This window comes from Aurantimonas sp. 22II-16-19i (assembly GCF_002088275.1).
Lineage (GTDB): Bacteria > Pseudomonadota > Alphaproteobacteria > Rhizobiales > Rhizobiaceae > Jiella.
This window is the reverse complement of record NZ_AQQS01000031.1, coordinates 1-55,968: the sequence shown is the minus strand read 5'-3', so window position 1 is coordinate 55,968 and position 55,968 is coordinate 1. Positions and strand designations below refer to the sequence as shown.

The window sequence follows — 55,968 nt, the reverse complement described above, 5'->3', positions numbered from 1 at the left end:
GGCATTGGCCGAATTCGGTTACGTCGGAACCGAATTCGGTTTCAGCGCACCTCTAATCGCCTTCGGTCGGCGGGAGGAGTTCGGCGCCCAGCTTGAGGAATTTGCGAACCGTATCCTCGTCGACAGCGAGGCCGGCGTTGGCAAGATCACTGGCAATCTGGCCTGCAGCCGGGCTCCGCACGCGCGCAGACTTGAACCCATACTGTTCCGCTGCCAAGCCGATGAAAAGCTTCAAGAGCGTCTCGCGCTCTCTAACAGTTCCGCTTGTGCTCACCGCCCCATCGGCAATGGCTCTTTCTAACTGAGAAACCCGCCCCTTCAGTGAAGTGACGGCCTTTTCACTCTCAACAGCACGGCGTTGCCAGTTTTGGACCGGTGTTCCAAATTCGGCTAGTGCGCCTCGAAGGCCTTCGGGACAGGGAAGCTTCTTCGCCAATAACCAATTAAAAAAATCTGCAGGCTTAACGTACTTTTCGACAACGGCACTATCAAAGAACTTGATCGACGCCAGTTGAAACAAGGCTTTGTAAACTTCAACAAGATTTTCGTCCAAATCTCGCTCTTCATCGCTATGAAGATAGCCATCTAAAGAGTCTGGGTCAGCGCCTAGAGCTAGGGCGAGTGCTTGGCGTTGGTTCCATTTCTCCATCCGCGCCCAGAGCCAAAGCTCGGCCGGCTCCACCTCCGGAGGCAATTCACCTAGATAAGAGGAAAATGGATCAGTCACCGCGTGCCTTTCACCGCGCTAGATAAGCCTGCTTGCCCACCACTCTGCCATGCGGACCCGCTCATCCCAATAGGCGGCGCGATGATAGGCACGTCGCACCTCATCGGCACCGACATGGCCAAGTTCAGCCTCGATTGCATCGGAATGCCAGAGGCCGCTTTCGTTGAGAAGCGAAGACGCCGTCGCGCGGAAGCCGTGGGAGGTCATTTCGTCCTTGGTGAAGCCCATGCGCCGAAGCGCTGCGTTGAGGGTGTTTTCGCTCATCGGCCGCAAGGTTGTATGGATCGCCGGAAAAACGAGCCGGCCGGCGCCGGACCGCGTCCGAACGTCTTCGAGGATTGCCACTGCCGCTTGTGGCAACGGCTTGCGATGCTCCCGCCGCATCTTCGTGCGCGTCGCCGGGATCGTCCAGACGCCTTTCGTAAGATCCAACTCAGGCCATTCCGCCTGCCGCAGTTCGCCCGGTCGCGGATAGAGAAGTGCCAGCAGCTTGAGCGCTGCCCGCGTATCGGTCGCGCCAACATATTCGTCGATCGCCCGAATCACATTGGCGAAGCTCTTCCAGTCGGTAAAGGCGGCGCGGTGCGTGACGGTGGGCGCCGTCAATGCGCCACGCAAACCATATGTCGGATCGTTTTCAGCGCGCGCCGTTGCGATCGCATAGCGGAACACCTGTCCGACGACCGCACGCAGCCGACGAGCAGTCTCGTAGTTTCCTTGCCCCTCCACGCGGCGAAGCGGCACGAGGATTTCTGACGCGGTGATTTCGGTGATCGGCCGGCCGCCGATGTGCGGACGCACGAGGTTAAGCAGCCAACGCTTTTTCGTCAGCGTCGCCTCGGCCTTTCCCTCGCGTTCGGACTTGGAAAGCAATTCGTCGGCGATGGCGTCGAAGGTGGTTGCGCGGGACGCCGTCGCGGCGATGCGGTCGAGCTTCGACTGTTCGGAGGGATCGATATTGCGCTTCAGAAGCGTCTTCGCTTCGTCCCTGCGCGCGCGAGCATCGGCGAGCGAGACGGTCGGATAGGCACCAAGCGCCAGAAGCTTCTGTTTCCCACCGAAGCGGTAGGAGACCCGCCAGAGCTTCGACCCTTTCGGCGATACCAACAAATGGAGGCCGCCGCCGTCGCTATGTTTGAAGGGTCGATCCGATGGCCGGAAAGCCTTGATCTGCAGGTCGGTTAGCGCCATTCGGGCACCCGTCTGTTGGTATCGGATCGCGGCGAGCAACGCGCCCGCTGCCGCATACCAACAGAACTACCAACATCTCGATCGGATACCAACACCCCGCTCCGGACCACGCCGGACCAACAATCCAGCGTTTGCGGGGGTTTTGGCTGCTATTCGGACCGCATCGGACAGTCACGAATAGGGAAATGGTGCCCAGGAAAGGACTCGAACCTTCACGCCTCGCGGCACACGGACCTGAACCGTGCGCGTCTACCAATTCCGCCACCTGGGCTCGGGGCGGACCATTAGAAGCTGCCCTCCTCCCTGTCAACGCGGATTTTGCCATGGCCCGTCGGAAAACGCTTCCCGCCATCCCATTCGGCCGATGGCGAAATCCCGCCTTCACCTGGCGGGGCGAAAAGGCTATGAGCCGACGCGAGCGGGTCGCGACGACGACGCGCGCGGAGCGCCGGTTCGTCGTCCCTGGTGGTCCCCGCGGAGCTGGGTCCCGCAGGATGAGCCGCAGGATGAGCGAAGGAGCGGATGCCATGGCGATCGGTTTGAACAAGACGGTTGTTCTGTTCGGCGGATCCGGTTTTCTCGGGCGCTACGTGGCGCAGGCGCTCTGCCGCCGGGGCCACCGCGTTCGCGTCGCCTGCCGCCGACCGGACCTCGCCTATCACCTGCAGATCACCGGCAACATGGGCCAGATCCTGCCGATCCAGGCGAATCTGCGCTATCGCTGGTCGGTCGACCGGGCCGTCGAGAACGCCGATCACGTCGTCAATCTCGTCGGCATCCTGGCCGAGAGTGGCCGCCAGAATTTCGATACCGTCCAGCATTTCGGCGCCCGCGCCGTGGCGGAAGCCACCCGGGGCGTCGGCGCCGGGCTGACCCAGATCTCGGCGATCGGCGCCGATGCCGGCTCCGCCTCGGCCTATGCCCGGTCCAAGGCCGCCGGCGAGGCGGCGGTGCGCGAGACGGTTCCGGACGCAACCATCCTCAGGCCCTCCATCGTCTTCGGCGCCGAGGACCAGTTCTTCAACCGATTCGCCGGCATGGCGCGGGTCTCGCCGTTCCTGCCGCTGATCGGCGGCGGTCACACGCGCTACCAGCCGGTCTTCGTCGGCGACGTCGCCGAGGCGGTGGCGGACACGGTGGAGGGCAAGGTTCCCGGTGGCCGGATCTACGAGCTCGGCGGGCCGGAGGTGCTCACCTTCCGCCAGATGATGGAAGAGATGCTGCGCGTCGTCGGCCGCAAGCGGCGCTTCGTCACGATCCCCTTCGGCGCGGCTTCGACGATGGCGCGGATGATGCGCTTCCTGCCCGGCGCGCCGCTGACTGAGGATCAGGTGGCGCTCCTGAAGGTCGACAACGTCGTTTCCGACGAAGCCAAGGCCGAGGGCCGCACGCTGGAGGCCTTCCAGCGCATGCCGCGCACGCTCGACGCGATCCTGCCGACCTATCTGATCCGCTTCCGCCCGCAGGGGCAGTTCACCAAGCCGCAGCCCCAGGGCGGCGGCCTCGACCCCAAGAATCAGGACGGCGTCGCCTGACGAGGCATTTCAGGGGCCTGGTCGCAGAACGGGTCGCGGGGCCGGGCCGAGAGGCCGGAGAAAGACCGCGCCGAAACCCCTGCGCTCACGGCTCCGCCGTGACGCGCTCGCCCTTGCCGATCGCCGGATGATCGGCGGCGGGCGTCTCGGCCCGCAGGATGTCGTCGACGCTGAGCGAGCTCTCTGACGCCGCCTGTGCGCCGAGCGAGACCGGCCGGCCTTCGCCCGTTGCCGCCCCCGTCGCCAGAAGCAGCACCATGCCGAGCGTGCCGACGCCGATCCGCCACCAGGCGAAGGGGGCGAAGCCGTGGCGCGAGACGAAGTCGAGCAGCGTGCGCACCACGAACAGCGCCGAGACGAAGGCGAAGACGAAGCCGACGGCGATCAGCCCGGCATCGTCCAGCGAGAGCACGTCGCGATTCTTGAAGACGTCGTAGGCGACGGCGCCGACCATGGTCGGCATGGCGAGGAAGAACGAGAATTCCGCCGCCGAACGCTTGTCCGTTCCCATCAGCAGCGAGCCGGCGATGGTCGCGCCCGAGCGCGACGTTCCCGGGATCATGGCGAGGCACTGGAAGGCGCCGATGGCGAGGCACAGCCACAGCGGATAGTCCATCACGTCGTCGTAGCGCACGCGCCTCGGCAGCTTGTCGATGACGAGGAGCAGGATGCCGCCGACGACGAGGGCGATGCAGATCACCATCGGCGTCTCGAACAGGACGTCCTTGATGAAGTCGTGGGCGATCACCCCGACGATGGCCGCCGGCAGGAAGGCGGCGAGGATGCCTATGACGAAGTGCCGGCTCCGCCCGCTGCTGGGCAGGGTGATGAAGAGTTGCCACAGCCGCGCGAAATAGACGAGGAGGATCGCCAGGATCGCACCGAGCTGGATGACGATCTCGAAGGTGCGGGCCGTCGATTGAAAGCCGAGGAAATGCCCGAGCAGCAGAATGTGCCCCGTCGAGGAGACGGGGATGAATTCGGTCAGACCCTCGACGATGCCGAGGAGCGCCGCGTCGAAATAGGCTCCAAGATCCAAGCTCGCTCTCCTTGCGCCATCGAAACCTGCTATCGCCGGGGGCCCGGCGATGGCTCCCTGGCCCGGTATCGCCGCGATCATGGTCGATCGAGGCATCCATCGCGGCCGCCTGGCCGAGGCAGGCCCAGGCTGGCCGGCTCCTTCCACGACCGGCATCCGGATGCAATGGCCCGCGGCGCCCGGACTTAGGGCCGCGGCCCTGACGCGAGGCTGACCCGGCGGCCCGCGTGGGGGGAACCGATTCTCTGCCTGCCGCATTCGACAACCAGTCGTCCGACCCGCCCCGCAGCGCCTGCCGCGAGGGAAACATTCCTTTTTCCAATCTGTTGACGAATTTGTGTGATCCTTTCGAAAATGCCCTGACTGCGCCGCGAACAGGCTCTGCGAGACGCCTCCTCAGCCGGCCGATGCGCATGCTGCTCGTGCCGCCGTCGCAAACAAACCGATCCCAGGCGAAATGTTGAAACTGCACCACCATCCGATGTCAGCCGCCTCCCGCTTCGTCCGGCTGGTGCTGGCCGAATACGGCGAACGCTGCGAGCTGGTGGAGGAGCGGCCGTGGGAGCGGCGCCGCGACTTCCTGATGCTCAATCCCGCCGCCAGCCTGCCGGTGCTGGTGGAGGACGGCGGGCCGCCGATCGTCGGCGGCATCGTCGCCGGCGAGTATCTCGACGAGACCCGGGGAGCCTTCCAGCGCGACAAGCGGCTGATGTCGGAAAAGCCGCTGGAGCGCGCCGAGGCGCGGCGCCTGACCGAATGGTTCCTGAAGAAGATGGAGAGCGAAGTCACCCGCTACCTGATCCGCGAGCGGGTGTTCAAGCTGGAGATGCGCCCAGAGGACGGCGGCGGTGCGCCCGACGCCTCGGCGATCCGGGCAGCAAGGGCCAATCTCAAGCACCACCTGCGCTATCTCGGCTGGCTTGTCGAGGAGCGCGACTGGCTCGCCGGCCCGCGCCTCTCCTATGCCGACATGGCCGCAGCGGCCTCCCTCTCGACCCTCGACTATATCGGGGAAGTCCCCTGGGATACCGAGCCGCAGGCCAAGGACTGGTACATGCGGGTCAAGTCGCGCCCCGCCTTCCGCATCCTCCTGACCGAGCGCATCCGCGGCCTGCCGCCGTCGCTGAACTACGCCGAACTCGACTTCTGAGCGACGCCAGCGCAGTCGCCGGCCGGCGGCTGCGCTGGAATCGCCTGGGCCGCATCAACTCCGGTAGTGATCGACGAACGCCCGCAGCGCCGGCCGCAACTGGCGGCGCGACGGATAATAGATGCCGAAGCCCGCAAATTCCGGCGAATGATCCGTGAGCAGCCGAACCAGCCGCCCTTCCTCGAGCTGGGTCGCGACCTGCGGCAGCATCGCGACGGCGATCCCGAGGCCCGCCAGGGCCGCGTCGACGCCGGCCTTGGTGTCGTTGACGGCCATCGCCGGTTTCGGCAGCGCCACCACGGGCCGGCCCGCCGCCGCAAATTCCCAGCGGTAGATCTCGCCGGTGTCGAAACGGCGCACGATCCCGGCATGGCCGGCGAGCTCGCCGGGCGTCAGGGGCGTGCCGTTCGCCGCGAGATAATCCGGGCTGGCGACGATCGCCAGGGACAGCGGCGGCCCCGCCGGAACGCAGATCATGTCCTGCTCGATCGATTCGCGCAGCCTGATGCCGGCGTCGAAGCCCTGCGAAGCGACGTCGACGAGGCCGTCGTCGAGAATGAGATCGAGCACGACGTGGGGATAGCCAGCGCGAAAGGCGGCGAGCTTCGGCAGCACCACGATCTCGAAGGCCGAACGCGAGAGGTTGACCTTCAGCGTTCCCGCCGGCTCGCCGATGCCGGCGCCGGCCGCGAGGACCGCCTCGGAAATCTCCGCCAGCGCCGGCGCCAGGCGCTCCAGCAGCGCCTCGCCCTCCGGGGTCGGCGAGACCGACCGCGTGGTCCGCTGCAGCAGGCGCACGCCCAGCGCAGTCTCCAGCGAGGCGACCGCGTGGCTGACGGCGGAGGGCGACAGGCCGCTCTCCCGGCCAGCAGCCCGGAAGGAGCGGAGCCGCGCGACGGTGGCGAACAGCGACAGCGGTGACAGAAGCGAACGGACCATTGATGAACCATATCGAACAGCCCGTGAAAGCGCGACGGTCTTCCCGGCCCCTTCCCCGCAGTCCATCTTGCCCGTCATCGCATCAGCGAAAAGGACACGACAATGCATCAGCGCAAACTCGGCAACGACCTCACCGTCTCGGCGATCGGCCTCGGCTGCATGGGGATGAGCCACGCCTATGGTGGCCAGGACGAAGCCGAATCGATCAAGACGCTCCACCGGGCCATCGAGATCGGCGTGACCTTCTGGGACACGGCCGAGGTCTATGGCCCCTTCACCAATGAACGGCTCGTCGGCAAGGCGCTGAAGGGTCGGCGCGACCAGGTGACGGTGGCGACGAAGTTCGGCTTCCGGATCGCCAGCGAGGAGAACGGCGCGGCCAATCTCGGCGGCACCGATTCGCGGCCCGACCATGTCCGCCAGGTCGCCGACGAATGCCTCGCCCGCCTCGGCATCGAGACGATCGACCTGTTCTACCAGCACCGCGTCGACCCGGATGTGCCGATCGAGGAGACCGTCGGGGCGATGGCCGAGCTGGTGAAGGCCGGCAAGGTGCGCGCCCTCGGCCTCTCGGAAGCCGGGCCGGAGACGATCCGCCGGGCCCATGCCACCCATCCGATCGCGGCGCTGCAGAACGAATACTCGCTCTTCACCCGCGATCCGGAGGAGACGATCCTTCCGCTCTGCGAGGAGCTCGGCATCGCGCTCGTGCCCTATTCGCCCCTCGGCCGCGGCCAGCTGACGGGCGGGCTGACGAGCCCGGACCAGCTCTCCGAAGGCGACTTCCGCAAGAACCTGCCGCGCTTCCAGGCCGACGCCATGGCCGCCAATGCGGCGCTGGTCGAGACGCTGAAGAGCCTTGCCGAGGCCCGCGGCGTGACGGCGGCGCAGCTGGCGCTGGCCTGGCTGCTCTCGCGCAAGGACTTCGTGGTGCCGATCCCGGGCGCCCGGAAGATCAAGCACCTCGAAGAGAACGCCGCGGCCGCCGACATCAAGCTGACCGAGACCGAGCAGGCGGAGATCGGCGAGAAGCTGGCGAATGTCGCCGGTGCGCGCTACCGTCCCGACCAGATGGCGATGACCGGGCGCTAGGCCGGTCGGCCGCTGCCCGCGGCGCGACGCGGGCGGGCATCGCCTGGAGGCGGGACGTGCCCGCCTCAGCGCAACGAATGGAGAGGGTGACAATGGCCGCCGACTGGAACCTGCCGCGCAAGGGAAGCTGCCGCTGCGGCGCCCTCACCTTCGAGGTGAGAGCGGCGCCGATGATGACGGCCGCCTGCCACTGCCGGGGCTGCCAGAAAATGGCATCCAGCGCCTATTCCCTGACGATGATGCTGCCCGATGAGGGCTTCGTCGTCACCGCCGGCGAGCCGGTGCTGGGCGGCCTCAAGGGCGACGACGTGCAGCACTTCTTCTGCCCCTCCTGCCTCACATGGGTGTTCTCGAAGCCGCGGCGCATCGCCGGTTTCGTCAACCTGAGATCGCCGATGCTGGACGACACCGGCGACATCGCCCCCTTCATCGAGACCTTCACGAGCGAGAAGCTGGCCTTCGCCGAGACCGGCGCGCCGAAACCGTTCCCGCAGTTTCCCGCGACCGACGACTACGGCCCGCTGATCGAGGCATTCGCGGCATGGGACGGACGAGGGCGAACCCCGGGAACGTGATTCGAAGACAGCGCCGGCGCGACATGCCGAACATCGGGAAATGCCGCGCGGCCGAGTCGTTGAAGCACGCCGGAGGCTCGCCGAGCCTCAGAGCCGCGAGCCCGGCACGGGCTGCGGCTTCCCCCGCTCGGCGAAGGGAAAGCGGATGAGGATGGCGAGGCGGCCCTCGCCCGCCCGCCGCTCGATCGAACCGCCGAGTTCGCCGCGAATCGTCATGTCGATGAGCCTGGTGCCGAAACCGGCCCTTTCGACAGACAGATCCGGCGCCTGGCCGCCCTGTTCCTGCCAGTCGATGACGAGGTCTTTCCCGTCCAGCCGCCATTCGACGACGAGCATTCCCTCGGGACTGGAGAGGGCGCCATATTTCATGGCGTTGGTGGCGAGCTCGTGGAAGGTCAGGCCGAGCGCCTGACTGACGGTTTCGTCCACCTCGACTTCGGGACCCTGCAGCCGGCAGCTCTCCTCGTCCTCGCCGAAGACCTGAGTGAGTTCGGCGGACAGGAGCGCGCCGATCTGCGCGCTGCCCCATCGCGACCGGGTCAGCATCTCCTGGGCGGCCGCCATCGCCTGCAGACGGGCGGAATAGCGCGCGGTGAAATCCTCCAGGCTCTCGGCGCGCCGGGCGGTCTGCCGGGCGATGGAAAGCATCCGCGCGATCGAGTTCTTGATGCGATGGTTCATCTCGCGCAGCAGCATGTCCTTCTGCGCGAGGTTGCGCTCGCTCGCCTCGTTCAGCGCGGCGACCGCCTCCAGCCGCCGGGACTGCACGAGCGACAGGAGCGCCAGGACGATGGCGAGGACGAGGACGAAGATCGCCAGCAGCGCCGCCGGATAGTTCGAGCCGAGCCGCTCGAAATTCTCCGTCGGGGACAGGCGGAAGAGCAACTGTCGGCCGGCGACATCGAGCTCTCGCTCGACCGCGAAGTGGGCGATCTCGGGCAGCAACGGCTCGCGCGACGCAAGGATCAGGTTCTCCGGTTTCGCTTCGCCGTCGAACACCTCGACATGGATCGCCGGCTGCGGCTTCTGAAACAGCGCGGCTTCCAGAAAGTCGCCGATGCGAAGCGGCGCATAGACGAAGCCGGGTTCTGCGGGGGGCGAGACGACGGAGGCCGCGGAGGCATCGCCGGCAGCGACGGGCAGATAGATCAGGAAGCCGAACTGCCGGTTCTCGTCGATTTCCTGGACGAGACGGACCGGCCCGGACGCTGCCGGCCGTCCCGTCGTCGCAGCGGCATCCATTGCCTGACGGCGCACGGGATCGGAATACATGTCATAGCCGAGCGCCACCTGGTTCCTCTGGTCCTGGGGCTCCAGCAAAATGATCGGCGTGCGCACCGGCTGGTCCGTCGTCGGCGGCCAGATCTCGACGGTCCGGCCGTAGCGGGCCGACAGTTCGTCGGCGACGCTCGGCGCGGCCGCGGCCGGGATCGTCGCGGCAAAGCCGATTCCCTGGATGCCGTCATGGCGTTCCGCCAGATCAAGCCCGGAAATGAAGCGTTCGAATGTCTCGGCCGAGATGCCCGGGCCATCCGCGGCGAGAAAGGCCCGCGTCGCGTAGAGCAGCGAGAGGTAGGAGGCGAGCTTTGCATCGACCCGGTCGACGGCGTCGTCGGCGAGTTGGCTGAAGCGGCGCCGATCGGCGGTCTCGCTGGAAACCCACAGCTGCCCTGCCAGCGACAGGCCGATCGCCGCCGCGAGAGAAAAGACGATTGCCGACGTGATCCGTTTGCGCAAGAATCCCCAACACCGCGTATCGCCCCGCCCGGAAGAGGCGAGTCAAGGGGATTCTCATAGGGGATCAGGTTGCGCGGAAAAGCAAAATCAACGCCGCGGCGCGTGCGAAGCGGGCATCTGTGCCCGTTGTGCAACGCCCCCAAACGCGATTTCGGGTGCCAGGCTTCGAGTGCCAGGCGAGGAACCGGCAGCACCGCAGCCGCAGTGTTCGTCTCCCCGCCGGCGGGGAGCGGCCGCCCGGCGACCCCGTTTCCGGGGGCAATTCGACGGCGAAGAGCGCGAAGCGCCCCTCGTCCGGGCGCTCAGCCCATGAACTGGCCGCCATTCACCTCGATCACCTGGCCGGTCAGGTAGCCGGACAGGCGGGCGCTTGAAAGAAACAGATAGGCCGGCGCGCAGTCCTCGGCGGTGCCGAGCCGCTTCATCGGGATCGACGCCGCGGTGGCGTCGAGCTTTTCCTGCGACGAGTAGCGCCGGTGGAAATCGGTCATGATGGTGCCGGGAGAGACGGCGTTGACCCGCACGTGATCCGGTGCGAGCTCCCGGGCGAGCGCCCGTGTCCATGTCGAGATGAAGGCCTTCGAGGAGGAGTAGAGCGAGGAGCCCGGGCTGCCGCCGACGATCGCCGAGATCGACGAGGTGTTGACCACCGCCGCGCCGCCCTCGGCCTCGCCGCCCTTCTTCAGCGCCGGAAGGAGCGCCGTCGTCAGCGCGACGACCGAGCGGACGTTGAGATCGACGACCGCGTCGAAGGCCTTGGCATCGACCTCCACCGCCGGGATCCGGCCGACCATGGTGCCCGCATTGTTGACGAGCACGTCCAGCGGCCCGCCGAGCGCGTCGAGGATCTGCCCGGCAAACCTCTCGCCGCCGTCCCGCGCCGCCAGATCGGCGGTCAGAAGCGTCAGCCGGCCCGTCTCGTCGTCGCCGAGATCCTGCAGGAGATCGGCCTCGGCATGGTCGAGCGTGCGTCCGGCATGGGCGATGACCCGCCCGCCGCTCCGCAGGAAGCCGCGCGCCACCGCCGCGCCGATGCCGCGGCCGGCACCGGTGACGACGATGGTCTTGCCCGCAAAGAGCGCCGTGTCGAAGCCGTTCATCGTGTCACTCCATCGATGCTTGGGGCGATGCTGGGGGCGATGTTTGGGGCGACGCTCGGGACGCTGCCGGTGGCCCCGGGCTGGCGGCTCGTCTCGGCCCGCCGGACCATGGCGAGGAAGCCCGCCACCGCCACCATTAGCCAGGCAGCGATCAGCATCATGCCGCCGGTCGGGGCCGCATTGGCAAAGAGCGAGGCGCCGGTCGCCGCGCGGGTCGCCAGATCGCCGGAGAACAGGATGACGCCGACGATGGCGGCCATCCCCGCCAGGCCGAGAAGTCGCGGCGCGCGGCCAAGAACGGCGGCGAGACCGAGCAGGGCCGGGCCGTGGAACAGCGCCATGGAGGCGGCGATCGCCACGAACCGGTCGTCGGAGACGACATGGGCGCCGATTGCCGCGCCGGCAACGCCCGCCGCGCCGAACAGGCCGGCGAAGACGATGAACAGAGCGGAGAGGATGCGCGAGCCGCCGGCCGACATGTCAGCTTCCCCGCCGGATCGTCGGCTTCACCTCGGCATTGGAGGCCGGATGCGCCTCCCCCGGCGTGTCGGACCCGCGGGGCTTCGGGGAAATCTGCGGCATCTCGTCGAGGACCGAGCCCGGCCACAGCTTGTAGCCGACGGCATAGGCGGCCTTGGCCAGAAGATGAGCCGACAGCGGCGCGGTCAACAGGAAGAAGGCGATGGCGGCGATCGCCCGCAACGTCTCAGGCCCCGAATCGGAGACCAGCGCCAGCGCCAGCAGGATCATGCCCGAACCGACCGCGCCGGCCTTCGAGGCCGCATGCATGCGCGTGTAGATGTCGGGCAGGCGCAACAGGCCGAAGGCCGCGATCGCGGCGAAAGCGGCTCCGCAGACGACCAGCAGGCCGGCAAGGATGGTGAGAGCCGTGTCGATCATCGGCTGGGCTTCCTCGATGTCGGCTTGTTGACCGTTTTGAACGCGTCGCCGTCGATCTTCCTCAGATTCAGCTTTTCGTCGTCGTCTCCGGTCTTGCCCCTGGCGAGGATGAAGCGGGCGAAGGCGACCGTCGCGAGGAAGCCGACGAGACCGAGGGCGATGGCGATGTCGACATAAAGCATGAAGCCGGTGTCGATGCCGATGACGGCGATGAAGCCGATGGCGACGGAGGTCAGCATGTCGAGGCCGAGCACCCGGTCCGGCAGGGTCGGGCCGATGATGATCCGGGCGATCGTCAGGAAGAAGGCGACGCCCAGCATCGCCAGCGACAGGTCGAGGCAGATGTCGAGGAACGTCCGGGCGAATTCGCTGTGGTTCATCGGAAGGCCTCGAGGATCTTGCGTTCGAAGCCCGACGCGATGTCGGCTCGCGCCCCCTCCGGGTCCGAGCAGTCGATCGCGTGGACATAGAGGGTCGAGCGATCCTCGGAGACGTCGACGGAGAGCGTTCCGGGCGTCAGGGTGATGAGATTGGCGAGCAGGGTGATCTCGAAGTCGCGGTCGACCTTCAGCCTGTAGGCGAAGATGCCGGGGGTCAGGTGCATCTTCGGCGACAGCACCATCACCGCGACGCGCCAGGCGGACAGGATCAGTTCGCGCAGGAAGAGCAGGAACAGACCGGCGATCCGGAAGATGCGGCTCATGTAGCCGCTCGCCCCGATCTCCCGGCGGATCAGGAAGAGCGAGGCCGCGCCGAGGAGGAAGCCGAAGCCGAGGTTGAGGAGCGTAAAGGAGCCGGAGACGACCGTCCAGACCAGCGCCAGGATGATGTTGATCAGGAAGAGGGTCATGACGCGCCTCCGAACACCGAGCCGAGATAGGCGGCGGGATCGACGACGCCCCGCGCGGCGATGTCGGTGAGTGTCGCCAGCCATTGCGGCAGCACCCCGGCGGCGACGATGAAGACGGCGAGGATGAGGAGCGGCGTCATGGACAGGGCAGGCGACGCCTCGCCCTCGGGATCGAAGCTGCCGCCGCGCGCCCCCGCCACGGCGGGCTCGGGCGCGTTTCGCCAGAAGGCGAGCGCGAAGATGCGGGCGCTGGCGACGGTCATCAGGAAGCCGGTGAAGAGGATCACCGCGCCGAGCCAGGGAAGCCCCGCCTGGAAGGCGCCGCGCACGAGGACGACCTTCGGCCAGAAGCCGGAGAAGGGCGGCAGGCCGGAGACGGCAAAGAGGAAGACCAGCATCAGCGCCGCCAGAGCCGGCTTGCCGCGCCAGAGACCGCCCATGTCGCGCAGCGAGGACGAGCCGGCGATCCGCGCCGCCGTACCGGCGGCAAGGTACAGCGCCGTCATCACCACGATCGAATGGAGGGCATAGAACACCGCGCCGGAGAGCCCCACCACCAGGTTTCCGGTGGCCGGCAGCAGCGGTGCCGCGGCTCCTGCGACGACGTCCGGCGCGCCGTCCGCCGTTGCGGCGCGCGCAGCGTTCGCCAGGGAACCGGCATCCGGCGCGCCCTCCCCGCCGACCAAGGCGAGGCCGGCGAAGATCGTGCCGATGCCGGCCACGACGAAGTAGTTGAGCAGCCGGCGGAGATCGCTCTGGGCGAGGGCTCCGAAGGCCCCCACCAGCATGGTCAGCGCCGCGACCCAGGCGATCAGCGGCGCCAGCTCGGCATGCTGGGGCGGAAACAGCATCAAAACGATGCGGATCAGCGCATAGACGCCGACCTTGGTGAGGAGGCCCGCAAACAGCGCCGACACGACGAAGCGCGGCGTGTGATAGGAGGCCGGCAGCCAGAAGTTCAGCGGGAAGGCCGCGGCCTTCGCGCTGAAGGCGACGAGGAAGAGGACGACGATGGTGAGCAGCGCTCCGTCATTCTCGAACCCGCCGGCCTTCTCGGCGATGTCGGCCATGTTGAGGGTGCCGAACAGGCCGTAGAGATAGCCGGTGGTGATCAGGAACAGCGTCGTCGCGACGAGGTTGAGGAAGCAGTATTTCGTCGCCCCGTCGAGCTGCTCGTGTTCCGAGCCGAGGATCAGGAGCCCGAAGGAGCCGATCAGCAGGACCTCGAACCAGACATAGAGGTTGAAGACGTCGCCGGTGAGGAAGGCTCCCGAAACACCGCCCATCATCAGGAAGAGAAAGGGGAAGAAGCCGTAGCGGCGCTCGGTGCGGTTGATCGAGACGCTGGCATAGATCGCCGCCGCGAAGGCGACGAAGCCCGACGCCGTGACGAACAGCGCTCCCAGCATGTCGACCGTGAAGGCGATGCCGAAGGGCGCCTTCCAGCCGCCCATCATCATCGTCTGCGGCCCCTCGGCCGCGACCTTCAGCAAGAGCAGCACGTCGACGAGAAGGACGAGGAAGAAGCCGGGGATGGCAAGGACGGGGTGCCAGTCGATGCGCTTGCGGATCATCAAAAGCATCGCGCCGAACAGCAGGCAGACGACGACGGGCGCGACGACGAGATAGTCCGACGGCGCCAGCGCGGCCTGCACCATCGCCTCGGTCTTCAATTGTGCGGTCTCGGAAGGTCCAGCCATCGAACGATCAATATCCCAGCGGCGGAGGGCCGTCATTCTCGGGTTCGGCGACGCGCATCTGGTCGGTGTCGTCCGTGCCGAGGTCCTGATAGGCGCGATAGGCGAGCACCAGGAGGAAGGCGAAGAAGGAGAAGGAGATGACGATCGCCGTCAGCACCAGCGCCTGGGGCAGCGGGTTGGCGACGTCCGTCAGCGGGACCGAGGCGCCCTCGGCAATGAGGGGCGGTGCGACGGAACTGATCCGGCCGGCCGTGAAGATCAGGATGTTCACGGCGTTGCCGAGCAGGACGACGCCCAGCAGCATGCGGATGATGTGTTTCGACAGAAGCAGATACAGCGCCACGGCAAAGAGGCAGCCGACGACGAAGCTGAGGGCGGTTTCCATCAGTCGCTCTCCCTTTCCTCGAGGGCGAGCGCGATCGAGCTGATCGAGCCGACGACGACGAGATAGACCCCGATGTCGAAGATCAGGGGCGTCGACAAAGCGAGCTCGGTCCCGAAGATCGTCGGAAACACCCACAGGCCCGTCATGAACTGGCTGCTCAAGAGAAGCGACAGCAGCCCCGCGACGACAGCCATGAACAGGCCCGCCGCAGAAATCGACAAGGGATGGAAATGCAGCGAGCGGCGAACGGCGACGACGCCGCAGGCGATGCCGTAGATCGCCAGCGCGGAGGCTGCGATCAGGCCGCCGATGAAGCCGCCTCCCGGCTCGTTGTGGCCGCGCAGGAGCACGAAGATCGAGAACAGCACCATCAGCGCCGTGAGATAGGGCGCGGTGAACCGGAAGATGACCGTCCTCATGGCGTCGTCTCCGTCGGATCGGGTTGAGGTCGGACGTTGCTGCGGCCGGCCCGGACACGGATCAGCGCCAGGATGGCCAGCCCCGTGGTCATCACCACGGCGATCTCACCCATCGTGTCGACGCCGCGGAAGTCGACGAGGATGACGTTCACGACGTTCTTGCCGTGGGCGATCGCGTAGCTGTAGCGCTCGAAGAAGTCGGACAGCACCGGGTCGAACGGCCGTTGCACGATCGATAAGAGGAAGAGCCCGAAGCCGGCGCCACCCACCGCCGCGATCAGGGCGTCGGGAAGCTTCTCGCGCAGGGGCCGGTGATCGGCGGGGGACAGCTTCAGCCGCGTCATCACCAGCGCCAGGATCACCACCGACAGGGTCTCGACCATGAACTGGGTGAAGGAGAGGTCCGGCGCGCCGAGCACCATGAAGATCAAAGCGACGCCGAAGCCCTGGATGCCGAGGGAAACGATCGCCGTCAGCCGGTTCTTGGCGACGACGACGGCGAGGATGCCGACGAGGATCAGCGCGATGACGATCCACTCGTGGAAGCGCAGCTGCGGCATCTGCGGCTCGGCCGGCAGCGCCCCGCCGAAGATCATCGGGACGAAGAGCGCGGCGGCGATCACCACCACGGTGACCGTCATGTAGTAGTCGAGCCGGCCGGACTGCAGGCGGCTCGTCACGAAGAAGGAGAACCGCAGGAGCCCGCGCATCGCCTGGTCGAAGCCATGATCCGGTCCCCAGCCGATCGCCGAGAGTACCCGGCTCGTCGCCGCCCGGATGGCATCCGAGGCGAGATAGATCGCGATGCCCAGTACGATCGTCGCCATCGACAGGGCGAAGGCGAGGTTGAGATGCGGGACCCAGGAGATGTCGATCGCGACGGGGCTGCCGATGGCGGCGCTCGCCATCGGGACGGAGAACAGCGCGTGGTAGGTCTGGTAGAACAGGGCGCCGACAAGCCCCAGGACACCGAGGAGAAGCGGCCCGAACCAGATGGTGAACCCGCCCTCGTGCGGATGGTCGATCGTCTCCGGCAGCTTGCCGACGAAGGGCTTCAGCGCGACGATGAAGGCGGCGGCGAACATCAGCGCATTGCCGAGGATCGCGGCTGCCATCAGCGCGATGTGATAGGCGTCGGCGTATTCCAGCGCATGATAGATCTCTTCCTTCGCCAGAAAGCCGACGAAGGGGGTGATGCCGCCCATCGACAAGGCGCAGAGAAGGGCTGCGGCGAAGGTCAGCGGCATGGCTTTCGCCAGCCCGCCCAGCTGCCCGATCTCGCGGGTGTGGGCGCCGTGGTCGACGGAGCCGGCGACCATGAACAGGCCGCCCTTGAACAGCGAATGGGCGATCAGGTAGAGCACCGCGCCGATCAGCGCGTATTCGGTCGAGACCCCGATCAGCATGACCAGGAGCCCCAGCGAGGCAACGGTCGTATAGGCCAGCGTGATCTTGATGTCGGTCGCCCGCACCGCGAGCAGCGCCCCGAGGACCAGCGTCACGGAACCGAAGAGCGGCAGCACCGTCGTCCATAATGCCGTGTCGCCGAGCGCCGGCTGGGTGCGCAGCAACAGGTAGACGCCGGCCTTCACCATGGTCGCCGAATGCAGATAGGCCGAGACCGGCGTCGGCGCTTCCATGGCGTTGGGAAGCCAGACGTGGAACGGCATCTGCGCCGATTTCGTGAAGGCGCCGCAGAGGACGAGGACGAAGATCGGCAGGTAGTACGGGCTGTCCCGCAGCGCGTCGCCGGCCGCCAGGATCTCGGTCATCGAGTTGAGGCCGGTGACCTCGCGGATCAGGATGAAGCCGGCGAGGAGCGCCAGGCCGCCGCCGCCGGTGATCGCCAGGGCCTGGATCGCACCGCGCCGCGCCTTCTCGCGCTCGTGGTCAAAGCCGATCAGGAGGAAGGAGGTGATCGAGGTCAGCTCCCAATAGACGAACAGCGTCATCAGGTCGTCGGCGAGGACGAGGCCGAGCATCGAGCCCATGAACATCAGGATGAAGGAGAAGAACCGCCCCTGGTCGCGGTGCCCTTTCAGATAGCCGCCGGAATAAAGGACGATCAGCGTGCCGATGCCGGTGATCAGAAGGCCGAAGGTCGAGGCGAGGCCGTCGATGCGGAACGAGAAGCGGACGTCGAAGGCGGGAATCCAGTCATAGCCGAACTGCACCACACCGCCGGCCGAGACCGTCGGCACGAAGCCGAACAGTATCGCAAAAGCCAGCGCCGGCGCCAGCGCCAGGATCCAGGCCGCGTGGGCCCCCATGACCCGCTTCAGGATCGGCGCGAGCGCTGCGGCGATGAATGGCAGGGCAAGGGCCAGTGTTCCTCCGGTCGTCGCCTCGATTTCCGCCATTCGTGATCCTTGCCGTTTGCCCGCCCGGCAAGACAGTACCGAACGCCCTCGTTCTATAAGAACCGGTAAAGCCGGGGGCAAGCGCGCCCGGAGCCATCATCGTTGGCGAGCGTACGGTTTCGCCCGTCGAGCCCGCCTCGGCTTGCGAAGCGCCACCGGACCGCCTAACTGCGGCGTCGAAATCGTTTCACCGAATTGGCGACAATGGTCCGGGTTTTCCTTACCAACCGTTGAGCAATGGCCGCGTCACTCCAGCGACGGTGGCTTTTTCGGGGAATTTGCGCTGCAATTGCCGCAAGATCCGCGGTGCGCCCGAAGACCACAAGCCAGGAACCCTGCCCGTGACGAAATCCTTCGCTCCCACCGCCGCGCTTCCGAGGCCCCCCCTTCCCGAGCAGCGACCGCTCCGGGATACCCGCCACGGCCGCGAGCGGCAGGATCCCTATGCCTGGTTGCGGGCGGCGAACTGGCAGGACGTCTTCAAGGACACCGGCCTTCTCGACCCGGCGATCCGGGCCCATCTCGAGGCCGAGAACGATTATCAAAAAGCCGTCATGACCGGCACCGAGGCGCTGCGCGAGACGCTCGTCAGGGAGATGCGCGGGCGAATCAAGGAAGATGATTCGTCGGTGCCGGCTCCCGACGGCCCCTATGCCTACGGCATCGCCTATCAGGCCGGCGCGGAGCATCCGCGCTTCGTCCGCATCCCGCGCGAGGGCGGCGAGGCGCAGACCCTTCTCGATGCAGAAAAAGAGGCGGCCGACCGGCCCTATTTCTCCCTCGGCGGAGCCAGCCATTCCGGCGACCATCGCTGGCTCGCCTGGGCCTATGACGACAAGGGCTCGGAATTCTACACGCTGAAGGTCCGCGATCTCGAGAGCGGCGAGGACCTTCCCGACGTCGTCGAGGACACCGGCGGCGGCGGCGTCTGGTCGGCGCGCTCGGGCGGCTTCTTCTATACCCGCCTCGATTCCAACCATCGGCCGAGCCGCGTCTTCTTTCACCGGCTCGGCGACGGCCCGGCGAACGACGCGCTGATCTACGAGGAGACCGACGCCGGCTTCTTCATGGGCGTCGGCAAGACCCAGTCGGACGAGTTCGTGGTGATCGACATCCACGACCACGAGACGTCGGAATGCTGGCTGATCCCCTCGGCCAATCCGGCGGCCGAGCCGCGGCTCCTCGCCGAGCGCGAGACCGGCGTCGAGTACGACGTCGACGAGGCGAACGGCATCCTCTACATCCGCACCAATGCCGACGGGGCGCACGACTACAAGCTCGTCACCGCCCCGGTCGATGCCATCGGCCGCGGCGAATGGGCGGATTTCGTCCCCCATGAGGACGGCCGGCTGATCCTCGACCACTTCGTTCTGAAGAACCACCTGGTCTGGCTGGAGCGCCGGGACGGCCTGCCGCGCATCGTCGTCAAGCGCCTGTCGGATGGGGAGGAACACGCCGTGGCCTTCGAGGAGGAGGCCTATTCCCTCGGCCTGTCGGGCACCTACGAGTTCGACACGACGGCGATCCGGTTTACCTATTCCTCCCCGACGACCCCCTCCCAGACCTTCGAATACGACGTCGAGAGCCGCGAGCGGGTGCTGCTGAAGACCCAGGAAGTGCCCTCCGGCCACGATCCGGACGCCTATGTCACGCGGCGGATCTTCGCTCCGGCGAAGGACGGCGAGATGGTGCCGGTCACGCTCCTCTATGCGAGGGACACGCCCCTCGACGGCACGGCGCCGTGCCTCCTCTACGGCTACGGCTCCTACGGCATCACCATTCCGGCGAGCTTCAGCTCCAACATCCTGTCGCTGGTCGATCGCGGCTTCGTCTATGCCATCGCCCATATCCGCGGCGGCAAGGACAAGGGGTTCCGCTGGTACGAAGCCGGCCGGCGCCGCAACAAGGCCAACACCTTCACCGACTTCATCGCCGCGGCCGACCACCTCGTCGCCGAGCGATTCACCTCCTATGAGCGGATCGTCGCCGAGGGCGGATCGGCCGGCGGCATGCTGATGGGCGCCGTCGCCAACATGGCGCCGGAAAAGTTCGGCGGCATCGTCGCCGTCGTCCCCTTCGTCGACGTCCTCAACACGATGCTCGACGACACCCTGCCGCTCACCCCGCCGGAATGGCCCGAATGGGGCAATCCGGTGCTGTCGGGGGAGGACTACGAGGTGATCGCCTCCTACAGCCCCTATGACAACGTCAAGGCCCAGGCCTATCCGCCGACGCTGGTCCTCGCCGGGCTGACCGACCCGCGCGTCACCTATTGGGAGCCGGCGAAATGGGTCGCTCGGCTGCGGGAAATGAAGACCGACGACAATCCGGTGCTCCTGCGCACCAACATGGATTCCGGCCATGCGGGAGCGTCGGGGCGCTTCTCGAAACTGGAAGAGATCGCCTATGTCTACGCCTTCGCGCTGCGGCTGATGGGCAAGGCGCAGTAGCGCAGGCCGCGAACGCCCGCCCCGAACGCTGCCCCCCTAACGCTGACGGGCGGCGCAGCGGCCGAAGCCGTCGCGCCGCCCGATGCAGCAGGCAAAGAAGTATCCGGAGGTGCCGGACGCCGCGACAAAACCGCGGCATCCGGCGCCCTTCATCAGGGCGCCATCTTGGGCGGCAGGCCGCCGGTTCCGATCAGACCACGTCGACCTTCGCCTCGCGGACCCAGTGACGCAGCTCGCGGCACTGGACGAGAAAGGCCTTCGCGTCACCCGCCGCGGTCATCGCGACGCAGCCCTCGTCGAGATCGTCCTTGATGCCGGCCTTCTCGAACAGCGCCATCGCCTCGGGCGAATAGGCGATGAACTTGCAATGGGCGAAGGCGTCGGTGACGAAGTCCTTGGCGGTGGCTTCCTTCGAAAGGAGCGTCGCGCCGTCCTTCGAGGCGAGGACCGCGACGGCGTCGTAGAGGATCGACGGCCCGCCATCGATCTTCTGCTTGGCCTCGATCCAGCTGCCGTCGCTCGCCTTCACGCCGCCGACCATCGGTGCGACGATTTCCATCATGGCACCCTCGGCCGTAATCGCCTCCTTCAGGCCGGCGAGCAGCGACGCGTCGACGCCGTCGGTGACGAGGACGCCGATCTTGCGCCCCTTGAAGCTGTCCGGGCCGTTCAGGATGATCGACAGCTTCGGCGAGATCGCGAGGTCCTGGATCGTCGGGCGGGCAGCCTTGGCCGCCTCCGGCATTTCCTTCAGCCGCAGGCCGTCGGCGACGGTCCTGGCGAGACCCTCGTCGACATTGCGCAGATGCGCGACGATGCGCGAGCGGATGGCAAGCGTCTCCACCTTCGACAGCTCGAAGGTGAAGGCGTTGCCGATGTGGGTCCGCTCGGTCTCGGTCTGCGAGAGGTAGAACTGCCGCGCCTGGCTGTAGTGGTCGGCGAAGGTCTCCGAGCGTACCCGCCGCTTCTGCCCCGCCATCTCCTCCGGATAGGTCGTGAAGCCGGCCTCGGGCGATTCGCGCGGGCCGCCCATCTCGCCGCCCCAGGAATTCGGCTCGTAATTCGCGCGCCCCCTCGGGTTGCGCATCGCCATGTGGCCGTCCTGCTGGAAGTTGTGCACGGGCGAGCGCGGCGCATTTACCGGGATGTGGGTGAAGTTCGGGCCGCCGAGCCGCTTCAGCTGGGTGTCGAGATAGGAGAAGTTCCGGCCCTGCAGCAGCGGGTCGTTCGAGAAGTCGATGCCGGGAACGACGTTGCCGGTCTGGAAGGCCACCTGCTCGGTCTCGAAGAAGAAGTTCTCGACGCAGCGGTCGAGGGTCATCTTGCCGACGATGCGGACCGGGACCTCTTCCTCTGGGATGATCTTGGTGGCGTCGAGGACGTCGAAGGCGAAGCGCTCGGCGAATTCTTCGTCGAAGATCTGCAGGCCGAGCTCCCATTCGGGATAGTCGCCGGCATTGATGGCATCCCACAGGTCACGGCGATGGAAATCGGGATCGGCGCCGTTCAGCTTCAGCGCCTCGTTCCAGACCACCGACTGCATCCCCTGCTTGGGCTTCCAGTGGAATTTCACAAAGGTCGACTTGCCCTGCGCATTGATCATCCGGAAGGTGTGGACGCCGAACCCCTCCATGAAGCGGAACGAGCGCGGGATGGTCCGGTCGGACATGATCCACAGCGCCATGTTCATGGCTTCCGGGGTCAGCGACATGAAGTCCCAGAAATTGTCGTGGGCCGTCTGGGCCTGGGGAAAGCCGCGGTCCGGCTCGGCCTTGGCGGCGTGGATGAGGTCGGGAAACTTGATCGCGTCCTGGATGAAGAAGACCGGGATGTTGTTGCCGACGATGTCCCAGTTGCCCTCCTTCGTATAAAACCGCGTGGCAAAGCCGCGCACGTCGCGGGCGAGATCCGCCGAGCCCTTGTTGCCGGCGACGGTCGAGAAGCGGACGAACATCTCGGTCTTCTCGCCGGCCCTCTGGAAGAGGTCGGCGCGGGTGATGTCCGACAGCGACTCGTAGGTTTCGAAGACACCGTGGGCGCCGAAGCCGCGCGCATGCACGACGCGCTCGGGAATGCGCTCGTGGTCGAAGTGGAAGATCTTCTCGCGAAAATGCTGGTCTTCGAGAAGCGTCGGTCCGCGCGTCCCCGCCTTCAGGGAGTTCTGGTCGTCGGAAACCGGCGCGCCGCCCTGGGTGGTCAGCGTCGGCACGTCGCCGCCGGAAACCTGGTGGTGCTCGCCGCCCTCCCCGACATAGGCGGATGCGGAACCCGCGCTCGGGCCGCCGGAAATCGTCGTCTTCGTGGACATGATCGTCCCCCGTTGTTAGCCAACTGAATGTCTGACGGGAGAACGCTCGCAGATGCGAGAAGAGTTCCAAAGAAGGTCCGCTCATTGCGGTCCTGCGACCGGAATTCGGCATGCGAAGGCCTCTCACGGTTCTGCCCATGAGAGGCCTCGGGGCGAAAGCGCGAGCCTACCGGCGCAGAACGCTCGTGATGATCTGCCTCAGGACGCCACCAGCCCCACCATTGCGAACAGCCCACGGTCGTCGCTCCAGACGGCATCCATGCGCCAGCCGGCCGCCTCGACCAGCACGGCAAGCCCGTCGACGTCGTATTTGCGCGAGTTCTCCGTGTGGATCGTCTCGCCTTCGGCCATCGCGAAGCTGCGGCCCTCGATGGCGAACCTTACCGGCCGCCGGGCCACGAGGTGCATCTCGATGGCCGACGTCTCGGGGTTCCAGCGGGCTTCGTGGGCAAAGCTCTCCACCGGTATGTCGGCGCCGAGCTCGCGATTGATCCGGGTCAGGATGTTGAGATTGAAGGCGGCCGTCACCCCAGCCGCGTCGTCATAGGCGGCGATCAGGGTGGGGGTGTCCTTCTTCAGGTCGCAGCCGATCACCGCGACGCCGCCCGGCCCCACATGCCGGCGCATGCGCTTCAGGAAGGCCATCGCTTCCCGCTCGTCGAGATTGCCGATGGTCGAGCCGGGAAAGAAGCCGCCGCGCCGTCCCGTCCCGGACAGGTCGCCGGGCAGGTCGAAGTCCTGCGTGAAGTCCGCCGTGACGGGCTCGACGGCCAGTTCCGGAAAGCGCGCGCGGATGCGCTCCGCCGAAGCTTTCAGGAAATCGCCGGAGATGTCGATCGGCACGTAGAGGCTGGGACGATCGAGCGCCGCCAGCACGATCTCCGTCTTGATGCCGGCCCCGGCGCCATATTCCAGAATCACCGCTTCCGGCCCGAAGAGGTCCGCGATCCGCCTGGCATTGGCCTCGAGGATGCCGGTCTCGGTGCGGGTCGGATAGTATTCCGGCGCCTGGGTGATCTCCTCGAACAGCTCCGAGCCGCGATCGTCATAGAGCCAGCGGCTGGGCAGCGTCTTTACCGGCCTGGAGAGGCCTGAAAGCACGTCCCGTCGGAATGCCTCGCGCTGCAGCGCCTCGGTGTCGGTCTTGTCGAGCATCTCAGACGTCCTCCGCCAGGCGCAGCCCGGAGAACTGCCAGCGGGCATCCGGCGGGAAGAAGTTGCGATAGGTGGCCCGGATGTGCCCTTCGGGCGTCGCGCAGGAGCCGCCGCGCAGGACGAACTGGCCGCACATGAACTTGCCATTGTATTCGCCGACGGCGCCCTCGACCGGCTTGAAGCGCGGATAGGGCGAGAACGGACTGCGCGTCCATTCCCAGACGTCGCCGAACATCTGGCGAAGGCCCTCTCCCGGCGCGGCCGGCTTCGGCCGCAGCCGCCCGGAGCCGGCGAAGTTGCCGTCCATGGACAGGCCCGCCGCGGCGTTCTCCCATTCGAATTCGCTCGGCAACCGCTTGCCGGCCCAGGTGGCAAAGGCGTCCGCCTCGAAATAGGACAGATGCGTCACCGGCGCGTTGGGATCGACGGGCTGGGCGCCGCGCAGCGTCATCGTCCACCACTCGCCGTCGCGCTTTTGCCAGTAGAAGGGCTTGTCCCACTTGTTGGCGAGGATGTCGGCCCAGCCGGCCGACAGCCAGAGCAGCGGGTTGGCGTAAGCCCCGTCCTCGATGAAGGCCATGAATTCGCCATTGGTGACGAGCCGGTCGGCCAGCCCGTAGGGCTCGAGCAGCGCCTCGTGGCGCGGCCCCTCGCAATCGAAGGCGAAGCTGCCGCCGCCATGGCCGATCTCGACGATCCCGCCGTCGAAGGAGATGAAGCGCGCTTCGCCCGGATCCTCCGCGATGCCGAGCGGCTGCGGGTCCCGGTAAGCCGGCTTCAGCGGGCTCTGGTCGAAGAGATGCAGGATGTCGGTGAGGAGCAGTTCCTGATGCTGCTGCTCGTGATGGCAGCCGAGTTCGACGAGCTCGGCCACGTCCGGCGAGGCGGCGCGGTCGAGCAGCGTCTCGACCGCCGCGTCGACATGATCGCGATAGGCGAACACCGTGTCCAGATGCGGCCGGGTGATCATGCCCCGGCGCGGCCGCGGCTGGCGCTCGCCGATGGTCTCGTAATAGGAATTGAACAGGTAGTTGAAGCTCTCGTCGAACACCTCGTAGTCGGGAAGATGCGGCTTCAGCACCATGGTCTCGAAGAACCAGGTGGTATGGGCGAGGTGCCACTTGGCCGGGCTGGCGTCGGGCATCGACTGCACGGTCGCGTCGGCGTCGGAGAGCGGCGCACCGAGGTCGCGGCTGGTCGCCCTGACATGCCGGTAGCGGTCGGCGACCGGGGATGCTTCGGTAAGGGGTCGGGAAAGCGGGGCCATGACGAGCCTCCAAGGTCGATTGCGCGATCCGATCGGTGCCCGGGCCCGACGCTTCGGGCCGCTGACGATCGGCAGGAAGGCCAGAGCTAGCCCAGCCGGCCGTCATGGCAACGGTGTTCACAAATGTTCTATTTCGCCGACCAACTTGCCGAGACGGCAAAGCATCGTCCGGGGGACGGTGGATCGAGGCAGGTTCCGCACCGGACGGCCATTCTCCCGGACTTGCGCCACACTGTGTCCGGCGTCGCTCCTGGTGGGTCCCGCCATGCGGCGGCTGCAGGAGGGCGTTGCGCAGCAGGCGCCGAAGCTCACGGGAGCCGGTAGAACTCCCGCGCGCTGCCCGAAAAGACCCGCGCCCGCTCCGCCTCGGTGAGGTGCGAGACCAGCGACAGGGCCGTGCGGTGCCAGTCGGCATAGTCGCATCTGAGCCGGCAGACCGGCCAGTCCGAGCCCCACATGACGCGCTCGGGACCGAACACCTCGAGGACATGGGAGGAGTAATAGGCGATGTCCTCCCGCCGCCACTCAGGCCTTGCCTCGCTGACGAGGCCGGAGAGCTTGCAACAGGCGCCTGTGCCATTGGCGATGCGGGCGATCCCCCGCGCCCATTCGTCGAAGGATTCCGGGCTCTCGTCGTCGATCCTCGGCTTCAGGCAGTGGTCGAGGACGACGCGCATGGCCGGATAGCGCTCGAAAAGGCTCGAGAAATACTCGATGTGCCGGGGATAGCCGAGAGCGTCGAAGGTGAGGTCGAGGTCGCAGATCGCCCGGAACGCCCAGTCGAGTTCCGGCCGCAGCATCCAGCCGTCGTCGGCGATGTCCTGGATCATCGGGCGAACGCCCAGGAATTTCGGATGGGCGGCCAGTCGCCGCAATGTCTCGATCTCCTCCGGCCGCTCGAAGTCGATCCAGCCCACGACCCCGGCGACGTGATCGGTGGCATCGGCGAGGCCGAGGAGATACTCGGTCTCCGCCGTCGTCGGCGCGGCCTGGACGAGGACGGTGCGGGAAACCCCCGCAGCTTCCAGCGCCGGCGCGAGATCGGCCGGCAGATAGGGGCGCGACAGAACGTCGTCGTCGGCCGGCATCCAGCCATAGTCGCCGCGGGCCGGCTGCCAGAAGTGATGGTGGGCGTCGATGGTTTCCAGTGTCCGCCCTTTCCAATCGGAGTGTGCCGCCGCTCGGTGGGCGGCGCTTGTTCGTCACGGCCCGGCAAGTCGCGTTGCGGGCCGAATGCGCGCGAGGGATGCTGGCCCGCGGCAGGCCGGACCTCGCCCCGCCGGCCCTGCCCCGCCGCCCTGTCCTTGTGCCGGGAGAGCCATCCGGATGCAAGGCAAGGCCGGGCATGGCGCCAGCCGTCGTCAGCCGCCGGCGTCGGCCGCCTTCGGCGCCGCGCCCAGCGTCAGCTCGCGCCAGCGCGTCACCGAGGCGGCGGCGGCCATCGCCAGAAGCCGCGTGTCGCCGGAGACGGTGGTCATGTCGAAGCCCCATTGGATCGCTTCGGCGGCATAGTCCGGCGCGCCGCAGTGGAGCCCCGCCCGGATGCCGCTCGCTTTGGCGACCGAGGCGATGCGCCGGATCGAGGCGACGAGCGTCTCGTCCGTCGGGTCGAAGCCGGGGGCGAGCCGGCCGTCGGTGGTGCCGAGCGCGAGGTCGGACGGGCCGACATAGAGCCCGTCGATGCCGGGCGTCGCCGCGATCGCCTCGACGTTTTCCAGCCCCTCGCGGGTCTCGATCATCGCGAAGGCCATGACCTCGTCATTGGCGCCGACGCCGTATCCGGGATGGGCGAAGCCGGCTCGGGTCGGTCCGTAGCTGCGGGTTCCGCGCGGCGGATAGCGCATGAAGCTGGCGAACTCCGCCGCCTCCGCGGCGGTATTGATCATCGGGCAGATGATGACCTCGGCGCCCGCATCGAGCGCCTTCATCACGATGCCCGGCTCGCGCCAGGGAACGCGCACGATCGGGGTGACTGGGAGGGCGCGCATCGCCTGGAGCATCGGCAGCATGCCGGCATAGTCGAGGGCGCCGTGCTGGAGATCGATGGTGAGGCTGTCATAGCCCTGGCCCGCCATGATCTCGGCGACGAAGGGGCTGGCGATGGACAGCCAGCCGTTCAGGGATGGCTTGCCCGCCTCCCAATGTTGCTTCAGCCGATTCCTGAGCATTTCGTTCTCCCCTCTCCGGACGATCCGCCGTCTTGCGCGCTCCCTTCACATAGGAGCGGATCGCGGGCCGTCCGCCTCTGTGGGAAGTTTCCTCGCGGCGAATTCGCCGGCGCACCGGTCCGCCCACGCAGAACCGGCCGGGTGCAGACCGTTCTCCCGCGGAGCTTCACGAATTCTTATGGCGCGACCGCTTAGATCGCGGGCGAGCCAACGGAGTTTCTCATGCAGGAAGAGCATCCGATGCGGCCGGATCTTCACGGCTCGGTCGGCTCGCTCCGGCTCGCCGAGATCCTCGCGGCCCTCTCCAAGGCGCTGGACCTCACCGAAGGCCAGCCGCCCGGCCACTGCATCCGCTGCTGCTATGTCGGCGTTCACATCGCCCGCAGGATCGGCCTCGACGCGGAGGCGACGGGCGAGCTCTACTACACGCTGCTCCTGAAGGATCTCGGCTGCTCGTCCAATGCGGCGCGGATCTGCCAGCTCTATCTGACCGACGACATCGGCTTCAAGAAGAGCTTCAAGGAGATCGACGACGGCCTCGCCAAGGTCCTGCGCTTCGTGTTGCAGCAGACCGGGCTGAAGGCGGGCCTCGCCGAACGCTTCCGCGCCCTCGCCAACATCGTCCGCAATGGCGGCGAGATCGCCCAGGAGCTGATCGAGACGCGCTGCCAGCGCGGCGCCGCGATCGCCCGCAAGATGCGATTCGGCGAGAATGTCGCCCAGGGCATCCGCAGCCTCGACGAGCATTTCGACGGGGGCGGGCGACCGCAGGGTCTGAAGGGCGAGGCGATCCCCCTATACTCGCGGATCGCGCTTCTCGCCCAGGTCGTCGACGTGTTCTTCAGGGTCGGCGGGATCGCGTCGGCGCTGGCCGAGGTCAAGGCCCGCTCCGGCAGCTGGTTCGACCCGCAGCTGGTGAGGACCTTCGAGGGCCTCGTGGCGGATCCGGCCTTCGTGGCGGCGTTGTCCGAAGACGACCTGTCGCAGACGGTCCTCGCCCTCGAACCGGCCCAGGTCATGCGGGCCGCCGACGAGGACTATCTCGACGACATCGCCGAAGCCTTCGCCGAGGTGGTCGATTCCAAGAGCCCCTATACCAGCGGCCACTCCGAACGGGTGGCGCTGTTCACCGACATGATCGCCGAGGCGATGGGACATACGCCCGACCATCGCCGCCGGCTGAAGCGCGCGGCGCTGCTCCACGACGTCGGCAAGCTCGGCATCTCCAACGCGATCCTCGACAAGCCCGGCAAGCTGACCGACGGCGAGTTCGCCGAGATCCGGCGCCATCCCGTCCATTCGGAGGCGATCCTGTCGCAGATCGCGGCATTCAGCGATCTCGCCATCATCGGCGGGCGCCACCACGAGCGTCTCGACGGTAAGGGGTATCCCTCGGGGCTTGCCGGCGAGATGATCGACCTCGACACCCGCATCGTCACCGTCGCCGACATCTTCGACGCCCTCACGGCCGACCGGCCCTACAGGCCCGCGATGCCGATCTCGAAGGCCCTCGCCATCCTCGACAGCGAAACCGGCAGCGCCGTCGACGGCGACTGCGTCGCCGCATTGCGGACCGCGCTGGCGCGGCTGGAAGCGGGTTCCGAGGCCGCCTGAGGCGGGCGGCGACCGCCGTTTGCCCGCCGGCCTGCCTGGTTGCGCGTCACTCCGCCCCGTCGAGGGTTTCGACCACCACGTTGTCGTTGGTGTAGATGCAGATCTCCGCGGCGATCTTCATCGCCTTGCGGGCGATCGCCTCGGCATCGAGATCGGTGTCCGCCAGCGCCCTTGCCGCGGCGAGCGCGTAGTTGCCGCCCGAGCCGATCGCCATCAGCCCGTGCTCCGGCTCGAGCACGTCGCCATTGCCGGTCAACGTCAGCGTCACCTGGCGGTCGGCGACGATCATCATCGCCTCGAGCCGGCGCAGGTAACGGTCGGTGCGCCAGTCCTTGGCGAGTTCCACGCAGGCGCGCATCAACTGCTCGGGATATTGCTCGAGCTTGGCCTCGAGCCGCTCCAGGAGCGTGAAGGCATCGGCCGTCGCTCCGGCGAAGCCGGCGATCACCTGACCGTTCTTGCCGATCCGCCGCACCTTCTTGGCGTTGCCCTTGATCATCGTGTTGCCGAGCGAGACCTGGCCGTCGCCGGCGATCACCGCCTTGCCGCCCTTCCTGACGGTGACGATGGTCGTGCCGTAGATCTTCTCCGGGTCGTGCTTTTCGAAATTCATCGGTCGTTCCTTCATAGCGGCCGGCGCGCCGGCCCCTTGGCATAGCGGCCGGGCGCCCGGCCCCTTGGCATAGGCGTGGCAGCGGCCGTCCGTCGTGTTCGCCCCCCATGTGGGCGTCCATGGCCGGGTTGCCAAGCGAAACGGACCCCCGGGGACGCGAGCGGCCTCGCGACGCTTTTGCGACGGATGCCTTTCCACCCGGTGCGATCCGGCGTAGAAGCCTGACGAAACGCAACATCCGTGTTCAGGGGCAGGGACATGGCGCATACCGCCGGGCGGCGCGACGCGGTCATCGAGCGCGCGACCAAGGAAACCAAAGTCCGGGTGAGGGTCGATCTCGACGGCACCGGCCGCGGGACGATCGCGACCGGCGTCGGATTCTTCGACCACATGCTGGAGCAGCTGTCGCGCCATTCGCTGATCGACATGGAGATCGCCACCGAGGGCGATCTGCACATCGACGATCACCACACCGTGGAAGACACCGGCATCGCCATCGGCCAGGCGATCCGCCAGGCGCTGGGCGAGCGGCGCGGCATCCGGCGCTATGCCTCCCTCGATTTGGCCATGGACGAATGCCTGACCCGAGCGGCGATCGACGTGTCCGGACGGCCGTTCCTCGTCTTCAAGGCGGAATTCTCCCGGGCCAAGATCGGCACCTTCGACACCGAGCTGGTGCAGGAGTTCTTTCAGGCGCTGGCGCAGAACGCCGGTGTCACCCTGCATGTCGAGAACCTCTACGGATCGAACGCCCACCATGTCGCCGAGACCTGCTTCAAGGCGGTGGCGCGGGTGCTGGGCGATGCCGTCGCCATCGATCCGCGCCAGGCCGATCTGGTGCCTTCGACCAAGGGGATGCTGGCATGAGGCCGCGGCGGAGACTGCGGCCATGACCCGCTACCTCGTCTTCGAGCCGGCCGGTGCGAGCGGACCCAGCACCGCCGCGGTGTTCCTGCGCGACCAATTCTCCTTCTTCGCCTTCGTCTTCACCTTTCTCTGGATGTTCCGCTACGGTCTCTGGCTTTGGGGGCTGGGCACCATCGCCCTCTTCCTGGCGATCAACGGTCTGGGCGCGGTCGAGGGCTTCGAGACCAGCGCGGCCCTGATTTCGCTGCTCCTCGGGATCCTGATCGGGCTGGAGGCCCCGAGCCTCAGGGCGTCGAAGCTCCGGCGCAAGGGCTGGAACGACGTCGCCGCCTTCGAGGCGCAGAATGGCGACGAGGCGGAACTGATCTATTACCACGCCGTCCCGCTCGCGCCGGACATGCCGCCCCCGCCCGCTCCGCCGGCCGTCCTGCCCGACCCGGCGCAGGCGGACGCGGTGCCCGCTTCGGCAGAGGCGCGCGAGGAGACCGCTTCCCCGAACGAGAGCGAAACGCCGCCTGCGACACAGGCGAGCCCAGCGCCCGCAGACACCTCCGTGAAACCGGCCGGTGCCGGCACCGACGTGGCGCGTCCCATCCCCTCGCATGCGGCAGCCGAACGTCCCGCGGCCGTCGACGTGACGCCCGTCGACGTCGAGACCGACCAGACCACCCTCGGTGATGCTGAGAGCCCCGCAGAGACCCGGCCCGGCGATCCGCCGCCCGGCGATCCCGATGCGCGGCTGAAGGCGGAGATCGAGCGGACGGCGCGGGTCGAAGGCTGGGCCGAGCGCTGGGACGGACCGGGCGCGGAAACTGTCAAGGTGTCGGGCGGCCGGCGCAAACCGATCGGGCGGCTATGACGATGCAGACCGTTGCCATCATCGACTACGGCTCGGGCAACCTGCGCTCGGCCACCAAGGCGCTCGAGCGTGCCGCCCGCGAAAGCGGACAAGACATCGCCGTCGCCCTCACCGACGATCCGGCGGTGGTGCGAAGCGCGGACCGGGTGATCCTGCCGGGCGTCGGCGCCTATGCCGACTGCCGGGCCGGCCTCGACGCGGTTCCGGGAATGGTCGAGGCCCTGAAAGAGACGGTGGAGGCGAAGGCCCGGCCGTTTCTCGGCATCTGCGTCGGCATGCAGCTGATGGCGACACGCGGGCGGGAAAAGACCGTCACCGAGGGGTTCGGCTGGATCCCCGGCGACGTCGTGCGGATCACGCCCTCGGACCCGGCCCTGAAGGTGCCGCAGATCGGCTGGAACACCATCGAGGCGCGCAGCGACCACCCGCTCCTGGCCGGCATCGAGACCGGCGCCGGCGGGCTCCACGCCTATTTCGTCCACTCCTATCACCTGGCGGCGGACGATCCCGAAACGGTGGTCGCGAGCGCCGACTACGGTGGTCCGGTCACGGCCATGGTGGCGCGGGAGAATTTCGCCGGCACCCAGTTCCATCCGGAAAAGAGCCAGACCCTCGGCCTGCGGCTCATCGCCAATTTCCTCGCCTGGAAGCCTTAGCGCTTCGTCTCGGCACGCGGCGGGGCCGGTCACCGTCGTCGGGAATGCGGCCGCCGAAATAGCGGTATTCCTGCAGGCCCGCCTGCGCTAGTCTGGCCGGGATGAACGCGCACGACGACAAGAGAACCGATCATCCCGGCGTGATTGCCCCGCCGCCTCTGATCTATGGCGTCCCGCTGATCGCCGGCCTTTCGATCGACGCCTTCGGCGCCGGCTTCGCTCTGGGCTTTCCCCTCTGGCTGCGCCTCGCTTTCGGGCTGCCCGCGCTCGTCGCCGGGCTGACGCTCATCGTCCTCGCCCTCCTGCGCTTCCGCCGGGCGGGCACCAATCCCGAACCGTGGAAACCGTCGACGGCCCTCGTCCTCGACGGCGTCTACCGGCTGACGCGCAACCCGATGTATCTCGGCATGGCTCTGGTCTATGCCGGCATCGCCGTCCTCTCTGACAGCGCCCTGACGCTCGTCCTGCTGGTGCCGGCCGTCCTGACGATCCATCATGGCGTCATCCTGCGGGAGGAGCACTATCTGAGCCGCACCTTCGGCGACGACTACCGCAGCTTCATGCGCGGCAGCCGGCGCTGGCTGTGAGCGAGCCGCAATCGGACCTGACGATCGTTGCGCGGCCAGCCTGCTGGAACCTGTGCCCGGCGGAGGCATTTTCCGGGCGTCAAGAAAGGCGCGTCGAATGGGACGAGAGATCGAGCGGAAATTCCTGGTGAGGGGCGAGGACTGGCGCGAGCGCGTCGGTTCGGTGAAGCGCTTCGAGCAGTTCTATCTCTTCACCTCCGAGGACCGCTCCTGCCGGGTGCGGATCACCGACGGGGCGTCGGCGCGGCTGACGCTCAAGACCGGCCGCGGGGTCGATCGCGGCGAGTTCGAATACGACATCCCGCTCAAGGACGCCGAAGACCTTCGCGCCAGCGCGATCGGCACCGTCATCGACAAGACCCGCCATCACGTCGCCAGCGGCCCCCACACCATCGAGATCGACGTCTATCACGGCAGCCTCGACGGGCTGGTGGTCGCCGAGATCGAGCTCGGGTCGGAAAACGAAGCCTTCGAGCGACCGGATTTCCTCGGCGCGGAGGTGACCGGCGACGCGCACTATCTCAACCAGTCCCTGGCCCTTCGCGGCCGACCAGAAAGGTAGGACGCTTGGCCTACGAAATCCGTCCATCGCGTCCCCTCGACGCCGAATTCCGCAAGGCCGCGCTGGCACAGGTCGATCGGGCGCTGACCGACCTGCGCCGCGAAGATGGCGACCTTCACGAAGCGATCCACGAGGCGCGCAAGCGGTTCAAGAAGCTGCGCGGCCTGGTACGCCTGCTGCGTCCGGCCGACGAGGACCTCTACAAGGCGCTGAATGCGAGCTTTCGCGACGGCGCTCGCGGCCTTTCGGGGGCCCGCGACAAGGCGGCCCTGATCGAGGCGCTTGACAGCCTCAGCGAACGGAACGCCGACCAGTTGAAGAAGAACTCGCTCGCCTCGGTGCGGGGCAAGCTCGTCACGGAGCGCGACGAGGCGGCGGGCGAGGAAGGCGAGATCCGGCGGTCGGTCGAGGAGGCCTCGGCCGCGCTGGAGCAGGCGCGCAGCAGGATCGAGGCGTTCCAGATCGGCGGCGGCCGGCATGAACCGAAGAAGGCGGCCCGCCTGCTCGCGGCCGGCGCGGGCCAGACCTACGAGCGCGCCCGCGCCGCGCTGAAGCGGGCGGGCAAGACGCGCGACGCGGACGATCTGCACGAGTTGCGCAAGCGCATGAAGTACCACTGGATGCATCTGCGGCTGATCGCGCCCTGCTGGCCGGAGGCCTTCGCCCCGGCCATCGATCTCGCCAAGACCATCGCCGATGATCTCGGCCGCGATCACGACTTCGCCGTCCTGCGCGGCGAAATCCGTGCCGATCCCGCAGCCTTCGGTGACGAGGACACGCTGTCGCTGCTGCTTGGCCTCGTCGACGCCTATCAGAGCGAGCTTAGGGCACGCGGCCTCGCGGCCTCGCGGCGGCTGCTCGTGGACGACGCCGAGGCGTTCTCGCAAAGGGTGGTCTCGCTCTACCGCCTGTCCGCCGAGGAGGCCGAAAGGGCGGCGATGCCGGCGGAAGCGCCCGAGGCCGACCGCCGGTCGCTCTGACCCGCGGGCGCAACGACACGACGTCCGGGGATCGGGTCGGGATGCCGGACTGCAGGCCCGCTCACCTGCCCTGCGGGCTCGATCGTCCGATGTGATCAGTCGGACGGTGCCTGACTTAGCGCAGGCAAGCGGGCAAGTGCCCCGGCCGCCTGCGCCCGATTACAGCCCGATCACAACATCGGCCGTCCGCCCGTCACCTCGATCACCGCGCCGGTGATGTAGGTGGCGTCCTCGGATGCGAGGAAGACGTAGGAACCGGCGAGTTCCGCCGGCTGGCCGGCCCGGCCGAGCGGCGTGCTGCCGCCGAAGCTTTTCACCTTCTCCTCCGGCATGGTCGAGGGGATCAGCGGCGTCCAGATCGGGCCGGGCGCGACCGCGTTCACCCGGATGCCGCGATCGGCGACGAAGCGGCAGAGACCGGCGGTGAAGTTCTGGATCGCGCCCTTGGTCGTCGCATAGGCGAGCAGCGTCGGCGATGGGTCGGTGGAGTTGATCGAGGCGGTGTTGATGATCGAGGCGCCCGGCTGCATCCGCGCGACCGCCCGTTTCGACAGGTAGAACATGCCGTGGACGTTGGTGCGGAAGGTGACGTCCCATTCGGTGGCGGAGATGTCCTCCGGCTTTTCGAAGGTCGCCTGGTGGGCGGCGTTGTTGACCAGGATGTCGAGGCGGCCGAACTCGTCGAAGGCGCGGTCGACGAGGCCGTTGCAATAGGCTTCGTCCTTGACGTCGCCCGGCACGAGAACCGCCTTGCGGCCGGCCTTTTCCACCCATGCCGCCGTCTCTTTCGCATCGTCGTGCTCGTCCCAATAGGCGATGATCACGTCGGCACCCTCGCGGGCATAGGCGATGGCGACGGCACGTCCGATGCCCGAATCGCCGCCGGTGACGATGGCGACGTAGTCCTGCAGCCGGCCGTGTCCCTGGTAGCTCTCCTCGCCGTGGTCGGGCTTCGGCGTCATGGCGTCGGTATCGCCGGGCATCGGCTGCTGCTGCGCCAGTTGCTCGGGCCGCGGATAGCAGTTGCGCGGGTCGCGTGGCATGGAAACCTCCGTTGTGCCTATCGGGCGCCGCCGACCGTCTCGGCCGCACCTGTCGAGGATCGCCGGTCGGGACTCGGGCGATCCGGATTGCGACAGGAAGACGCCGCCTTGCCGAGCGTTCCGCGAGCGCCGCGAAACAATCGCTAGCCGCGCAACGGCTGTTACTGCCGGAGATTCACGTTCTTGCATGTTTATGCCGAATCGTGCATACACGACCGGACATGCAAAGGATCGGAGCCCCATGCTGACGCGCGAAAGACAAACCGCCATCGCCGAGCGGCTGGCCGAGAACGGCCGGGTTCTCGCCGCCGATCTCGCCGGCGCCTTCGCGGTCTCGGAGGACACGATCCGCCGTGACCTGCGAGAGATGGCGGCCGCCGGTCTTTGCGAACGGGTCTATGGCGGCGCGCTTGCCCGCATCCCGGCGCCACCGGCCGCCCCGCTCGCCAGGCGCCGCGACATCGATGCCCGGCGCAAGGACGCGCTGGCGAAAGCGGCCGCGCCGCTGCTCGACGACGGCGCGACGGTCTTCATGGATGCCGGCTCGACCAATGCGGCGCTGGCGGGCCGGCTCCTCGCGGACCGCCGCCACACCATCGTCACCCATTGTCCCGCCGTCGCGCTCGCCCTTTCGCCCCATCCCCATCACAAGGTGACACTGATCGGCGGACGCTACGATGCCGAGACGGGCGCCTGCCTCGGCGCCCAGGCGCTCGGCGAGGTGGAACGGCTGCGGCCCGACATCCTCGTCCTCGGCGCCTGCGGCCTCGATGCCGCGGCCGGCGTGACCGCCTTCGATCCGGAGGATGCGGCGATCAAGCGGCGACTTGCTCTCGCCAGCGCCCGGATCCTCGTCCTCGCCACCGCCGACAAGCTCGGCACCACCGCCCCCTTCGCCGTCGCCGAGGCCGGCGCGCTCTGGCACCTCGTCACCGAGACCGGCGCCGCAGGGCCGAGCCTCGATGCCCTCGCCGCGGCCGGCCTGGCGATCACGCTCGCCGATGGGGAGCGATGCTGACGTCCGTCTGATCCGGGACACAGGCAGCCGGCAAGCGCCCCCATGCGCGGCGACGGGCCTGGACCTTCCACCCGGCCCGGCCACCTCCCCGCTTCGGCGAACCATCGCAGCCGTCACCCCTTCGCGCTCCCTCCCGCGCCGTGCCCATCATCCGACCGAGTTCATCCATGACCCTTGCCTCGCCACTTCGCCTCGAGCGCTTCCCGCCAGCCCGCCGGGCCGTGGCGCTCGCCTTCTTCGTCAACGGCTTCGGCATCGGCAGCTGGGCGCCGGAGGTGCCGGTGATCGCCGCGCGGCTCGGCATCACCGAACAGACGATCGGCCTCCTCATCCTCTCCTTCGGGCTGGGCGGTGTTCTGACGATGCCGCTGATCGCCCGGGCGATCGCCCGCGTCGGCTCGCGGCCGCCGCTGCTGGTGACCCACCTCCTCGCCGCCTTCGCCTTTCCGGCCCTGATCCTGGCGCCTGACCTCTGGTCGGCCTTCGCGGCGATCTTCGTCTTCGGCGCGATGTTCGGCGGCATGGACGCGGCGATGAACGCCAATGCGATCTCGCTGGAGCGGCACATGGGCCGGGCGATCATGTCGTCGAGCCACGGCTTCTGGTCGGTCGGCGGCTTCGTCGGAGCGGGCCTCGGCGGGCCGATCATCGCCGGCTTCGGGCCGGCGGCCCACGCGGCCTTCGTCTGCGGCGTCATCCTCGTCTGCTTCGCCCTTGTCCGGCGCATGGCCCGGGACGATCGCGGGCCGGGCCATGCCGTCGGCGACGCGCCCGGAACGCCGTCCCGGACCACGTCGTCTGGAAGCGCGGCAGGGACGGCCGCGATGCGCCCCGCCGGCCTGCTCATGGCGGTGGCGATCGGCCTCTTCGCCCTCGTCGCCATGATGCCGGAGGGCGGCGCCATCGACTGGAGCGCTGTCTATCTGAAGTCGGAACTCGGCGCCGACACGGCGGTCTCGGGCTTCGCCTTCGCGGCCTTCTCCGCCACCATGGCGATCTTCCGCTTCCTCGGCGACGACATCCGCAACCGCCTCGGCGCGGTAAAGACCGTCCGGCTGTTCGCCTTCGTCGCCGCCTCCGGCCTGCTCCTCGCGGGCCTTGCGGGGCATTTCCTCGTCGCCATCGCCGGCTTCGCGCTGGCCGGCATAGGCCTTGCCAACATCGTGCCCATCGCCTTTTCCGCCGCCGGCAACGTCAAGGGCCTGCCCGACGGCACCGGCATCTCGATCGCGACGGCGATCGGCTATTCGGGCGGCCTGATGGCCCCCTCCCTCATCGGCTTCCTCGCCGAGCATATCGGATTGGCCGACGTCTTTCTCGGCATGGCCGGGCTGCTCGCCATCATCCTCGCCTTGTCCGGCATGATGGCCCTCGCCGACCGGGAGACCGGGCCCCGCTGAGCCCTTCTCGCCGGCAAGCTTCGGCCGCTGGGGCGAGGCTCAACGCGCCCTGGCGTCCTGCAGCATCATCTCGGCGCCCTTGTCGGCGATCATGATGGTCGGCGAATTGGTGTTGCCGGAGGTGATCGACGGCATCACCGAGGCGTCGATCACCCGCAGTCCCTCGACGCCGCGCACCCGCAGCCTCTCGTCGAGGACGGCCATCGCGTCGTCCTTCGTCCCCATCTTCACCGTGCCGACGGGATGGAAGATCGTCGTGCCGAGGTCGCCGGCCGCGACCAGCATCTCCTCTTCCGACGCGATGTGGGCGCCCGGCTTGTACTCCTCCGGCCGGTAGCGCTGCAGCGGCTCGGCAAAGACGATCTTTCGCGCCCATTTCAGGGAATCCACCGCGACGCGCCGGTCGGCCTCCGTCGACAAATAGTTCGGCCGGATGTCCGGCTTGTCCTCGGGCAGGGGGCCGGTGAGGTGGATCGAGCCGCGGCTGGTCGGGCGCAGGTTGCAGACGCTGGCGGTGAAGGCGCCGAAGCGGTGGAGGCCCTGCCCCCAGTCGTCCAGCGACAGCGGCTGGAAATGAAACTCCAGATTGGCAGTCTCGTATTCCGGCGAGGACTTCACGAAGGCTCCCACCTGGCTCGGCGCCATGGTCAGCGGACCCTTGCGGAACAGGGCGTAATTGACGCCCATCATCGCCCGGGTGACGAGGTTCCAGTATTCGGTGTTCAGCGTCTTGATGCCGTTGACCTTGTAGATCGGCCGGATCTGCAGGTGATCCTGCAGGTTCTCGCCGACGCCCGGCAGGTGCTGCGCGACCTCGATGCCGTGGGCGGAGAGCTTGGCGCCCTCGCCGAGGCCGGAGCGTTCGAGGATCAGCGGCGAGCCGACGGCACCGGCCGAGATCACCGCCTCGCCCCGCACGAAGGCCCGGCGGGTCGCGCCGTCCCGGCGATAGACCACCGCGCTCACCCGGCCATCGGTCATCTCGACGCGGTCGACCGAAACGCCGGTCTCGACCGTCAGGTTGGGGCGTTTCAGCGCCGGCTTGAGGAAGCCGCGCGCCGCGCTCCAGCGCCGGCCGTTCCTCTGGTTCACCTGGAAATAGGACGAGCCGGTGTTGTCGCCGGTGTTGAAGTCGGGGATCTTCGGCACGCCCGCCGCTTCCGCGGCGTCCCGGATCCGGTCGAGGATGTCCCACTTCACCCGCGGATGCTCGACCCGCCACTCGCCGCCGGTGCCGTGAAACTCGTTGCCGCCCTCGACGTGGTCCTCGACCCGCTTGAACACCGGCAGGACGTCGTCCCAGCCCCATCCCGAAAGGCCGAGCTGGCGCCAGTGATCGTAGTCGGCGGCCTGGCCGCGCATGTAGATCATCGCGTTGATCGCCGAGGAGCCGCCCAGGGTCTTGCCGCGCGGATAGGCCAGCGAGCGGCCGTTCAGCCCCTTCTCCTCGGCGGTGCGGAACATCCAGTCGGCGCGCGGATTGCCGATGGCGAAGAGATAGCCGACCGGGATGTGGAACCAGATCCAGTCGTCCTTGCCGCCGCCCTCGAGCAGAAGGACGCGGTTCCTCGGATCGGCGGACAGCCGGTTGGCCAGAACGCAGCCGGCCGAGCCCGCCCCCGCGATGACATAGTCGAAGCTCTCGCCCTGTGTGTCGTCAGCCAATGTTTCCTCCCCCACCGACCGATCCGTTGCATAGCCCCGCCGCGGCGGGAAGGCAAAGGCCGTTGGGCAAAGGCGAGAGGCAAAGCCGGCACGACGACCGGCGAGCGACGATGCGGAACGAAAGGCTTGCCGCGGCGGCGCCCCGCGCACCATATCGGCGGCGATGACCACAGCCGCCCTCGCCTCGCTGAAGACCTTCCTGCAGGCCGACGCTCGCCGCCTCGGCTTCGCGTCGGCGGGCGTCGCGGACGCCTCCGGCAACGTCCTCGCCGGTGACCGACTGGCGGAGTTCGTCGCGTCGGGCCGCCACGGCACCATGGGCTGGATGCCCCAGACCCTCGATCGCCGCAGGTCGCCGCGGGACCTGTGGCCCGAAGTCCGCTCGATCGTGGTCCTTTCCATGAACTACGGGCCGGACGAGGACCCGCTGGACATCCTCGACCACCCCGACAGGGGCGCGATCTCGGTCTATGCCCGCCACCGTGACTATCACGACGTCATCAAGGGCAGGCTCAAGGAACTCGCCGGCCGGCTTGTCGCCAGAGCCCGCGAGGCCGGTCTCGGCGACCATGACGCCAAGGTCTTCGTCGACACCGCGCCGATCATGGAAAAGCCGCTGGGCGAGCTCGCGGGCCTCGGCTGGCAGGGCAAGCACACCAACCTGTTGTCGCGAGACTTCGGCTCCTGGCTGTTCCTCGGCTCGATCTTCACCACCCTCGATCTTCAGGCGGACGAATCCGGCCGCGACCGCTGCGGCTCGTGCCGGGCCTGCCTGACCGCCTGCCCGACCGACGCGTTCCCCGCGCCCTATCAGCTCGATGCGCGACGCTGCATCTCCTACCTCACCATCGAGACCAAGGCCGTCATTCCCCGAGAGTTTCGCGCCGCGATGGGCAACCGCATCTATGGCTGCGACGACTGCCTCGCCGTCTGCCCGTGGAACAAGTTCGCCCAGGACGCCAGCGAGGCCAAGCTGATCGCGCGGGAGGACCTGAAGGCGCCGCGGCTCGCCGATCTCCTCGGCCTCGACGACGCGGGTTTCCGAGCGCTGTTCTCCGGCTCGCCGATCAAGCGGATCGGCCGCGACAAGTTCGTCTCCAACTGCCTGATCGCCGCCGGCAACTCGGCTCGTGCCGAGCTTCTTCCCGCCGCCCGGGGCCTCCTGGCGGACGACGCGCCGCTCGTGCGGGCGATGGCGGTGTGGGCGATCTGCCGGCTCGACCCCGGCGAGGCCTTGCGACTTCGCGCCGCCGCGCTTGATAAGGAGGCGGACGAGACGGTGCGGAGTGAATGGCATGCCCTGGATGAAAGCCAAGACTGAACCGGTGCTACAGGCGGGCGCGATGAGTTCGCCCGGATCGGCGCTGCCGGGCCGCGATGCCACTTCCGGGCCGGAGGCCAAGGTGCGCCGGGCGCTCCTGCAACTGCGCGAAGGCGGTTTCCTGCCGCAGCCGGATCATGCGGCGGGATCGGCCGCGCTCGGTGCCGGCGCCCTCGGGGCCGGGGCCATGGGCGCCGGGGCGATCGGGGCACTGGCGCTCGGCGCCGTCGCCATCGGGGCGATCGCCGTCGGAGCGTTTGCCATCGGCCGCCTTTCCGTCGGCAGCGCGCGCATCGGCGAGGCCGAGATCGGCCGCCTCAGGATTGGCCGGCTGGAGGTGGACAGCTTCGTGCCGACGGGCCGGAGGCTCGGATAACGCCATGCATCTCTTCGTCTTCGGCTACGGCTATTCCGCTTCCCACTTCGTCGACAGCCTCGACAAGCAACAGGTGACGGTCGAGGCCGTGACCGTGCGGAGCAGGGACAAGGCGGCCTCCGTCGCGGCCCACGGGCTGAAGCCGGTGGTCTTCGACGGCGAGCATCCCGGCGACGGCATCGACGGAGCGCTCTACCGGGCGACCCACATCCTCGTCTCGGCGCCGCCCGGCCACCCGGCCCCCGAGGGCGCCCGTGTCGGCGGCGCCAATGCCCGCTCCGGGGACCCGGTGCTGCGCTGGTATTTCGACGAGATCGCCCATGGCAGCCCGAACCTTCAGTGGATCGGCTACCTCTCCACCGTCGGCGTCTATGGCGACCATGACGGCGATTGGATCGACGAGGACGCGGAGCTGAAGCCGCAATCGGAACGCTCCAAGGCCCGCATCGGGGCCGAAGAGGCCTGGGCCGACCTCGGCCGGACGCGCGGCGTGCCGGTGGCGATCATCCGCCTGTCGGGCATCTACGGCCCGGGCCGCAACAACTTCGTCAATCTGAGAAACGGCACCGCCAAGCGTCTGGTCAAGCCCGGCCAGGTGTTCAACCGCATCCATGTGGCAGACATCGCCGGGGCGACGAAGCTGCTCGCAGACCAGCGCCTCGGCGGCGTCTTCAACGTCACCGACGACGAGCCCGCCCCGCCCCAGGACGTCGTCCTCCATGCCGCGAACCTCGTCGGCGCCGAGCCGCCGGGCGAGACCGACTTCGCCGTCGCCGACCTCTCGCCCATGGCCCGCAGCTTCTACGGCGAGAACAAGCGGGTCTCGAACAGGAAGATCAAGGCGGCGGGCTACACCTTCCGCTATCCGACCTTCCGCGAGGGGCTGGAAAGCGTGAAGGGGGACTACGGGAAGGGGTGAGGGGCGGCGGGGCCCGGCGTCCGTGCCGACTTTCCGGCATCGTCTTCTTCGGTGGCGGAGGCCAGCCTCGGCCTGTCAGCCTCGACGCGTGCGGGCGGGGGGAAGGTGTGCCTGCGCAGGGAGGTTGTCCGCCCGTCCGGAACCAGACTCAGTCCGTCATCCGGTGCAGCAGCGCTCCGGTGTTTTCGAGTGAGGCCCAAGACAGGGGGCCGCTCTACCTCTCCGCATAATCATGCAGGATGGAATCGACCAGAGCTTCGTAGGACATTCCCTGCTCGGCCGCCTTGGCTTTCAGCCGGGCAAGATCACGCTCGACGACGGAGATGAGAACACGTCCGCGAGCACGTCCCGTCAGCGCGTGCTCGGCCATGGCCTGAAACGCGGCACGCTGCTCCGCAATGTCGCCCACCGGCACCCATTCGCCATTTTCGCTGAGGTCGTAATCCTCCAACTCGTCCTCGCTGAGAATGGGTTGGGGTTCTGTCCCGGTCATGACCGCCCTCCGAGAAATTCGCGCGTGGCCCGGCGGCTGGGAAACATCGTCTTCAGAAAGAGACCGCCTTCGGTTTCGACATAGGGAACGACCCACGCATAGTGATCGATTTCGACGATGATCTGTCTTTGATGAGGATACCGTTCCTCATTCGGATGCCGCCGGTTCAGAAGAAGTCGTCCTTCCTGGAGCGCGGCAAGAACTCTCTCGAAGCCAAACCCATATCTGGCCTTGAGAGCATCGTTCTTTTCAGAGTTCCAGGCCGCGACCATGGATCAATATGGAACGAGCCTTCGCCCCGTGCAACGAGCTTTGCGACGGCCTTTCGTTCCGGCTCCCTCACCTTGCTCCCAGCGCCCTCGCATCCTCGAACGCATATTGCCGCGTCTTCGTCCCGTCGAAATAGACGAAGACGAGATGGTCGCGCTTCGACACCATCTGTGCCGGCAGCGGATCGTAGCGGAAGGTCTGACCGCCGAGATGCGGCGCCAGCGAGCCGATGTCAACTCGCCGCTCCTGGGCGACGCGCAGGAGCTTCAGCTCGGTGCCGTCGGCGAGCGTCGCCTCGAAGGGAATGCCGGCGAGGCGCAGGAAGCTGGTCGGGTCGCTCGCCGCCTGGAAGCCCTCGACGAAGGCCTTCTCGACGAGGTCGAGATCGGGCTCGTGCTCATGCGGATGGTCGTGGGCCGCATGGTCGTGGTCGCTCCTGTGCGGCACCTGCCACTGAGTCGTACCCTTCTGGTTGTGCCCATGACCACCGCCGGACGACACGTCGTAGGGGTGGAAGTGATCGGTCTCACCGCGATGCATGGCGGGGTCTCCTGTTCGGTTCGTTGCCGGTGGCTTGGTCGGGACTTGGAGGTGGCAGCTGGAACACCCCCCTCTGTCCTGCCGGACATCTCCCCCACAAGGGGGGAGATCGATCTCGCGGATCAGGTTTCGCCCTGACGACTGGCACTGCACCGATAGCCCATCTCGGGTATCGAACGGTGCGCAGGCGTCCGAGCCAAGGGTTATTACCGCGAAGCTGCCGATCTCCCCCCTTGTGGGGGAGATGCCGGCAGGCAGAGGGGGGCGAGCCGCCGCCAGCCTCGACGCAAAGAAAACACCCGGGCAGACGCCTGTGCCACACCGACAGCCGAGCCTCACCCCCCTCAAAAACTCACCGGCTTGTCGATGATCGCCTTGTGCTTGCCGAGGGTGCCGTGGGCGCACATCGAGCCGAGCGCCTCGACACACACCCGCACGCCCATCAGCGCCGTGATATCCGAGGTATCATAGGGCGGCGAGACTTCCACCACCTCGAGCCCGCAGATGCCGGGCGCGCAGACGAGGCCGAGGATCTTCAGCGCCTCGCGCGGCAGGAAGCCGCCCGGCTCCGGCCAGCCGGTGCCCGGCACGAAGCCGCAGTCGAGACTGTCCACGTCGAAGGAGATGTAGACCGCGTCGGCATCCTTCCAGGCGAGTTCCAGGGCGATCTCGGCGGTCTTCTCCAGCCCGTAATGCTCGATGTCCTCGATGGTGAGGACGTTGGTCTGGCGACGATAGGCCTCCTTGGCGCCGGGGCGCGGCACCTGCCAGCCGCCGATGCCGAGCTGGACGAGATTGACCGCCGGCACGTTCGGCAGGTTGGTCGTCCAGAACCACGGCGTCGTGTGCATGCGCTCGTCGAGATCCTTTTCCTGGATGTCGATGTGCCGGTCGAAATGGATGATGCCGATCCGCTTGGAGGTGCATTCGGCGATGCCGCGCACGCAGGGAAAGCCGATCGAATGGTCGCCGCCGAGCATCACCGGCAGGGCGCCCGAGGAGAAGACGTGAGAGACGCCCTTGGAGATCTGGTCGAAGCTCTTTTCGAGGTTCCCGGGAATGGTGAAGACGTCGCCGGCGTCGCAGAGCGTCATCTGTTCGCGCAGGTCGACGCCGAGCTCGTAATTGTAGGTGGTGTAGAGCGCCGAGATGCGCCGGATCCCCTGCGGCCCGAAGCGCGTGCCCGGCCGGTAGGTGGTGCCACTGTCGAAGGGAATGCCGAGGACGGCGGCGTCGTATTTGCCGACGTCGCGGACATTCTCGACATAGGGCGCCTTGAGGAAGGTGTTGATGCCGGCAAAATGCGGCAGCTCACCCCGGGCAAAGGTGGGGATCGACTTGTCGGTGATGGAATCGGCGCCGGGCAGGCCCATGTCGAGCGCCCATTTCACCTCGCGGGCCCAGCCATCGCCGGGAAGCTTGTCCTCGGCCTCCAGCGCCTTCCAGCCGCGGGTTTCGCGCGCGTCGAAATTCGGGTGATGGGCTCGCGAAGGCGCCGCGGCGAGGCGGACGCCGGCCCGGCGCGTGGCGCGGGAGGGCGCAGAAAAGCGGATGTCCTGGCTCATGGGTTCGGTCTCCTCGTCGGTTCGGTGTCGTTGCTGCCGGCATCGGATCCGGCCGGCATGACGGGATCGGGCGCGCCGTCAGCCCCAGGGCCTGCTTGTCTCCGGGCGTCCCTCGGTTGGGCGCCCTTGAGCGGGATGTCGTAGGTGATGGTCGCGCCATAGGCGGCGGGGAACTGCGGATCGTGGCGGATCTTGTCGAAGACCAGCAGCCGGGTGCCGAGATGGAAGGCCTCCTGGATGTCGTGGGTGACCATGAAGACGGTCATGCCGGTCTCGCGCCACAAGTCGATCAGCAAGTCCTGCATGTCGCGCCGGGTGCCGGGGTCGAGGGCGCCGAAGGGCTCGTCGAGAAGCAGGATGCGCGGGCGCTTGAGCAGCGCCTGGCCGATGGCGAGGCGCTGCTGCATGCCGCCGGACAGCTGGGCGGGGTAGCGACCCGCCGCATCGGCAAGGCCGATCTTCGCCATCATCGCCTCGGCCTTCTCCCGTGCCGCGCGGCGCCTGGCGCCGAACAGCCGGGCGAGCACCTTCGAGCCCTCGATCTCCGCCGGCAGCATGAGGTTGCCGAGGACGGTGAGATGGGGGAACACCGAATAGCGCTGGAAGACGATCCCGCGCCCGGCGTCGGGCTCGCCGGCGAGCGCCCTGCCGTCGACGCGGATCTCGCCCGTCGTCGGCCGCTCCTGACCGAGCAGGATGCGCAGGAACGTGGACTTGCCGCAGCCCGATGCGCCGACGACGGTCACCAGCGCGCCCTCGTCGACGGAAAGATCGACCCGCTCGAGGATCGGCGCCTCGCCATAGGTGACGGAAATCCGGTGCGCCTTCAGGAAGCTCATAGCGCCTCTCCCGACAGATGCGCCCAGGCGAACAGGCGGCGGGACAGGAGCGCGAGGGCCCGGTCGACGAGATAGGCGAGCAGCGTGATCCAGACGACGTAAGGAAGGATCACGTCCATCGCGAGATAGCGGCGCACCAGGAAGATGCGGTAGCCGAGGCCGTCGGTGGAGGCGATGGCCTCGGCCGAGATCAGGAAGATCCAGGCCGGCACGAGCCCCAGCCGGATCGCCGTGACCAGCCGCGGCCAGAGCTGCGGGAAGACGACGCGGACGGCGATCTGCCAGGTGGTGGCGCCGAGCGTCTGCGCCTTGACGATCTCCTCGCGCGGAATGTCGAGGACGCCCTGGGCGAGCGCGCGGATCATCAGGGGCGCCGTGCCGATCGCCACCAGCCCGACCTTGGCGGCCTCCCCGAGGCCGAGGATGATGAACAGGATCGGCAGGATGGTGATCGGCGGGATCAGCGAGAAGGCCGCGACGAAGGGCGAGAACAGTGCCCGCCCGATCGGCAGGATGCCGATCAGCGCGCCGAAGACGACGGCGAGCGCCGCCGCGATGGCGATGCCGAGGGCCAGCCGCTCCAGGCTCGCCAGCGTGTCGGACCACAGGATCAGGTCCCCCGTCCGCCGGTCGGGGACGAAGGCGAGGTCGTACATCGCCTCGCCCATCGCCGAGAGCGAGGGCAGCAGCTTGTCCTGCGGATTGTCCGCCCGGCGGATGGCGCTGGCGATGGCATAGGCGCCGAGCGCCGCCGCGAAGGGCAGCGCGCCGAGCGCTGCCCCGAGGCCCCGCGAGGGATGGCGGTTGATCAGTCGCACCGGGCTCTTCCGGCGGCCGTCAGAGCTTCTTCTCGGCGGCCATTTCCATGTAGGTGGGGTCGTAGCGCAGCTGGATGTTGCCGGCATCCCCGGTGGTCTTGCCGCCGGGATAGGCGATGCCGACGAAATCGGCGTTCGGCGCGCCCTGACCGAGGATGCCGTGATCGAACAGGAAGTTGGCGACGAAGGTCATGGTCTCGGGCAGCGTCTCGGACTTGGCGAACTCGACCGCCTTTGCCGGATCGTAGAACATCGCCGTCGTTGCCAGCTGTGCCTCGAAGCCCTTCAGATCCGTGCCCGAGGCCTCGGCCATGGCTTCCAGCGCCGCCGTCCCTTCCGGCGTATCCGACTGCATCAGCCCCATCATCTCGTACCAGGCACCGGTCAGCGCCTTGCCGAAATCCGGGTTGTCCTGCAGCGTTTCGGTGTTGACCACCATCAGGTCGAGGATCTCGCCGGGGATTTTCGAGGAGTTGAACACCTCATGGGAATCCGGCATCGCGGCGATGGTCGACAGCAGCGGGTTCCAGGTGACGACCGAGGTGACGTCCGGCGTCTGGTAGGCCGCGACCATGTCGGCGTCCGACGTGTTGACGACGGTGACGTCCTTCTCGGACATGTCAACACTCTCGAGCGCGCGCGCCAGCAGGTAATGCGACACCGACAGTTCGACGAGATTGATGCGCTGGCCCTTGATGTCCTCCAGCGCGGTCTTGCCCTTCAGCACCACGCCGTCATTGCCGTTGGAATAGTCGCCGATGATCAGCGCCGTCGTGTCGACCCCGCCGCCGGCGGGAATCGACAGGGCGTCCATGTTGGTCATGGTGCAGCCGTCGTACTGGCCGGCCGTGTACTGGTTGATCGATTCCACGTAGTCGTTGATCTGCACGGCCTTGATGGCGATGCCGTATTTGTCGGCCCACTTTTTCAGAAGGCCGGAATCCTCCATGTATCCCCAGGGCATCCAGCCGGCATAGATCGACCAGCAGACCGAGAAGTCCTTCTTCTCCTCGGCGCTCGCCGGCGGCGAGCCGGCGAGGCAGGTGGCGGCGAGTGCGAGGGCGGCGGCGAGCAGTCTCATGGGCATCGTCCTTTTCGTCGCGACGGCCGGAGCGGCCTTGATGGTTTCATCGCGACAAGAGGACCGGGAGACGGCCCGCTGATCGCGGGTCCGTGCGGCGTTCTCCCGGGATTTTGGCCCGCCGTGTCTCCCTGCAACTCACAGGGAGTGCGTCTCTCGGACCAGCCACATTCCGAGGAAGGAATGCCGGAACCCTAGACGCACCGCACGGGAAGCTCTCAATCAAGAACCGTGCCAGTCGGCAGCCGGCTCCCAAGACTGTCTCCTGCCCGCCTCCCGCGCCGTCATCGCCCGGCGCAGCCCCGGATCTTGCGCAGAGCTTGCACAGCGGCGACCGATTTTTGGGCAAAGTCTCGCGCCGCCCGGAGCAGACCGAGCATAAGACGAGGCCCGGAAACTCAAGGGCTGCAGGGCGATGCCCAGAGGCTATCGCCTGCGGCCTCGCGGCAACAGTCGGTCCGCCACGTTACAGTCCGATACGGGCGTGCCGACTTCTCGCCGCAATCTGCCATCACGGGTTTGTCATGAGCACGACACACCGCGTTACCAGCTGCCGCCTCGGCCTTCTTGTCGCCCTCGCCCTGCCGCTCGCCGGCTGCGTCGGGGCTCCCGGCGCCGACGAGGCCTTCGAGGCGCTGGCGACCAGGGATCTCGGCCCCTCGCAGGAATGCCTGGCGCGGGCGATGTATTTCGAATCCAACCGCTCCAGCGAGGACGGCATGCTGGCGGTGGGCACCGTGGTGATGAACCGGGTCGCCTCCGCGGACTATCCGAACGATGTCTGCGCCGTCGTCGGCCAGCCCAAACAGTTCGCCCCCGGCGTCATGACCCGCTCGATGGGCGTCGGCGAGGATCTCGCCATGCAGGTCGCCGCCCGCGTGCTGCGGGGCGAGCGGCACAAGACGGTCGCCAAGGCGAAGTTCTTCCACACCGCCGGCATGAACTTTCCCTATCGCAACATGAGCTACCGGCTGATCGCCGGCGGCAACGCCTTCTACGAGAAGATCTCCCGCCGCAGCAATCCGGAGGCGAGGATCGTCAGCCAGGCGGAGGTCAGGCAGGCCCAGAACGCCTCCGGCGCGATCGACCTGATGCGCACGGCATCGACAAAGCCCCAGAAGCCCGGCACCACCGCCATCGGCTACGCCGAGCCCGCATCGCCGAGCGCTGCCGCAGCCCCTGTTCCGAGCGAACGGCCGGGTGAGGCGAGTGCGCCCCCGTCGAAGAGCCCGTTCCTCGACATGTTCAAGACCCGCCAGGCCGCCGCGGCCGAAACGGACGAGCGCGGCGGCCGTGTCGGCGAGGCCGCGGCGGTGGCGCAGGAGACAGGCACCTCCGTCCCGGGCGATCTGCCCGGGGTCGAGGACGGCGCGGCTGCGTCGGCGACCGGCACTTCGACCGAGGCGCACGCAGGCCCGAGCGACTCCTGGCTCGCCCGCTGGTGATGCTGGCCGGCTGAGACGAATTCGCCGCAGGCCGGTACAAACGCCAAGCGCCTCCCTATATCCGGCCGCAGCTTGAAACGCCCGTCGGGGGGATCAGGCCCGAGCGGCGGGACGAAGAGCGTATCGATGGCAGTCATGCATGGCGAAGCGCCGACGGCGCCGATCGGGATCCAGCCGTTCCTCGGCCGTGCGGGCCCCATCCTGTTCGCGCAGGGCGGCAGCGGGACGTCCGACCGCATCAGGGCCGTGATCGTGCGCCCTGCCGGCGAGCCGGCACCTGTCGTCGCGACGGATGCCGGACCGGTCGAAACGGTTGAACTCGTCACCCTCTTCGGCCGCACCCTCCATGCCTGCGACCTGTCGCTTCCCAGCGGGACGACGGCATCCTACCAGGTCGACGACCGCAGCTATCGTGTCGTCTCGCCCGCCATGCCCGACATGCGGATCGGCTATGTCTCCTGCAACGGCCAGGAGGAGAACGACCTCGATCGCGACCTCCGCGAGCGGGACCTCGTCTGGCAGCGCCTGGCGGACGAGAACCGCGAGAAGCCATTCGCCCTTTTGCTCCAGGGCGGCGACCAGCTCTATGCCGACGACGTTCTTAGGTGCCATCCGGACGTGGAGCGCTGGGAGAGCCTGCCGAAGACCGAGCGCGGCGCGGTCGCGCTGACGCCCGACATCACCGAGACGCTCCGGCGCTTCTACTTCGATCGCTATCTCATCACCTATTCCCGGCCGGCCTTCGCCAGCCTCGCCGCCAGCGTGCCCTCGATCATGATGTGGGACGACCACGACATCATCGACGGCTGGGGCAGCCATCCGGCGGAACTGCTAGACAGCCCCGTCGGCCGGGCGATCTTCGCGGCCGCCCGGGAGATGTTCCTGATCTTCCAGCTCGCCGCCGCACCGGGCGAGCTGCCGCCGATCGCTCGCGACCGGACCGGCACCTCGCTCGGCACCGTCGTCCGCTATCCGGGCCTGTCGATCATCGCACCGGACCTGCGCAGCGAGCGTCGGCTGCACCAGGTGATGGGCGAGGCCGGCTGGCGCGTCCTCGACAGGGCGTTCGCGGAGACCCCGGAAGGCGACCGGATCCTCGTCCTCTCCAGCATTCCGGCGCTCGGGCCGCGCCTCAGCTGGGCGGAATTTGCCGCCGACATCCTGCCCGGGTCGAACGAATACGAGGACGACCTGCGCGACCAGTGGCAGAGCCGGACACACCGCGAGGAGTGGCGACGCTTCCTGGCGCTGCTCGCGGGCTGGGAGGAAAGCGGCAAGGGCCGTCTGACGGTGGTCTCCGGCGAGATCCATCTCGCCACCAGGGGCGAGATGAAACTGAAGGGCGGCGGCATCCTCCACCAGCTCGTCGCCTCCGGCATCTCCCATCCCGCCCCCTCGGCGGCCTATCCGAGAGTGCTCGGCCTCCTTGCGCGTTTCGGCGAAAGCCCGCTGGAGGGACGCAAGATCCGCATCCTGCCGCTACCGGACTACCGGACCACCTATGCCGGCGAGCGCAACTATCTCGTCCTCGAGCGGCGGCGGTCGGAATGGTCGGCAAGCTGGGAGCTGGAGCACACCGGCCGGACGAGACCCCTGCTGATATGACGCAGCGGAATTCCCACCTCGCTGAACACATCCTGCGCGATGTGATGAGAAAATCAGCAACGGGTATAACCACAGATTGCTTCAGCAGTTAATACCTCAATTAACCATACATGATCGCTGCCACGATTTATCGAAGCGATAAGATTTCCTCGAGATATCGATGAAATTCCATCGAAACGACTTGACGGTTTCGGCACCTTCGGCCAGATTGCCGCAGCTTCGACGGAGGGTGCGAGCGGACAATTGCGCCATCGTGAGAGCGCTGCAGGTGCGGGCTGAACCGTCAGGTTCAGGCCGCAACGAATGATCCGTAAGGTTGCGACCAGTTCCATCATCCAGATGGGGGGGGGCAGCGCCTGCGCCGATAATCGAGGCACTGGGGCATAGATCGCATTCGAGGGGATCGAGGCAGTCTGATGCAGAACAATTGCAATACGACCGATCGCAAGATCAAACTCAACCTCACCAAGCTCCTGGGCATTCGCGCCGTTCGCACGGCGCCCGGCGGCTATCGCCCCGTCAGCATCATGAACCGGGCCTCCTGACGGCCTGCGACCAGCATCGAGTCCATCCGCGACGACCGATGTAAGCATGAGCGCCCGTGCGATTGACTCTCGTGCCGACGGTATCGAGCCCGCGCGGCGCTTGAGCAGCAACCCCTTCGCCCCGTTCGAAGACCGGGTCGACGGAATGAGCGAGGGCGGAGTCCGAGATCCCGGCGGTCCTTCGGGACGCTGCATGAGGTCCTTTGCGCAGAGCCGCCCGGTCCAAATGGCGCGGAGTGACGACGCTCCCGGCAATCCGCCGCCAGCAGATCTGCCGCCGGCAGATCCGTCGCCGCACGATCAGGCGTGCTCCGACGACCGGCCCGTCTCCAGCCGCAGCCTCCTGCCCGAATCTACTCCTGCGGGCAGCCGCGGCTTTCGGCGAGGCGGCCGATGGCGATCAGTTCCGGCCGGTATTCGAAATGCATGGTATCGTAGTGATACCATTTTCCGCCCCAGATGAAGCCGTGTCGCTCGAAGGCCGCGACGACCGCCTTCGGCAGCCTGTTGCGATAACGCGGCACGTTGCCCGGCTTGCCGCCGCTCCAGAGCCAGTAGTCGGCATAGCGGGTGTTGACGTCGATCGCGGCGCCGAAACTGTGCGCCGACAGCCGCTTCGTGCCGGCGACCACGCGCCAGTTGAAGGTGCCGGCGGATGGCGTCAGATAGTCCCGCAGGGCCGGCTGCGACGCGAGGTCCCGCGCGACCGCGACGAGAGCCTCATCGGCGCCCCCGGTCGCGGTGAAGGGCAGCCGGCTGCCGAACCAGTCGACGGAAACCAGCGTCTTCTGCGCCGCCGATGGGCTGGAGCCGTAGAGCGAGCGGAAGAAGGCGTCGTTGCGGATCCGTCCCGGATCGAAATTTCGCGACGGCGGCGCGCCGGTGTCGCAGACGCCGATCGGATAGATCTGCGACAGCATGTCCTCGAGATCGGCATTGGCGAGCTTTTGCTCGTGATCCTTCGCGGCGCCGTCGTCGATGGCGATGCGGCTGCCGTCCGCCATCACCATCCCGTCCGCCCCGATGGCCCGAACGGCGGCGGGAAAGGCGGCGCGAAGCGCTTCCAGGCGGTCGAACAACGGCACCGTCGAGGCGGCACCGGCGGGCGGGGCGAGGACGGAACCCGCGAGCAGGAGTGCGGCACAACCGAGAGCCAGCGTCGCCAACTGTCGGCGGGCCGGCTTTCGGCCTGACGATGCCGTTACGCCCGAGGATCGTGGCCCCGGAGATCGCCGACTTGCCGCCAGCCGGGCGACGGAGGCGGGCTCAGCAGCCATTTTGCCGCTCCAGCGACTGGATGCGGCTCACTTCGGCGGCGTCGGCGCCGCCTGGGCTCGCCCCGGTGCAGCCGGCATTGGAGAAGTAGCGCCTCCCCTTGGCCGTTTTGAAGCAGTAGCCGGCCTGATCGAAGATCAGGTTGCGCATGTACCAGAGCTGGCCGCACTGGCTGGCGGCGAGATCGGCCGGGATCGGATAGCCGCGATAGCTGGCGCCCGCGGGGGCCGGCGGGATATAGGCCGGCGGATCGTAGCGCGGCGGCTCACCGAAGCCTGGCGCCGGCTCGTAGCGCGGCGCCGCCGCCACCCGCCCATCGTCCCGCAACGGCGCCTGATCCCGATTGGTGGCCGCCCTCGCCTGGTCCTGCCGGACGCGCTCTTCCTCCTGGCGCTTCATCGTCAGGAAGGCGGAGGCGGTGTCGGCCTGCGGGCAGGCCCGGTTGTCCGACAGGAACGCCTCGTAGGCGCCGACGCTGTCGAGCCGCCGGGCGTCGCGATAGGCGGTCTCGCAGGCCGCGCCCTGGGCGGCCTGATCGCGCAGGGCCATCACGACGTCCCTGCCCGGGCAGTCGATGTTCTCGTCGAGATAGAGCGAATAGGCCGCGACGGTGCCCTCGGCTCTCGCCCGGCCGAAGTTTCTCTCGCAGCGCTCGCGCTCCGCCTTCTCGGCTTCGCTGGCCTTCAGCTCGGTGACGAGGCGGTTCGCCTCGGCGACCTCGGGACATTGTGGAAAGAAGTCGCGGAAGGCTTCGAGCCGCCCCGGATCGCCGGCCTGCCTCGCCATGGCGAAGGCGCTCGCACAGGCCGGGTCTGCCTTCTGGGTGGGGATCTCGACGGAAAAGGACTGGACGCAGTTGAGGCCCGGATCGGCGCCCCCTGCCCCGCGCGCCCACAGCCGGATCTCGGCATCGACGCTGGAGCCCCTGTCGCGATAGGGCCGCACGAGCACCGTGACATCGGCGCTGGAGGCGCTGTCGATCAGCCGGTCGAGCTCGCGGGAATTCGCCTCGGCAAAACCGCTGTAGCTCGAGGCGATCGACTGGAAATTGTCGGCCTTGGTGGTCCGCGCGTTGGTGCGGGTCGAGATCAGCTCGGAGAGATCGGAGAGGATCGCCGTCTTCGTCGTCGGGTCCAGCAGCGTATCATCGGTGCTGACGCCGAGGATGTGGATGTGCTGGGCTCCCCCATTGGGAACGCATTGGCGGTTGATCTGCAACCCCTGGAGGTTGATCAGCACCTCGAGCTCCCAGCGCTCGTATTGCGGCGCAGCAAGGGTCGGCGCGCAAGACAGGGCTGCCCCGGCGATCAGGACTATCGCGGCCGCGACGATATGGCGGCATCGGCGGTTCAGATCCCTTGAAACCATGCAGGGGGCCTCGATCAGCAGGACGACCTGACGCTCCGATCAGCGTCCGATCCGGCCGATAGAACAGCAGGAATCGACGCTTGTCGACCCCTGTCTTACTCTGCGGCATGGCCGAAGAAACGGTGTCTTCGTCGCAAGGCCGCAGGCGGGCTTCCGGGTCCCCGACGTGGCGCCGCGCCGGGTCCGGGATTGGATGGCGCCCGCCTCGATGACCCCACCAGACGGCACGTCCGCCGGCATGGAGCGGCCAGCGTCCCCTGGAACGTGAAAGGGCGAGCCGCAACGAAGCGGCCCGCCCATTCTTCCGGTTCGGACGCGACCTCGTCAGAAGATGAAGTCGTTCGCGTCGAGATCGCCGATGTTCGCATTCACGATCGTGATGGTGTTGCTCCCATCGGTGATCACGGCGTTGGCTCCGACCTGGGTCAGGTGATTGGCGAACAGGTCCGCCAGATCGGTGATGTTGGTCACCGCCGCCAGATCGATCTTCTCAAACTGGTTGAATTCATCGAAATCGGTGATCGTATCCCTGCCGAAACCGTCGGCAAAGATGAACGTGTCGCCATTGAAGTCGCCGGTCAGCGTGTCGTTGCCAGCACCTCCTTCGATCCGGTCGAAACCGGCGAAGCCGCGGATCGCGTCGTTACCGATCCCTCCCAGCAAGACGTCGTTACCTGTGCCGCCGATGACCGTGTCGTCGCCTTGACCACCGTCGAGCGTCACACCGGAGACCATGCCGCCGGTGAGGGAATCGGCATCGGCACCGCCGACAACCCGTTCGATATTGGCCATCCGATCGAGGCCGATCTCGTCGCTGAGCGCATAGGCAAAGCCCAGATTGACGCGAACGCTCGTCGTCGTTGCGGTATAGTCGACGGTGTCGGTCCCGCTGCCGCCATCGTAGAAGTCGCGGGTGCCATCCAGGCTCCCGACGATGGTGTCGTTGCCGGCGCCGCCATAGACCTCGTCCTCGCCCGTACCGCCGGACAGGGTATCCGCCGCGTCCTCGCCGTTGACGATATCGTCGCCGCCACCGGCATCGACCGTGTCGGCACCGCCGCCGGCGAAGATCACGTCGGCGCCGGCGAAGGTGTCGATCACGTCGTCGCCGAGCAGACCCGTCACCTCGTCCCTCCCGGCCGTGCCGGCGAGCGTGTCGTTGCCGTTCGTCCCGACGATGATCTCGTTCGATCCGTAGATCGCGACACTCACCGTCTTCGTCGTCCCGTCGGCCGAGGTGACGGTGAAGCTGTCGGTCAGGACATCGCCGTCGTTCATCGCCGTGACGTCGGCATTGGCATCGTCGACCGTATAGCTCCAGTCGCCGTCGGCACCGACCGACCAGATGCCGTAGCTCGCCGCCTGGCCCGCCTGGACGAGGAAGACGTCCTCGCCGGCATCCGGATCGTCGACCATCAGCGACCCTGTCGCCGTCCCCGGCGCGAGGATGCCGTCCTCGCCGACGAAGCCGGAGGCGTCGCCACTGATCACGGCCTGGTCCGCGACCCCGTTGACCGTCACCGTCGCCACGGCCGAGACGGTCCTGTCGCCATCGGAGAGGGTGTAGGCGATCTCGGCAATGCCGTTGAAGTCGGCATTCGGCGTGAAGACGAGCTGGTTGTCGACGATCGCCACCTGGCCGTCGTCGCTGGTCGCCGCGATGACCGAGAGATCGTCTCCCTCGGGATCGCTCGCCCCGGCGAGGACGTCGATGGTCACGCTCGTGTCCTCGTCGACGCTCGCCGTCACCGGCGTTCCGCTCGCCGGCGCATCGTTGACGGGCGTGATCGTCAGAAAGACCGAGGCGGTCGAGGAAGCGCCGTCCGCGTCCTCCACCGTATAGGTGAAGGAGGCCGTCCCGGTGGCATCGGCCGCCGGGGTGAAGACGACGTTGCCGCCGACGAGCGCCACCGTGCCGCCGACCGCGTCCTGCACCGAGGCGATGGTCAGGCTGTCGCCGTCGACATCGCCGTCATTGCCGAGAAGCTCGGCGGCGGTGATGACGAGGGCCGTGTCCTCGGCGGTGGCAAAGCCCGCATCGGCCGCGGCCGCCGGCCCGTCGTTCTCCGCCGCGATCGCCACGCCGACCACCGCCGAGGCGACGAGGCCGCCGGCATCGCGCACCTCATAGGCGACATCCGCCGTGCCGTTGAAGTTCGCCGCCGGGGTGAAGCTGATCACCGTCCCCGACACCGTCACCGAACCCTCTTGCGGATCGACCGACGCCGTCACCACCAGATCGCCATCCGCCGTCTCGACGTCGCCGATCAGGGACGCGACGTCGATCGTCACCGCCCCGCCGTCTTCCGTCCCCGACGCCGTTCCGTCCGCAGCCGTCGGCGCGTCGTTCTGGCCGGCCACCGCCACCGACACGAGGATCGTGTCCGTCGCGCCATCGACGTCGGAGACCTGCACCGTGAAGCTGTCCTCCCCGGCAAAGTCGGCATCCGGCGTGTAGGTGTAGCTGCCGTCGGCAAAGACCGTCACCTGGCCGTTCGCCGGCTCGCCGCCATCGGCCAGCCCATAAGTCAGCGCGTCGCCCTCGACGTCGCTCGCCGCCACCGAGCCCGACACCGCCACGTCTTCCGCCGTCGCGA

52 protein-coding genes, 1 tRNA gene and 1 riboswitch are annotated in these 55,968 nt (G+C 67.7%); of the genes, 20 read left to right on the top strand and 33 right to left on the bottom strand.

Features of this window, described 5'->3' with window-relative positions:
- Positions 1-52: 52 nt before the first annotated feature.
- From ATO4_RS27355 to ATO4_RS20555, 3 genes are all read right to left on the bottom strand, one after another.
- Complete coding sequence (locus ATO4_RS27355) at positions 53-727, bottom strand: hypothetical protein (protein WP_139802586.1); 675 nt, start codon at positions 725-727, stop codon at positions 53-55.
- 18 nt (positions 728-745) lie between these two features.
- Positions 746-1,918, bottom strand: coding sequence for an integrase arm-type DNA-binding domain-containing protein (locus tag ATO4_RS20560; protein ID WP_083593638.1), 1,173 nt, complete (start codon positions 1,916-1,918; stop codon positions 746-748).
- Between the two features lie 186 nt (positions 1,919-2,104).
- Positions 2,105-2,189: transfer RNA gene (locus ATO4_RS20555), tRNA-Leu, on the bottom strand.
- A 256-nt stretch (positions 2,190-2,445) separates the two neighbouring features.
- On the opposite strand from ATO4_RS20555, the gene ATO4_RS20550 reads away from it, so the two are divergent.
- Positions 2,446-3,453 (top strand): complex I NDUFA9 subunit family protein, encoded by a 1,008-nt coding sequence (locus ATO4_RS20550; RefSeq protein ID WP_139802585.1) that lies wholly within the window; start codon positions 2,446-2,448, stop codon positions 3,451-3,453.
- Between the two features lie 85 nt (positions 3,454-3,538).
- Here ATO4_RS20550 and ATO4_RS20545 read toward each other — a convergent pair whose 3' ends face one another.
- Entirely contained in the window at positions 3,539-4,492 is a 954-nt protein-coding gene (locus tag ATO4_RS20545; RefSeq protein WP_245308857.1) for an undecaprenyl-diphosphate phosphatase, read from the bottom strand.
- A gap of 457 nt (positions 4,493-4,949) precedes the next feature.
- Here ATO4_RS20545 and ATO4_RS20540 point away from each other — a divergent pair, with 457 nt between their 5' ends.
- Complete coding sequence (locus tag ATO4_RS20540) at positions 4,950-5,642, top strand: glutathione S-transferase family protein (RefSeq protein ID WP_083593633.1); 693 nt, start codon at positions 4,950-4,952, stop codon at positions 5,640-5,642.
- 54 nt (positions 5,643-5,696) lie between these two features.
- On the opposite strand, the gene ATO4_RS20535 is transcribed toward ATO4_RS20540, so the two are convergent.
- Positions 5,697-6,581: a LysR family transcriptional regulator gene (locus ATO4_RS20535; RefSeq protein WP_083593631.1), complete on the bottom strand. Its 885-nt coding sequence runs from the start codon at positions 6,579-6,581 to the stop codon at positions 5,697-5,699.
- 102 nt (positions 6,582-6,683) lie between these two features.
- Here ATO4_RS20535 and ATO4_RS20530 point away from each other — a divergent pair, with 102 nt between their 5' ends.
- Both ATO4_RS20530 and ATO4_RS20525 read left to right on the top strand, forming a co-directional pair.
- Positions 6,684-7,673, top strand: a complete 990-nt coding sequence (locus ATO4_RS20530; RefSeq protein ID WP_083593629.1) for an aldo/keto reductase — start codon at positions 6,684-6,686, stop codon at positions 7,671-7,673.
- A 92-nt stretch (positions 7,674-7,765) separates the two neighbouring features.
- Complete coding sequence (locus ATO4_RS20525) at positions 7,766-8,248, top strand: GFA family protein (RefSeq protein ID WP_083593627.1); 483 nt, start codon at positions 7,766-7,768, stop codon at positions 8,246-8,248.
- A gap of 87 nt (positions 8,249-8,335) precedes the next feature.
- Here ATO4_RS20525 and ATO4_RS20520 read toward each other — a convergent pair whose 3' ends face one another.
- The 10 genes from ATO4_RS20520 to ATO4_RS20475 all read right to left on the bottom strand — a co-directional run bounded on the left by ATO4_RS20520 (position 8,336) and on the right by ATO4_RS20475 (position 17,699).
- Positions 8,336-9,985 (bottom strand): CHASE domain-containing protein, encoded by a 1,650-nt coding sequence (locus tag ATO4_RS20520; RefSeq protein ID WP_083593626.1) that lies wholly within the window; start codon positions 9,983-9,985, stop codon positions 8,336-8,338.
- A 302-nt stretch (positions 9,986-10,287) separates the two neighbouring features.
- Positions 10,288-11,085 (bottom strand): SDR family oxidoreductase, encoded by a 798-nt coding sequence (locus ATO4_RS20515; RefSeq protein WP_083593624.1) that lies wholly within the window; start codon positions 11,083-11,085, stop codon positions 10,288-10,290.
- Positions 11,082-11,564, bottom strand: a complete 483-nt coding sequence (locus ATO4_RS20510; RefSeq protein ID WP_083593622.1) for a DUF423 domain-containing protein — start codon at positions 11,562-11,564, stop codon at positions 11,082-11,084. The genes ATO4_RS20515 and ATO4_RS20510 overlap by 4 nt, the downstream gene beginning before the upstream one ends.
- Position 11,565: 1 nt before the next feature.
- Positions 11,566-11,985 (bottom strand): monovalent cation/H(+) antiporter subunit G, encoded by a 420-nt coding sequence (mnhG, locus tag ATO4_RS20505; protein WP_083593621.1) that lies wholly within the window; start codon positions 11,983-11,985, stop codon positions 11,566-11,568.
- On the bottom strand, positions 11,982-12,365 hold the full coding sequence (locus tag ATO4_RS20500; RefSeq protein WP_083593620.1) for a cation:proton antiporter: 384 nt from the start codon (positions 12,363-12,365) through the stop codon (positions 11,982-11,984). Before ATO4_RS20500 ends, mnhG begins: the two co-directional genes overlap by 4 nt.
- A complete protein-coding gene (locus tag ATO4_RS20495; protein WP_083593618.1) occupies positions 12,362-12,835 on the bottom strand; it encodes a Na+/H+ antiporter subunit E in 474 nt (157 codons plus the stop codon). Before ATO4_RS20495 ends, ATO4_RS20500 begins: the two co-directional genes overlap by 4 nt.
- Positions 12,832-14,535 (bottom strand): proton-conducting transporter membrane subunit, encoded by a 1,704-nt coding sequence (locus tag ATO4_RS20490; RefSeq protein ID WP_083593616.1) that lies wholly within the window; start codon positions 14,533-14,535, stop codon positions 12,832-12,834. The genes ATO4_RS20495 and ATO4_RS20490 overlap by 4 nt, the downstream gene beginning before the upstream one ends.
- A 7-nt stretch (positions 14,536-14,542) precedes the next feature.
- Positions 14,543-14,920, bottom strand: a complete 378-nt coding sequence (locus ATO4_RS20485; protein ID WP_083593615.1) for a Na+/H+ antiporter subunit C — start codon at positions 14,918-14,920, stop codon at positions 14,543-14,545.
- Entirely contained in the window at positions 14,920-15,339 is a 420-nt protein-coding gene (locus ATO4_RS20480; RefSeq protein WP_083593613.1) for a Na+/H+ antiporter subunit B, read from the bottom strand. Before ATO4_RS20480 ends, ATO4_RS20485 begins: the two co-directional genes overlap by 1 nt.
- Complete coding sequence (locus tag ATO4_RS20475) at positions 15,336-17,699, bottom strand: putative monovalent cation/H+ antiporter subunit A (protein WP_083593611.1); 2,364 nt, start codon at positions 17,697-17,699, stop codon at positions 15,336-15,338. The genes ATO4_RS20480 and ATO4_RS20475 overlap by 4 nt, the downstream gene beginning before the upstream one ends.
- Positions 17,700-18,040: 341 nt before the next feature.
- Between ATO4_RS20475 and ATO4_RS20470 the strand changes: the two genes are divergently transcribed.
- On the top strand, positions 18,041-20,149 hold the full coding sequence (locus ATO4_RS20470; RefSeq protein WP_083593609.1) for a S9 family peptidase: 2,109 nt from the start codon (positions 18,041-18,043) through the stop codon (positions 20,147-20,149).
- 190 nt (positions 20,150-20,339) lie between these two features.
- Here ATO4_RS20470 and ATO4_RS20465 read toward each other — a convergent pair whose 3' ends face one another.
- The 5 genes from ATO4_RS20465 to ATO4_RS20445 form a co-directional block, all read right to left on the bottom strand.
- On the bottom strand, positions 20,340-22,457 hold the full coding sequence (locus ATO4_RS20465) for a catalase (RefSeq protein ID WP_083593607.1): 2,118 nt from the start codon (positions 22,455-22,457) through the stop codon (positions 20,340-20,342).
- 198 nt (positions 22,458-22,655) lie between these two features.
- Entirely contained in the window at positions 22,656-23,612 is a 957-nt protein-coding gene (gene egtD / locus ATO4_RS20460) for an L-histidine N(alpha)-methyltransferase (protein ID WP_083593605.1), read from the bottom strand.
- 1 nt (position 23,613) lies between these two features.
- The gene (gene egtB / locus ATO4_RS20455; RefSeq protein WP_083593603.1) at positions 23,614-24,879 is read right to left on the bottom strand and encodes an ergothioneine biosynthesis protein EgtB; all 1,266 of its coding nucleotides are present in this window, start codon (positions 24,877-24,879) and stop codon (positions 23,614-23,616) included.
- Between the two features lie 308 nt (positions 24,880-25,187).
- The gene (locus tag ATO4_RS20450) at positions 25,188-26,018 is read right to left on the bottom strand and encodes an amidohydrolase family protein (RefSeq protein WP_210191111.1); all 831 of its coding nucleotides are present in this window, start codon (positions 26,016-26,018) and stop codon (positions 25,188-25,190) included.
- A gap of 222 nt (positions 26,019-26,240) precedes the next feature.
- On the bottom strand, positions 26,241-27,047 hold the full coding sequence (locus ATO4_RS20445) for an aldolase/citrate lyase family protein (protein WP_083593600.1): 807 nt from the start codon (positions 27,045-27,047) through the stop codon (positions 26,241-26,243).
- 222 nt (positions 27,048-27,269) lie between these two features.
- Between ATO4_RS20445 and ATO4_RS20440 the strand changes: the two genes are divergently transcribed.
- On the top strand, positions 27,270-28,661 hold the full coding sequence (locus ATO4_RS20440) for an HD domain-containing protein (RefSeq protein ID WP_245308855.1): 1,392 nt from the start codon (positions 27,270-27,272) through the stop codon (positions 28,659-28,661).
- Between the two features lie 46 nt (positions 28,662-28,707).
- Here ATO4_RS20440 and hslV read toward each other — a convergent pair whose 3' ends face one another.
- A complete protein-coding gene (hslV, locus tag ATO4_RS20435; protein ID WP_083593598.1) occupies positions 28,708-29,274 on the bottom strand; it encodes an ATP-dependent protease subunit HslV in 567 nt (188 codons plus the stop codon).
- A 258-nt stretch (positions 29,275-29,532) separates the two neighbouring features.
- Here hslV and hisB point away from each other — a divergent pair, with 258 nt between their 5' ends.
- From hisB to ATO4_RS20405, 6 genes are all read left to right on the top strand, one after another.
- Entirely contained in the window at positions 29,533-30,141 is a 609-nt protein-coding gene (gene hisB, locus ATO4_RS20430; RefSeq protein ID WP_083593596.1) for an imidazoleglycerol-phosphate dehydratase HisB, read from the top strand.
- A 22-nt stretch (positions 30,142-30,163) separates the two neighbouring features.
- A complete protein-coding gene (locus ATO4_RS20425; protein ID WP_176223082.1) occupies positions 30,164-31,000 on the top strand; it encodes a DUF2628 domain-containing protein in 837 nt (278 codons plus the stop codon).
- Positions 30,997-31,656 (top strand): imidazole glycerol phosphate synthase subunit HisH, encoded by a 660-nt coding sequence (gene hisH, locus ATO4_RS20420; protein ID WP_083593592.1) that lies wholly within the window; start codon positions 30,997-30,999, stop codon positions 31,654-31,656. Before ATO4_RS20425 ends, hisH begins: the two co-directional genes overlap by 4 nt.
- Before the next feature lie 140 nt (positions 31,657-31,796).
- Entirely contained in the window at positions 31,797-32,243 is a 447-nt protein-coding gene (locus tag ATO4_RS20415) for an isoprenylcysteine carboxylmethyltransferase family protein (protein ID WP_176223081.1), read from the top strand.
- A gap of 97 nt (positions 32,244-32,340) precedes the next feature.
- The gene (locus tag ATO4_RS20410) at positions 32,341-32,805 is read left to right on the top strand and encodes a CYTH domain-containing protein (protein ID WP_083593588.1); all 465 of its coding nucleotides are present in this window, start codon (positions 32,341-32,343) and stop codon (positions 32,803-32,805) included.
- Between the two features lie 5 nt (positions 32,806-32,810).
- The gene (locus tag ATO4_RS20405) at positions 32,811-33,785 is read left to right on the top strand and encodes a CHAD domain-containing protein (RefSeq protein WP_083593587.1); all 975 of its coding nucleotides are present in this window, start codon (positions 32,811-32,813) and stop codon (positions 33,783-33,785) included.
- 170 nt (positions 33,786-33,955) lie between these two features.
- Here the strand turns inward: ATO4_RS20405 and ATO4_RS20400 are convergent, their stop codons facing one another.
- Positions 33,956-34,828: a glucose 1-dehydrogenase gene (locus tag ATO4_RS20400; protein ID WP_083593585.1), complete on the bottom strand. Its 873-nt coding sequence runs from the start codon at positions 34,826-34,828 to the stop codon at positions 33,956-33,958.
- A 241-nt stretch (positions 34,829-35,069) separates the two neighbouring features.
- Between ATO4_RS20400 and ATO4_RS20395 the strand changes: the two genes are divergently transcribed.
- A complete protein-coding gene (locus tag ATO4_RS20395) occupies positions 35,070-35,846 on the top strand; it encodes a DeoR/GlpR family DNA-binding transcription regulator (protein ID WP_176223080.1) in 777 nt (258 codons plus the stop codon).
- Between the two features lie 167 nt (positions 35,847-36,013).
- Positions 36,014-37,246, top strand: coding sequence for an MFS transporter (locus ATO4_RS20390; protein WP_083593582.1), 1,233 nt, complete (start codon positions 36,014-36,016; stop codon positions 37,244-37,246).
- A 39-nt stretch (positions 37,247-37,285) separates the two neighbouring features.
- On the opposite strand, the gene ATO4_RS20385 is transcribed toward ATO4_RS20390, so the two are convergent.
- Positions 37,286-38,911, bottom strand: a complete 1,626-nt coding sequence (locus ATO4_RS20385; protein WP_245308854.1) for a GMC family oxidoreductase N-terminal domain-containing protein — start codon at positions 38,909-38,911, stop codon at positions 37,286-37,288.
- 163 nt (positions 38,912-39,074) lie between these two features.
- On the opposite strand from ATO4_RS20385, the gene queG reads away from it, so the two are divergent.
- From queG to ATO4_RS20370, 3 genes are read left to right on the top strand one after another with little or no spacing between them, the layout of a single operon-like run.
- Complete coding sequence (gene queG, locus ATO4_RS20380) at positions 39,075-40,232, top strand: tRNA epoxyqueuosine(34) reductase QueG (protein WP_083593577.1); 1,158 nt, start codon at positions 39,075-39,077, stop codon at positions 40,230-40,232.
- Entirely contained in the window at positions 40,207-40,608 is a 402-nt protein-coding gene (locus ATO4_RS28130; protein ID WP_210191108.1) for a hypothetical protein, read from the top strand. The genes queG and ATO4_RS28130 overlap by 26 nt, the downstream gene beginning before the upstream one ends.
- Positions 40,609-40,612: 4 nt before the next feature.
- The gene (locus ATO4_RS20370; RefSeq protein WP_083593574.1) at positions 40,613-41,527 is read left to right on the top strand and encodes an SDR family NAD(P)-dependent oxidoreductase; all 915 of its coding nucleotides are present in this window, start codon (positions 40,613-40,615) and stop codon (positions 41,525-41,527) included.
- Positions 41,528-41,741: 214 nt separating this feature from the next.
- Here ATO4_RS20370 and ATO4_RS20365 read toward each other — a convergent pair whose 3' ends face one another.
- The 7 genes from ATO4_RS20365 to ATO4_RS20335 all read right to left on the bottom strand — a co-directional run bounded on the left by ATO4_RS20365 (position 41,742) and on the right by ATO4_RS20335 (position 47,133).
- Positions 41,742-42,020, bottom strand: a complete 279-nt coding sequence (locus ATO4_RS20365; RefSeq protein WP_083593572.1) for a hypothetical protein — start codon at positions 42,018-42,020, stop codon at positions 41,742-41,744.
- Complete coding sequence (locus tag ATO4_RS20360; protein ID WP_083593570.1) at positions 42,017-42,292, bottom strand: toxin; 276 nt, start codon at positions 42,290-42,292, stop codon at positions 42,017-42,019. Before ATO4_RS20360 ends, ATO4_RS20365 begins: the two co-directional genes overlap by 4 nt.
- A 67-nt stretch (positions 42,293-42,359) precedes the next feature.
- A complete protein-coding gene (locus ATO4_RS20355) occupies positions 42,360-42,830 on the bottom strand; it encodes a hypothetical protein (RefSeq protein ID WP_245308853.1) in 471 nt (156 codons plus the stop codon).
- Positions 42,831-43,174: 344 nt separating this feature from the next.
- Positions 43,175-44,395 carry an agmatinase family protein gene (locus ATO4_RS20350; RefSeq protein ID WP_083593566.1) on the bottom strand — a complete coding sequence of 407 codons (1,221 nt, stop codon included), beginning with the start codon at positions 44,393-44,395 and terminating at the stop codon, positions 43,175-43,177.
- A complete protein-coding gene (locus tag ATO4_RS20345; RefSeq protein WP_083593562.1) occupies positions 44,392-45,234 on the bottom strand; it encodes an ATP-binding cassette domain-containing protein in 843 nt (280 codons plus the stop codon). Before ATO4_RS20345 ends, ATO4_RS20350 begins: the two co-directional genes overlap by 4 nt.
- A complete protein-coding gene (locus tag ATO4_RS20340; protein WP_083593559.1) occupies positions 45,231-46,052 on the bottom strand; it encodes an ABC transporter permease subunit in 822 nt (273 codons plus the stop codon). Before ATO4_RS20340 ends, ATO4_RS20345 begins: the two co-directional genes overlap by 4 nt.
- A gap of 19 nt (positions 46,053-46,071) precedes the next feature.
- Positions 46,072-47,133 (bottom strand): putative urea ABC transporter substrate-binding protein, encoded by a 1,062-nt coding sequence (locus ATO4_RS20335; protein ID WP_083593556.1) that lies wholly within the window; start codon positions 47,131-47,133, stop codon positions 46,072-46,074.
- 100 nt (positions 47,134-47,233) lie between these two features.
- A riboswitch (guanidine-I (ykkC/yxkD leader) is annotated at positions 47,234-47,342 on the bottom strand.
- Between the two features lie 315 nt (positions 47,343-47,657).
- Between ATO4_RS20335 and ATO4_RS27345 the strand changes: the two genes are divergently transcribed.
- The 3 genes from ATO4_RS27345 to ATO4_RS28745 all read left to right on the top strand — a co-directional run bounded on the left by ATO4_RS27345 (position 47,658) and on the right by ATO4_RS28745 (position 50,728).
- Positions 47,658-48,578: a cell wall hydrolase gene (locus ATO4_RS27345; protein WP_139802582.1), complete on the top strand. Its 921-nt coding sequence runs from the start codon at positions 47,658-47,660 to the stop codon at positions 48,576-48,578.
- A gap of 126 nt (positions 48,579-48,704) precedes the next feature.
- Entirely contained in the window at positions 48,705-50,183 is a 1,479-nt protein-coding gene (locus ATO4_RS20325; protein WP_245308852.1) for an alkaline phosphatase D family protein, read from the top strand.
- Positions 50,184-50,599: 416 nt separating this feature from the next.
- Positions 50,600-50,728, top strand: a complete 129-nt coding sequence (locus ATO4_RS28745) for a hypothetical protein (protein ID WP_280940514.1) — start codon at positions 50,600-50,602, stop codon at positions 50,726-50,728.
- Between the two features lie 353 nt (positions 50,729-51,081).
- On the opposite strand, the gene ATO4_RS20320 is transcribed toward ATO4_RS28745, so the two are convergent.
- The 3 genes from ATO4_RS20320 to ATO4_RS20310 form a co-directional block, all read right to left on the bottom strand.
- Complete coding sequence (locus tag ATO4_RS20320) at positions 51,082-51,894, bottom strand: M15 family metallopeptidase (protein ID WP_245308851.1); 813 nt, start codon at positions 51,892-51,894, stop codon at positions 51,082-51,084.
- Between the two features lie 100 nt (positions 51,895-51,994).
- On the bottom strand, positions 51,995-53,371 hold the full coding sequence (locus tag ATO4_RS28490; protein ID WP_083593552.1) for a YARHG domain-containing protein: 1,377 nt from the start codon (positions 53,369-53,371) through the stop codon (positions 51,995-51,997).
- Between the two features lie 324 nt (positions 53,372-53,695).
- Positions 53,696-55,968, bottom strand: a 2,273-nt coding sequence (locus ATO4_RS20310) for a tandem-95 repeat protein (protein ID WP_139802581.1), incomplete at its 5' end; no start/stop codon positions are given.

Excerpts from the sequence above, each read along its gene's own strand:
- ATO4_RS20560 (WP_083593638.1), bottom strand. The coding sequence starts at position 1,918 with ATGGCGCTAACCGACCTGCAGATCAAGGCTTTCCGGCCATCGGATCGA.
- ATO4_RS20550 (WP_139802585.1), top strand. The coding sequence starts at position 2,446 with ATGGCGATCGGTTTGAACAAGACGGTTGTTCTGTTCGGCGGATCCGGT.
- ATO4_RS20540 (WP_083593633.1), top strand. The coding sequence starts at position 4,950 with ATGTTGAAACTGCACCACCATCCGATGTCAGCCGCCTCCCGCTTCGTC.
- ATO4_RS20535 (WP_083593631.1), bottom strand. The coding sequence starts at position 6,581 with ATGGTCCGTTCGCTTCTGTCACCGCTGTCGCTGTTCGCCACCGTCGCG.
- ATO4_RS20530 (WP_083593629.1), top strand. The coding sequence starts at position 6,684 with ATGCATCAGCGCAAACTCGGCAACGACCTCACCGTCTCGGCGATCGGC.
- ATO4_RS20525 (WP_083593627.1), top strand. The coding sequence starts at position 7,766 with ATGGCCGCCGACTGGAACCTGCCGCGCAAGGGAAGCTGCCGCTGCGGC.
- ATO4_RS20515 (WP_083593624.1), bottom strand. The coding sequence starts at position 11,085 with ATGAACGGCTTCGACACGGCGCTCTTTGCGGGCAAGACCATCGTCGTC.
- ATO4_RS20510 (WP_083593622.1), bottom strand. The coding sequence starts at position 11,564 with ATGTCGGCCGGCGGCTCGCGCATCCTCTCCGCTCTGTTCATCGTCTTC.
- mnhG (WP_083593621.1), bottom strand. The coding sequence starts at position 11,985 with ATGATCGACACGGCTCTCACCATCCTTGCCGGCCTGCTGGTCGTCTGC.
- ATO4_RS20500 (WP_083593620.1), bottom strand. The coding sequence starts at position 12,365 with ATGAACCACAGCGAATTCGCCCGGACGTTCCTCGACATCTGCCTCGAC.
- ATO4_RS20495 (WP_083593618.1), bottom strand. The coding sequence starts at position 12,835 with ATGACCCTCTTCCTGATCAACATCATCCTGGCGCTGGTCTGGACGGTC.
- ATO4_RS20490 (WP_083593616.1), bottom strand. The coding sequence starts at position 14,535 with ATGGCTGGACCTTCCGAGACCGCACAATTGAAGACCGAGGCGATGGTG.
- ATO4_RS20485 (WP_083593615.1), bottom strand. The coding sequence starts at position 14,920 with ATGGAAACCGCCCTCAGCTTCGTCGTCGGCTGCCTCTTTGCCGTGGCG.
- ATO4_RS20480 (WP_083593613.1), bottom strand. The coding sequence starts at position 15,339 with ATGAGGACGGTCATCTTCCGGTTCACCGCGCCCTATCTCACGGCGCTG.
- ATO4_RS20475 (WP_083593611.1), bottom strand. The coding sequence starts at position 17,699 with ATGGCGGAAATCGAGGCGACGACCGGAGGAACACTGGCCCTTGCCCTG.
- ATO4_RS20465 (WP_083593607.1), bottom strand. The coding sequence starts at position 22,457 with ATGTCCACGAAGACGACGATTTCCGGCGGCCCGAGCGCGGGTTCCGCA.
- egtD (WP_083593605.1), bottom strand. The coding sequence starts at position 23,612 with ATGCTCGACAAGACCGACACCGAGGCGCTGCAGCGCGAGGCATTCCGA.
- egtB (WP_083593603.1), bottom strand. The coding sequence starts at position 24,879 with ATGGCCCCGCTTTCCCGACCCCTTACCGAAGCATCCCCGGTCGCCGAC.
- ATO4_RS20445 (WP_083593600.1), bottom strand. The coding sequence starts at position 27,047 with ATGCTCAGGAATCGGCTGAAGCAACATTGGGAGGCGGGCAAGCCATCC.
- ATO4_RS20440 (WP_245308855.1), top strand. The coding sequence starts at position 27,270 with ATGCAGGAAGAGCATCCGATGCGGCCGGATCTTCACGGCTCGGTCGGC.
- hslV (WP_083593598.1), bottom strand. The coding sequence starts at position 29,274 with ATGAATTTCGAAAAGCACGACCCGGAGAAGATCTACGGCACGACCATC.
- hisB (WP_083593596.1), top strand. The coding sequence starts at position 29,533 with ATGGCGCATACCGCCGGGCGGCGCGACGCGGTCATCGAGCGCGCGACC.
- ATO4_RS20425 (WP_176223082.1), top strand. The coding sequence starts at position 30,164 with ATGACCCGCTACCTCGTCTTCGAGCCGGCCGGTGCGAGCGGACCCAGC.
- hisH (WP_083593592.1), top strand. The coding sequence starts at position 30,997 with ATGACGATGCAGACCGTTGCCATCATCGACTACGGCTCGGGCAACCTG.
- ATO4_RS20410 (WP_083593588.1), top strand. The coding sequence starts at position 32,341 with ATGGGACGAGAGATCGAGCGGAAATTCCTGGTGAGGGGCGAGGACTGG.
- ATO4_RS20400 (WP_083593585.1), bottom strand. The coding sequence starts at position 34,828 with ATGCCACGCGACCCGCGCAACTGCTATCCGCGGCCCGAGCAACTGGCG.
- ATO4_RS20395 (WP_176223080.1), top strand. The coding sequence starts at position 35,070 with ATGCTGACGCGCGAAAGACAAACCGCCATCGCCGAGCGGCTGGCCGAG.
- ATO4_RS20390 (WP_083593582.1), top strand. The coding sequence starts at position 36,014 with ATGACCCTTGCCTCGCCACTTCGCCTCGAGCGCTTCCCGCCAGCCCGC.
- queG (WP_083593577.1), top strand. The coding sequence starts at position 39,075 with ATGACCACAGCCGCCCTCGCCTCGCTGAAGACCTTCCTGCAGGCCGAC.
- ATO4_RS28130 (WP_210191108.1), top strand. The coding sequence starts at position 40,207 with ATGCCCTGGATGAAAGCCAAGACTGAACCGGTGCTACAGGCGGGCGCG.
- ATO4_RS20370 (WP_083593574.1), top strand. The coding sequence starts at position 40,613 with ATGCATCTCTTCGTCTTCGGCTACGGCTATTCCGCTTCCCACTTCGTC.
- ATO4_RS20365 (WP_083593572.1), bottom strand. The coding sequence starts at position 42,020 with ATGACCGGGACAGAACCCCAACCCATTCTCAGCGAGGACGAGTTGGAG.
- ATO4_RS20360 (WP_083593570.1), bottom strand. The coding sequence starts at position 42,292 with ATGGTCGCGGCCTGGAACTCTGAAAAGAACGATGCTCTCAAGGCCAGA.
- ATO4_RS20355 (WP_245308853.1), bottom strand. The coding sequence starts at position 42,830 with ATGCATCGCGGTGAGACCGATCACTTCCACCCCTACGACGTGTCGTCC.
- ATO4_RS20350 (WP_083593566.1), bottom strand. The coding sequence starts at position 44,395 with ATGAGCCAGGACATCCGCTTTTCTGCGCCCTCCCGCGCCACGCGCCGG.
- ATO4_RS20345 (WP_083593562.1), bottom strand. The coding sequence starts at position 45,234 with ATGAGCTTCCTGAAGGCGCACCGGATTTCCGTCACCTATGGCGAGGCG.
- ATO4_RS20335 (WP_083593556.1), bottom strand. The coding sequence starts at position 47,133 with ATGAGACTGCTCGCCGCCGCCCTCGCACTCGCCGCCACCTGCCTCGCC.
- ATO4_RS27345 (WP_139802582.1), top strand. The coding sequence starts at position 47,658 with ATGAGCACGACACACCGCGTTACCAGCTGCCGCCTCGGCCTTCTTGTC.
- ATO4_RS20325 (WP_245308852.1), top strand. The coding sequence starts at position 48,705 with ATGGCAGTCATGCATGGCGAAGCGCCGACGGCGCCGATCGGGATCCAG.
- ATO4_RS28745 (WP_280940514.1), top strand. The coding sequence starts at position 50,600 with ATGCAGAACAATTGCAATACGACCGATCGCAAGATCAAACTCAACCTC.
- ATO4_RS28490 (WP_083593552.1), bottom strand. The coding sequence starts at position 53,371 with ATGGTTTCAAGGGATCTGAACCGCCGATGCCGCCATATCGTCGCGGCC.